Here is a 57,671-nt window from a genome sequence, read left to right on the forward strand (position 1 = left end):
AAACGTTGCGCATCTCCGACGCTTGAAAATGATGTTTATTCGTGCGGCAGGTTCTACAAACGTTGAGCATCTTCGATGCAAATGCCCTTCGTGCAGCGGGTTTCTCAAAACCCGCTGACTACAAATGTTGCGCATCTCCGATGCAAATGCTCCTTATTTTATTGGTCAAAATGACTGAATAAATTGAAATAAAGTGAATTGTTTTTTCAAAAATTAGAATTTCACGTCTTTTTGCCTTGTAAATCCTTTGTTTTGGGTCAAAAGTGTATTTTGCGAAAAAACAAAAAACACCGCGGCTTACCAAGCTCTTTCACCAAGTTTTCCTTATGACATTCGACAACCAACTCAGAGTATCGTCCGAAGTAGGGACGCTTCGTAGATTGCTTATTCACAGCCCCGACCGTGGTTTGGGCAAGGTTGTTCCTTCTAAAGCGCAGGACTGGCTTTTTGAGGACATCGTTCACCTCGACACCATGCGCCGCGAAGAGTATGATTATTATGTTAAAATTTTACTCTATTTTCTTGACCCTGAAAAAGTGAGAGGGAAAATAAAAGAGATAGATGCTGACCCTGAGCGGTTGTTTTATAAACCAGGAAGTGCTGCTTATTTTAACTCAGATAAAGTTGTTGATATCCAAAAATTATTGGCAGAAATCCTTGAAGACGACGCGATTCGGGTAAAACTCATTGCTTCGATTTGTGCTGTCGAGCGTTGTTCGTTTCGGATTCAGGAAAAACTCAAAGAATACGACCCGATTGAATTGGCGAAAATCTTGATTTCTGGGTCCTTGCCCGACCTTCACATGATTTTTGCTCCGCTGCCCAACTTCATTTTTACGCGCGACATTGGCATTGTCATCAATGATCACGTGCTTCTCAATAAACCCGCCAAAGCAGCTCGTACGCGGGAGTCGCTGTTGACCCAATACATCTTTTTTTACCACCCGCAGTTTGAAGCTTGTCGCAACAATATCATCGAAATTCCTGATAATGAGCACCATTTCTTGTTGACGGAAGACGAGCTTAAAAGCGATTATCACCGTTCTACGCTAGAAGGGGGCGACGTGATGATGGTGGCACCACGGCATTTGCTGATTGGATGCAGCGAGCGCACGACCTTGTACGCAGCTCAGCAGGTGATGAAATCGTTGTTTGAACGTAACGTAGTCGATACCATTACCATCGTGAAAATCCCCAAAAAACGGGATTATATGCACATCGACACGGTTTTTACGCAAGTAAAACGCAACGTTTGGGTATTGCTAGGGTCGATTGCTCGTCAGGGCGACGAAGCCAAAAAACGGGATGTGCTCCACTTTTTTGCCCCGAAAGAAGACCCTGATCGTTTGCAAATTATGCAGTTCAACAAAGGCTGGGAAAACAAACCTACCGAAATCGAGAATTTAGAAGATTTGTTGACCGACATCAGCAAAAACGATTTGGGGTGCAACGAGCCCGTGGAGTTTATCTATTCAGGAAACAACGAATTTCCGTTTGGCGCCCGCGAACAATGGACGGATTCGTGCAATTTGTTGGCGCTTAAAGACGGCGTAGTGATTGGTTACGATCGCAACGATAAAACCCTTGAAGCATTTCGTGCCAAAGGCTTCCGAACGGTGCGGGCCAAAGATGTATTGGAAGAATTTGAAGCAGGAATTTCATCGCCCGAAACGATTCAAAATACGTTTATTATGCTGCCTTCAGCCGAGCTTTCGCGGGCGAGAGGAGGTTCGCATTGCATGAGTTTACCTATTTTGCGAGATGGATTTTAAGCTCTCTGCCTTTTTGATTCATTGGCTTTATCATTAACTTTAGGATAAAATCAAGCAAGTTATGATTACTACACTGGTTCAGACTGACGTATTACCAACCGACCTTCAAACAGTCGAAGCGTTTGAAAATTGGCAGCGCCAACACGTGGTGGAAGGTAGTTTTGAATTTTTAGATGGTAAAATCATTCAAAAGGAGGCTATGAAACAAGATGAGATTTTTATCGCGGCTTTTTTGCAACGAATTTTTACGCAGACAAAAAGCTATCAGAGCGGAGATGTTTTGATGCCTGAATCGGATTCTTATGTAAGCCAAACCCGCAAGCGAGTGCCTGATTTGACCTATTTTACGGCGGATGAAATCAAACAGATGCGGCAAGGAGCACGAATAAAAACGCGATTTGCCATTGAAATCTTGTCGGATTCAGAGTCGTTTGAAGATGTGATTGAAAAAGTGCAGGATTATTTCGACGCAGGAGGAGAGTTGGTGTGGTACATTGCGCCAAAACAGCAAAAAATATACGTCTATACCAATCCTGATGAATCAAAAGCGTACAAAGGAAACGACTTGATTGTGGCTTTGCCCGTCGTCCCCGATTTTCAATTTGAAGTTTCCCAATTATTTTCCTAAAAATCAGCAACTAGAGATGAGTAGTATGTCGTACAAAATGCAACCTCAAGCCACCACGCACATTATGATGATTCGGCCTGTGCGTTTTGGGTTTAATGAAGAAACGGCCGAAAGCAACGCGTTTCAAGACGCTGCCTTGGCTACTCAAACCAAAGACAGTGCGCAACAAGATGCCTTGACCGAGTTTGAAAACATGGTAGCACAACTCACAGCCGCAGGCGTGGATGTGATTACGTACGACGATACGCCTGAACCTTATACGCCCGATTCTATTTTTCCAAACAACTGGGTTTCATTCCACCAAAGCGGCAAGGTGATTCTCTACCCAATGCAAGCTGAAAATCGCCGTTTGGAGCGCCGTATGGACATTATTGAGAGCCTGAAAGAACATTTTCAAGTGGATGAAGTCATTGATTTGACCCATTTTGAAAAGGAAGGGAAGTTTTTGGAAGGAACAGGAAGTATGGTGCTCGATCGCCGCTATAAAATGGCCTACGCCTGCCTTTCTCCGCGCACGCATCCCGAGGTTTTAGACGCATTTTCGGAAGCAACGGGCTTTAGCGTTGTGAAATTCAATGCGGCCGATGCCAACGGAAAGGCAATTTACCATACCAACGTCCTTATGTGCATAGGCGACGCCTTTGCCGTAGTTTGTTTACAAGCCATCACTGACCCCGACGAGCGATTGTACGTGCGTGAAGAGCTTGAAAAAACGGGTAAGCAGGTGATAGAAATTACGCTGGAACAAATGAACAGCTTCGCAGGAAATATGTTATTGGTATATAACAAACGGGGCGAAAAACTGCTCGTGATGTCCACGCAAGCGTTTGAGTCATTGACGGCCAAACAGCGGGATGAACTCGATGATTATGCCGTATTGCTCCACTCAGATTTGTCAATTATCGAAAGAAATGGGGGTGGTTCTGCCCGCTGCATGATGGCCGAAGTGCATCTTACTGAGAAATAAGTCGTACCTTTGTGGCTTATTACGATGAATAAGCCACATGAAGTTTGACGAACTAAATCTGAACAAATCCCTGTTGAAATCCCTTGATGATTTGGGTTTTACGACGGCCACAACTATCCAATCGAAGGTTTTTCCAGTGGTCATGTCAGGGAAAGATGTATATGGAATTGCACAAACTGGTACAGGAAAGACCTTTGCCTACTTGTTGCCATGCTTGCGTCTGTTTCAGTTTTCCAAAGAGAAATCTCCGCAATTAGTGATATTAGTGCCCACCCGCGAGTTGGTGGTGCAGGTCGTGGAGTCGGTAAAACAACTGACGACCTACATGAACTTGCTCGTAGTGGGTGTGTATGGGGGCGTAAATTTTAAGCCCCAAGTCGCTGAAGTGTCCAACGGTGTTGATATTTTGGTCGCTACGCCAGGTCGATTGGTCGATTTGCTGTCGAGTGGGGTAGTGAAGCCAAAGAATATCAAGCGGTTGGTGCTCGACGAAGCCGACGAAATGCTCAATTTAGGGTTTCGGGCGCAGTTGAAACTAATTTTAGATACGCTGCCTGAACGCCGCCAAAATCTTCTTTTTTCGGCGACCATTACTGATGAAGTAGAGGCGTTGATGAACAGCTACTTCGAAAGCCCCGTGCGGGTGGAGGCCACTCCCGTAGGAACACCATTGGATAATATCTATCAAACCGCCTACGACGTTCCCAATTTTTATACCAAAATCAATTTGTTGACATTGCTCCTTGGCCACGACCCTGACATGACAAAAGTGTTGGTGTTTGTGGCAACCAAGCACTTGGCTGAGTTGGTGTACAACGAATTGTCGGTGGAGTTTGGCGAAGAATTAAGCGTTATTCACTCAAACAAAGCCCAAAACCAGCGTTTTGAGGCCGTGAATCGTTTTGAAAAAGGCGAAGCACGTATTTTGGTTGCTACCGACGTCATTGCCCGTGGTTTGGACATTGCCGAAGTGTCGCACGTCATTAATTTTGACATGCCAGAGTTCCCCGAAACCTACATTCACCGCATTGGGCGTACAGGTCGGGTGGACAAAAAAGGCGTGGCCATTAGTTTTATTACTGAAAACGAGAAAGAACAGCAGTTGGAGGTAGAAGTGCTAATGCAGCAGGAAATTCCAATGCGGCCGTTGCCCAAGCACCTCGAAATTTCGGATGAACTGATTGAAGAGGAAAAACCGAAACAAATGATGAAACTCCCGCAAGTCAAGATTGCATTGAGCGAATCGTTTGGTGGGGCATTTCACGACAAATCGGAGAAAAACAAAAAAGTAAACGTGCGCCGCGACCATGCCAAGGAAATGATGAAAAAGTACGGCAAACCCATCAGAAAAACACGCCCTAACAATGGGTGATGATGTGCTTCTGCAGGAGATTTAAAAAAAATTAAGCCTCTCTATTGACATGTATGGAGAGGTTTTTATATGTTTGTAGTGTATTAGTTAAATAGTACACTAAATCTCAAAGATTCCATGATTCACTTAGACGCTATTTCGTTCAGCTATGAAAAGCAGCCCCTGTTTTCGGGGTTGACAATGCACTTGCAGCCAGGGCATATTTATGGGCTTTTGGGGGCAAACGGGGTGGGTAAAACGACTTTGCTCAAGTTACTAGCAGGGTTGGTTTTTCCAAAAGGAGGGATGTGCAAGGTGTTGGAGCAGGAGCCACGCCACCGCAAGCCTTCGTTGATGAGTCAGCTGTATTTTGTGGCCGATGAGCCTCATTTGCCTCATTCAACGGCGGCGCGCTACGCGGATACCTACGGCGTTTTTTACCCAAATTTTGACAAATCGCTGTATTTAGAATACCTAAAAGAGTTTCAAGTACCCGCCGAACAGGTTTTTTCTAAACTGTCGTTTGGGCAGCGGAAGAAGGTGGTCATCAGCTTTGCTTTGGCGACCCAAGTACCGCTGGTACTCATGGATGAACCTACCAATGGCTTGGACATTCCTTCAAAAAGTACCTTCCGAAAGTTGGTAGCGGGGGCGATGACCGACGAACGCTGCATCGTGATTTCGACCCACCAAGTGCGCGATTTGGATAGCTTGATAGACGCCGTTTTGATTCTCCATCAGGGCAAAATCGTTTATAACGAAGACCTCAATGCCTTGGCCGCCGAGGCAACCGCGCAGCCCAATCTCGAAAGTTTGTTCCAAGAAGTCATTCAATTCCACTAATGATGAACGATACGTTTGACCTTCGCCGATTTGGGTGGTATGCCCAGAGAGAGTTACGCGAAAACTGGAAAGCCTATGCGTTGGGTTTAGTCGGAATGGTGGCATTAATGGCCTTTTTCATTTACTCAGAAAGCAGTAAAGTGCCAGAAAAATACCGAGATATTCCCATCGATATTTACCCTTCGTTGGTGATAACAATGGGTATGATGGTATGGGTAAGCAGTGGATTTAGCCTGAGAGGTTTTTCGGTAGCAGACGAACGTTTTGGGACGTTGCTTTTGCCCGTATCCAACCTTGAGCGTTTGCTGTATGCGTGGTTGGTGTCGCTTCCCGTGCCGATGTTGGTTTGCGCGTTTGTGTGGAAAATAAGTTGGTTGCTAATCATTGAGCAATGGCAAGAAGAGTTTCCTACCTTAAAAATCAACACTGATTTTGCCTACTGGGCCGACGCTTCTTACTTTTCTATTTTTATCTTGACGGGTTCGGCGGTTTTTATGCTGGGTGCAATGACCCTCGGCAAACTCAATTTCCTCAAAACGATGGGAGTTTTATTGCTCGCTGGCGTTGGGGTACTTCATTGGGGGCAAGGGTATTTGTTACGAGCATTATTCCCTGCCGAAGGACTGCGGTATCCTACACCCGCACCTTGGGTACCTCCGACGATTACGGTGCGTAGCCCTGAGGGAATTTCGGTCGAACGTATCCACTCTATTTACGAAAACCTCTATCAGTGTTGGTGGGTAATTTGTTTGCCGATTTGTTTGTACGCCATCGTGTTTCTAAAAATGAAAGAACGAGAAGTGTAAGTAGTTATCCGTTATTAGTTATCGGTTATCAGTAAAATCTAATCAGCTGTCTATCAGCTTTCTAATGACGATTAACAGAGCGAAGCGGTGCAACTGTGCGTAAGTAAGAGCTTAGAAGATTTTTTAAAACAAATTAATCTTATTGATGATGAATGACCTATTTGATATTCGACGCTTCGGACTCTATGCCCGAAAAGAATTTCGTGAAAACTGGAAAGTGTATGCGCTGTTTGCCGTAGGTATTATGGTAATGCAGCTGATATTCATTTATTTGTTGTGTAAACCACTGGAGGATAAATTTTATTATGACCAGTTGAAAGGGTATGATTTAAACCCTTTTGCTGGGCTTTTTAACTCTGCCGTAATAGCCACCTGGATTTCGGGAAGCTATGCTTACTCTTATTTTTCTTCTTCTTCTAAAACTTTATCTTCTCTAACATTGCCCGTTTCCCCCTTAGAACGATTTTGTTTCGCTTGGCTTCTTACTATCCCTTTAAGCTTGATAATAACGGCTATTTTATGGCGAGTAACGTGGTTCTTTGGTACCCCGTTTATCCTTTCAACCTTTCCTAAAGTAATTATCAGAATGGATTATGAGAAGGCATTTAGAAATGTAATTCAAACAAGTTTAGCAATTGGAGTTTTCGGCATTTCGGGAGCGTTTATGTTGGGAAGTTTGATTTTTAGGAAATATAGTTTTTTCAAAACATTGGCAATTGGGTTAGGAGCGATAGCACTTCTCTATGTGTTTCAGCAAAAAGCACTAACAGCAATTTTGCCAAATGCCGATAGAGTGGAAACCTCCCCTTATCCAGGGTTTATATACGCAAGTGTAAGAACTATCTCCAAACTTCATCTCCAATTTGGTTCAACCCTTGACTTACCCTACTTGGTTTGGTGGATGGGGTGTTTGCCTGTCATTTTGTGGGTAGCTACGTACTTGAAAATCAAAGAAAAAGAAGTTTAACAGCCATGAATTTTCATAACCAAATCCCGATTTACCTGCAAATTGCCGAACACATCGGCGAGCAGATTCTGACCCAACGTTGGAAACCCGATGACAAAATTCCATCCATTCGGGAGTTGGCGGTGCAGCTGGAGGTAAACCCCAATACGGTGCAGCGCACCTACGATTTTTTGCAAACGCAAGAGGTGATTTTTACCAAGCGTGGGTTGGGGTATTTTGTAGCACCTAATGGCGAACAAAATTACCTCAACTGGCGCAAGGAAACGTTTGTGCAAAACGAACTACCGATTTTTTTCAAACAAATTCGCTTACTAAAAATGAGTTTTGAAGAACTCGAAAAACGATTTTACGAATATGAAAACATCTAATCTATTGCTAACCGTAGCCGTCGTTGTGACGCTGGTCGTTCAGGCGCTTTTAGTGTTTGGGTACAAGAGTGCCTATTTGGAACAACTGACCGCCAAACAAGAAAAAGCGCATACGATTTTTCGCACTTTTGATAAGGAAAAGGCATCGGCTAAAGTTTTGAGAGTCAAAGGTATTCGCTTTACGTTGCACTTAGGAGCAGAAAAAGCAGGTTTTCGCCACGATTACCGTCGGGTAGGTTTTGGTTATAGTAAAAGAGGCGATACGCTCGAAATCTCAGCGGTAACGGGACGGCAGGATGATGTCGATTTTTGTGAGTTGTATTTTTCCGAAATGCCCACGATTGAGCTGTATGATTCAAACGTCAGTATCGTTACTACCAAGCCCATGCAGGCGTCGCTGTTGGTGAAGAAAAATAGTGTGTGTGCGCTGCAAAAAGGGACTTGGGGAAAACTTGACGCACGGGTAGAAGACATCTCTAAACTCCGATTGGTAGAGGGCAGCGAAATCAATCAGTTGACGGTGAGCTTGGCGGACAAAGCAGGTTTGGAGGACGTGGGAGCAACGGTGAAGAAAATTCGATTGGCTTCTCAGTCCGATAGCAGTGAGGTAACACTTTCGGGCAAATCACTGAAAAATTTACAATAAAAAATTGTACATTTCCTGAAAAATAAACCCTTTTCACGGAAATGACATTCGATTACATCATCATCGGGGCGGGCTCGGCGGGTTGTGTGCTGGCGCATCGCCTTTCGGCAAATCCAGCGATCCAAGTATTGTTGTTGGAAGCAGGAGGGCCTGACAAAAAAATGGAAATTCATATTCCAGCGGCTTATTCCAAACTCAATCGTACGGAGGTCGATTGGGGATTTGAAACTGAGCCTCAGCCGCATGTACTTAATCGAAAAATGTATTTGCCGCGCGGAAAAGCATTGGGCGGCAGTAGTTCTACCAATGCTATGGCCTACGTGAGAGGCAACCGCGCCGATTACGACCAATGGGCAGCACTTGGAAATGAAGGCTGGAGTTACGAAGACGTATTGCCTTATTTTAAAAAATCAGAACATAACGAGCAGATTCACAACGAGTACCACGGGCAAGGTGGACCGCTTAACGTAACCTACGCGACGGGCTATCGTACGCCCGTGGCGGAGGCGTTTGTGAAAGCCTGTGCCGAAAAAGGAATTCCCGAAAACCCCGATTATAACGGTGCCGAACAAGCAGGAACGAGCCTGTTTCAGTTTACCATCAAAGACCAAAAACGGTGGAGTACGGCAACGGCGTTTTTGAAACCTATTTTGCAGCGTTCTAATCTGAAAGTCATTACGTTTGCTCACACAACTCAACTCATTTTGGACAATGACCGTGCGGTAGGCGTGGAGTTTTTGACGGGAAAAAATACGACCGAAAAAGCGTTTGCCAACAAAGAAATCATCTTGTCGGCAGGAGCGTTTAATTCTCCTCAAATCTTGATGTTGTCGGGGATTGGCGACAAAGACGAGCTAAAGAGGCACGGAATAAAGGCTAAAAAACACTTTCCAGGGGTGGGTAAAAACCTACAAGACCACTTATTTACGGGGGTGAGTGCCTTGGCGAATGTGCCTACCGCCAACGATTATCTGTCGGTGTGGGGGCAGGTAAAGGGATTAGCGCAGTACGTATTTATGAAAAAAGGGCCGATGACGATTAGTCCGTTGGAAGCCAATGCGTTTACCAAAATTCATTCAGGCCCCGACCCTGTCGATTTCCAGTTTCATTTTGCGCCAGTTCACATGGGCAACGACGGGAAAGCCGATTTTTACAACATTGATACCTTTCCGCATACCAGCGGTTTTACCATTTTGCCGACGCTCCTCAAGCCCAAAAGTGTTGGTTATGTGGGGCTTCATTCGTCAAATCCGTTGGATGCGCCACTCATTGACCCACGTTTTTTATCCGAAGAAGAAGACGTGCTAACGCTGTTGAAAGGGACGAAAAAAGCGCTGGAAATTATGGACGCCAAGGCATTTGACGTGGTGCGAAAGGAAGTAATTCTTCCCCTTCAACGTAGTTCCGACGAGGCACTTATTTTGCACATCAAAACACTGTTGGAAACGGTGTATCACCCCATCGGGACGTGCAAAATGGGCAACGACGAAATGGCGGTGGTGGACAGCAAATTGCGGGTGCACGGCATCGAAGGGCTTCGGGTGGCCGATGCGTCGATTATGCCCCGTATCATCGCGGGCAATACCAACGCCGCTTGCATTATGATTGGCGAAAAAGCCGCTGATTTGATTTTGGGGGATATTCGTCATAGTTAATTGGGAAACACATAGTTCACAATAGAATTTTTCACAATAGGGTACATAACAATATCTTATGTTTTCTATGTGTTTATTCTACTGTTTTCTATGTGTTTTAAAAAAAATGACAAAACAAAACCCCCGCAAAAGTGATTCTGCGGGGGAGGAATGATTTTCGGATAAACTGATAACCAGTACCCAATTAACCAGCAACAACTATCTCACGAGCAAGCTCTACCAAATCTTTGTCGTTTACTTCTTTTTTGATGTCGGCTACGTCCAAGAATTGCTTGTAAATAATGTCCAACGTTGCTTTATCGAACGTATAACCCAACAATTCCAAACGGTGCTTCAACGCGTGGCGACCGCTACGAGCCGTCAACACAATCATTGATTTATCCACGCCCACGTCGGTAGGGCTCATAATTTCGTAGTTCAAGGTATGTTTCAAGAAACCATCTTGGTGAATACCCGAAGAGTGTGCAAACGCGTTACGCCCCACAATCGCCTTGTTGGCTTGTATTGGCATACGCATCATTTTTGAAACCAATTGGCTGGTAGGGAAAAGCAATTGGGTATTGATGCCCGTTTCGTACCCTAATTCTTTGTGTACATTGAGGGCCATCACCACCTCTTCCAACGACGTATTTCCAGCCCGTTCGCCAATTCCGTTCATCGTTACTTCCACCTGACGTGCTCCGTTCATGATACCAGCCAAAGAGTTGGCCGTTGCCAAACCAAGGTCGTTATGACAGTGAATCGAAATAGTCGCAAGGTGAGCGTTTGAGGTATTTTCAAAAATATACTTGATTTTGTCGCCATACTCATTAGGCAAACAATAGCCCGTTGTATCTGGGATATTTACAACCGTAGCTCCTGCTTTGATTACTGACTCTACCAAATGTGCCAAGAAAGCCACATCCGCACGTCCCGCATCTTCACAATAAAACTCTACATCCTCTACGTACGACTTGGCGTGTTTTACGGCGCCAATCGCTTGTTCTACGATTTTCTCACGCGTGCTGTTGAATTTGTGCTGAATGTGAATATCGGACGAACCAAGTCCCGTGTGAATCCGTCCGCGTTGAGCATATTTGAGGGCTTCTCCAGCGGCATCAATATCCCCTTTTACGGCGCGTGAAAGGGCGCAAATAACAGGCTGACGAACAGCTTTTGAAATTTCTACCACCGAACGAAAATCACCAGGGCTCGAAACAGGAAAACCCGCTTCGATGATATCAACACCCAGTTTTTCGAGTTGTTGTGCTACCACAATCTTTTCATCGGTTGTCAATTGGCAGCCAGGCACTTGCTCGCCGTCCCGCAACGTGGTGTCGAAAATTTGGACTTTTTGGCTCATTGTGTGTAAAGAGAAATTATAAATTGGTTAGATTTCGACTTTTGGGGTTTTTATTCACAAAAAACCCTTTCTCAACGTGAGAAAGGGCCTTTTTACTACAAAGGTTTCCTTTCTCACATGACCTGTGTGAGGAGAAGACCGAGAATATTATTAGGTTGTAATGTCATAAATTGTGTTGCGAATTTTCGCTGTACGCGTATTTCTTCTACAAAAATAGCGGAATAATTTTTTGGTGCAAAAAGTTTTCAAAAAAAATGTAGCGGTATATAAATTTTGTTCTTGCCGCAGATTTTCCTATTTTTCTACAAATAAAGCAGAAATACCTAGTTTTGTAAAGACATACGTTCCCGAATCAGATGAAACCCCGCTTTTTGTTTTTTTTTCTCCTAACTATTGGTATGGAAGTTACCTTTGCCCAAACGCCACTTTTCAATTGGCAAGGCCACCGTGGCTGCCGTGGATTGATGCCCGAAAACACCATTCCTGCGTTTCTGAAAGCACTCGACTACGGAGTGAATACCCTAGAATTGGATGTCGTTGTTTCGAAAGATAAGAAAGTAGTCGTTTCGCATGACCCTTATTTTCACGCCGACTTTTCGATAAAACCCGATGGTACACCCGTGCCAAAAAGTCCCAAAATTGTGTTATACGACCTCACGTATGACGAAATCAAACGCTACGATGTGGGCAGCAATGGCAACGCAAATTTTCCCGAACAACAAAAACAGAAAACCTACAAGCCACTTTTAAGCGAGATGATTGAGGCCGTGGAGGCGTACCGAGTTAAAAACAAACTGCCGATTTTCTTGTACAACATCGAAATCAAGAGCGAAGAAAAAGAATACGATAAGTCGCAGCCTCAACCTGCGGAGTTTTCGGACTTGGTTTATCAAGAAATCATGGCTCAATTGCCACCCGAACGGATTGTTCTCCAAAGTTTTGATTTCAACGTTTTAAAACATTGGAAGAAACAAATCGACGCGGGCAAGTACAAAAAAGTAGCCTTGTCGGCGCTGGTAGCCAATGCCAAAGGGATTGAAAAAAACGTCGAGGATTTAGGGTTCACCCCCGAAATATACAGTCCTTACTATTTATTACTTTCGACGGAGCGGGTACAACAACTGCACAAGATGGGAGTGCAAGTGGTGCCGTGGACGGTAAATACGACCGAAGAAATGCACAAAGTGAAGGCCATGGGCGTCGATGGCATTATTACGGACTACCCGAATCGCATCCCGAAATCCTGATTTTTACCAAAACCTATTAGGAGGGTAGTGTATGATTCATTGCTTTTATTTATGTTTGAGAAAATAAAACCTGATTTTCTGTGTCTCTACTGAACGACATAATGGTCTTTTTTATGAAGCGTCGTGCCGAGCGTATCGAACACTTCAAGGCGAATCCCATCGAGGTTCAGTACAAAGTATTCCACGATTTGCTGGAAGCGTCTCGCTACACCGATTGGGGGCGAAAGTACCGCTATGATTCGATTCAAACCATCAAACAATACCAAGAACGCGTACCGATTTCGAGTTACGAAGACTTGTATCCGTCGATTGAGCGGGTGTTGCACGGCGACCAAAATGTCCTTTGGCCGTCGGATGTAGAGTGGTTTTCAAAATCGTCGGGAACGACCAATGCCCGTAGCAAATATTTGCCCATCACGCCCGAATCGTTGGAAGAATGCCATTACCGAGGTGGCCGCGACGTGATGACGCTGTACGCCCAAAACCGTCCAGGAACGTTGGTTTTTGAGGGAAAAGGGTTGTCGATTGGCGGGAGTTTGCATGATAATCCCTTCAACAGCGAGGGCGGAATGGTGGGAGATGTGTCGGCGGTGATTATGCGTAACTTACCCGCGTGGGCCGATTACATTCGCACGCCACCCATCGACATTGCTTTGATGGACAAATGGGAGGAGAAGCTGGTCAAGATGGCTGAAATCTGTGGCAACGAAAACGTGACAAGTATATTGGGCGTACCGACTTGGACGATTGTACTCCTCGACCGCATTATGGAGGAACGTGGAGCGCAGCACATGCTCGATATATGGCCTAATTTTGAGGTATTTATCCACGGAGCCGTTGCCTTTCAGCCTTACCGTGAGCTGTTTATGAAAAAATACTTTCCAAGCGACAAAGTTACCTACATGGAAACGTACAATGCTTCGGAAGGATTTTTTGCGGTGCAAGACGACCTTGCCCACCCAGGCGAAATGCTGTTGATGCTCGATTACGGTATTTTTTACGAATTTGTACCCGTAGAAGAGTGGGACAAACCGCACCCCAAAGCCGTTACGCTCGATGAAGTAGAGTTGGATAAAAACTACGCGCTCATTATTTCGACCAACAGTGGTTTGTGGCGCTATCAGATTGGTGATACCATTAAGTTTACCTCAAAATATCCTTTCCGTATCAAAATTAGCGGCCGTACCAAGCACTTTATCAACGCTTTTGGCGAAGAAGTCATCATCGAAAACGCCGACGAGGCCGTCACCTTTGCTTGTGAAAACACGGGAGCCGTGATCAATGACTACACCGCAGGGCCTGTCTATATGGACGATGGCAGTAAAGGCCGCCACGAATGGGTGATTGAATTTAGTACGGCACCGTCCGACTGGCAAAAGTTTTGTCACTTGCTAGACAAACGCCTTCGGGAAGTGAACTCTGACTACGATGCCAAGCGTTATCAAGACCTTGCGTTGTTGGCACCGCTCATGCACAATGTTCCGTCGGGTACATTTTATGAATGGATGGGGCGTCGAGGAAAATTAGGCGGCCAAAATAAAGTACCACGCTTGAGCAACTCGCGGGAGTATTTAGAAGGAATTTTACAAATGGTGTATCAAATGGAGTAAATGAGCCGAAGGTAGCCCCAAAAACTAGGCTTGGTCATTTTTTTGAAACGTAAAAAGCCTATTTTGCCACGAAAAGAAACCATCGGTGTAAATAGTCCACCAGAAATTTTAGAATTACACAACTTTGCAACCGTTAACTAAAACCTAACAAAACCATGTCAAAAACCACATTAATTGTCATTGTCGTCCTTGCCATTTTTGGAATGTACGGCTGTAGTACTTACAATGGCCTCGTGAGCAAAGACGAAACTGTCAACAATGCGTGGGCCAACGTACAAAGCGCCTACCAACGTCGTGCAGATTTGATTCCTAACTTAGTAAATACGGTCAAAGGAGCGGCTGATTTTGAAAAAAGTACGCTTACCGCAGTGATTGAAGCACGCTCAAAAGCTACGTCTATCCAGTTGAAACCAGACCAATTGACTCCTGAAAATATGCAGAAGTTTCAGGCAGCTCAAGACCAATTGAGTGGGTCTCTTTCGCGCCTTTTGGTATCGGTAGAGCAGTATCCGCAACTAAAAGCCAACCAAAACTTTTTGGAATTGCAAGCTCAGTTGGAAGGCACCGAAAACCGTATCAAGGTAGAGCGTGACCGTTTCAATGAAGTGGTGAAAGGCTACAACCAATCGGTACGTACGTTCCCTGCCAACATTTTTGCTGGTATGTTTGGCTTTGCGCAGAAGGGCTATTTTGAAGCCTCTCAAGCGGCCCAAACGGCACCTACGGTGAAGTTCTAATTTCAAAACTTTCTGAAAAACAACCTTCCCGAAAGTTTAACAACCTTCCCGAAAGTTTTAAACTTTCGGGAAGATGTACTTTCCAACCGTAAACTTGTAAACTCTAAACCGTACATTGTTCATGTCTCTTCTTTTGACTTCTTCCCAACAAGAGCAAGTAGTGGCGGCGATTCGTTCGGCAGAACTGGTGACTTCGGGCGAAGTACGTGTTCATATCGAGACCAATTGCCTCGAAAGCGATGTCATCGAACGTGCCAAACAAGTCTTTGCGGACCTTGGAATGCACCGTACTGATTTGAAAAACGGGGTGTTGTTTTATTTGGCCACAGACGACCGAAAGTTTGCCGTACTGGGTGACAAAGGCATCAACGAACGCGTTCCTGATAATTTTTGGAACAATGTGCGCGATACAATGCGAGCTCATTTCAAAAAAAATGAATTTGCCGAAGGTCTCAGTCAAGGGATTCAGTTGGCAGGTGAGCAACTGAAAACGTTTTTCCCTCGCCAAGCAAACGACATCAACGAACTCTCCGACGATATTTCGTTCGGGTAACTTTTTTCCAATGCGTCATTTCTTTTCTCTTTTGTTGATAACCTTGTGTACCATTCGTGTTTGGGCACAAGATATTCCCGAACCGATGAATCCTCGGCGTTTGGTCAACGACTATGCGGGTATGCTAAACGGGACAGAACGTGAAACCCTCGAACAAAAACTGCGGGTTTTTAATGATTCCACTTCGACACAAATTACGGTGGTGATTGTGAAATCAACGTTGCCGTATCCTCCAGGCGACTATGCGTTTGAGCTGGGACGACGTTGGGGTGTTGGACAAAAAGACAAAGACAATGGCATAGTGTTGTTGTGGGCGTCGGACGACCGCAAGATTTTTATCGCTACGGGGCGAGGCATTGAAGGCGCGTTGCCTGATGCAATTGCCAAACGGATTATTTCGACGGTTATATCCCCCGAATTTAAACAAAAAATGTATTACCGTGGCCTTGACCGAGGAACGGATGAAATCATCAAGTACACGGCGGGAGAATACAAATCGGATGGCACCGAGGGCGGCGACGGAGAGTTTCCTTTAGGTGTTATTATTTTCCTAATCATTATTGTCATCATTATTATTATCATCATTTCCAAAGCCAATAAAGGCGGTGGCGGTGGTGGCCTAAGCCGACGTGGCGGCGGCTGGTATCCTTACACGACCTACACAGGCTGGGGTAGCTCGTCGGGCAACTGGGGCAACAGCGGCGGCGGCGGCGGTGGTTCAAGCTTTGGTGGTTTTGGTGGGGGAGACTTTGGCGGTGGAGGCGCTGGAGGAGATTATTAGGAATGACGAGTGAAGGAGTGTAGAATGACGAGTGAGGGAGTGTAGAATGACGAATAAAAGTGGGTTCTCGGTTGCAATAACCGTGTTTTCGGTTGCTTACTACCGAAAAAATAACAAAATAGATTCTTTATGAAAGTACGGCCTGCGGCGCTTATTATTGAAAATAACCATTTGCTTTTGCTGCGCTATAACTACAGCGGCAACGACGTATTTGCTTTGCCTGGTGGTAACCCCGACCGTGGCGAAACCCTCCCGCAGACGATTGAACGCGAACTAAGCGAAGAACTGGGAATTGAGGCAGAAGTTCAGGGAATGCTTTTTTCGGGGGAGGTACTGTTACCGCACCAAAAAGACGACGTGCTTCATGTGGTTTTTGGGGCACAAATCATCGGAGGAATCCCGCGACTCAACCCCAACGAGACGACAGCCCTAGAAATTTGTTGGAAGCCTGTGAATGTGCTACACCAATTAAACCTCTACCCCAACGTTGGGCAATACATTCAAGATGGATTACTAGGCAGCCCGCCCCATCCCTACGTCGGGCAAATCAACCAGCCTTTTTTTAGTTAACAACGACCCCACAAGCATTCCTAACAAGCTTGCGGCTGTTCCGTAGAGAATGGCAGGAAACGTCGTATGCCATACAAATGCGCACAACACCCAAACGACAAGCCCAAGAATCATTGATGCCATACATCCAACGGCATTGGCGCGTTTCCAATAAAGTCCAAAAGTAAGTGGTACAAAAAGAGAAACTAAACTAAAGGCCGACGACTCTCCCACTAATTCAAAAATATCCTGCCGTGTTTGGGCCATCCAAATAGAGGCAAACGTCACGAAAACAACGCCCAAGCGAATGACAAGCAAAAGGCGGGTGTCAGATAGGTTAGGAAGATAGGGTTTGACAAGATTTTCGCCCAATACTGCCGCAGGAGCCAAAATAGCGCCACTACTGGTGCTCAATAAAGCCGAAATTAAGGCGCCAAAAAACAAAATTTGAATCCACAATGGTGCGTGTTGAAGCACCATGTTGGGAATGATGAGGGAGGTATCTCCGTTCATTAATTCAGGATAAAGCGTTTTGGCGGCCAAGGCAATAAACAATGGCAAAAGCGCCACCGTTAAGTAAAGTCCTCCCGCAAAAATCGAAGATTTTACGGCAGTGTCAGCATCTTTGGACGACATAACTCGCTGGAAAATATCTTGTTGGGGGATAGATCCTAGCCCTACCGTAATCCACGCTGCAAGGTATTCGGCGTAGCTTTGCAAACTCATTTCTTTGGGGGTAATGCGGAAAAAATCAGCAGGCTGTTGGCTCGTGACAGGAGCGATTCCTCCCGTTTTGGAAAAGAGAATAATGGCCAAAATGATAAGCCCAAAAATTAAGATAATATTGTGTAAAAAGTCAGTAATAGATACCGACCACATCCCGCCCATAAACGTATAGAACATAACGAGGATGGCGCCAACCCAGATGCCTGTGCTCAAGGGCAGCCCAAATACCACTTGCCCCACAATGCCCATGGCGACAAACTGAGCAGCGATCCAACCAAAATAAGAAGGGATAATCATTATCGCCGAGACAAATTCCGACGTTCTGCCAAAACGCATCAGGAAAAAATCACAAAAAGTAATGATGTTCCAACGATAAAAAGTTCGGGCAAAAAATATACCTACAAGTATCAAACATAAGGCCGCGCCGAAAGGCTCCTCAATGACATTTAGGAAACCGCCTTCGATAAATTCTTTGGGAGCCCCCATCATGGTTTCCGAACCAAACCAAGTCGCAAAGGTAACCATTGTGGCCAGTCCCATAGGTAAACGGCGCCCAGCCAACACAAAATCTTGGGTGCTGTGTACTCGCCGAGACGCCCAAAAACCGACGGCTACGTTAATAAGAAGATATATACCAATGGAAAAAATAAGCATAAATCAAGCGAAAAAGTGGGAAGGGGACGAATTTGGGAACATTAACTGGTTTTTGCAATTTTGTTTGAGTAAAACAACAAACTTGAACCTGTGGCAAACGATTACGACAAGATTTTCAAAGAAAATATCGAAAATTTGATTCCATTTCTTGCCCGAAAAGTGCTTGGAATTGATGTTGATATTTTAATCGAATTACCCGATGATATTCAGTTGACGGTAGAACGAAAACCTGACTTTTTGAAGAAAGTCGTACCAAATGATGGCTCTGAACCCTACCTACTTCATTTGGAGTTTCAAACAGCGTTGGATAAGGATATGCCTTACCGAATGCTGGAATATTATGCACTTCTTTTACGAAAATATCGTTTACCAGTACGACAGTACATCGTTTATCTTACAAAAAATGGAGGTGATAAATGGGAAGTAAAGCATGATTTTGGTAGTTGTCAATTTGAGTACAACCAACGTAGCCTTCAAGCTTTCGACTATGAACTGTTTTTAAATAGTACTTCGCCTGAGGAGGTATTGTTGGCTATTTTAGCAAACTTTAAAAATATTCCACCCATTGAAGTTGCGCATCGCATTATTACAAAACTTCAAGAATTGGAGCCTAACCATTTTTCTTTGGGGCGGTATGCCAACCAGTTGGTAATTTTATCAGGAATCCGTAATTTAGATGAGACAACCTTAAAACTTTTAGAAGATATGCCAATCACAGATATTTCACTGGAAGATTTCTACAGCTACCGCAAAGGAATGGAAAAAGGGATGGAAAAAGGGATGCAGCAAAAGCAACGAGGAATTATTACTAAAATGCTACAATCAAACCTACTGACGATAGAGCAAATCGCTGATATTGTGGGGGTAGAGGTGTCGGTGGTAGTAGAAATTCAATCTGCAATTAAAACAAACGACTAAGGTCTTTATATGCAACGTTTTTTAGACGGATGGCACAGCCCATCGCTCAATAAACACATGGAAATCGCGGTGTATGGTCACTACGGATTTGCTCTATTGATGATTCCAACCGCCGCCGCTGATTACCTTGAATACGAACGTTTTCAACTCATTGATACGATTGCAAAACCTATCAACGAAGGAAAAGTGAAGGTTTTTTCGGTCAATAGTATCAATACTGAAAGTTGGTTGAACAATCACATGAGCGGACGCGACAAAGCCGTGCGTCATCAGCAGTTCAATGAGTATATTTTCAACGAAGTGATTCCATACATCAAAAGCCAAACAAGCCCTGATACGCCGATTATTGCGGCAGGAGCGTCGTTTGGGGCGTTACATTCGGCCAACCTTTTCTTTCGCCGTCCTGATTTGATTAATGGAGTGATTGCCATGAGTGGGTGCTATGACCTAACGGCTTATACCAAAGGACACTACGACGACAATGTCTATTTCAACTCGCCTGTTCATTATTTGCGAAACCTTTCGGATGAAGCTTATTTGGCAAAGTATCGTGCGAGTAAACACATCCATATCGTCACGGGCTCGGGCAGTTACGAAGATCCCGATTCATCACGTTACCTTTCGAGCGTGTTGAGCTCCAAAAATATCCCACATGAGTTAGACGTTTGGGGGTACGATATTCCGCACGATTGGCCGTCATGGCGAAAAATGTTGCCTCATTACCTCGAAACTCGCTTCTAACTTTTAGCGAATTACCACGATTTTTCCTGTTGTCTTGACTCCGTCGGCAACAGGAATATCTTCTCCGTTCTTCTTGACAGTCACCCGATACACGTACGTTCCTGCGGGTAGGTCGGTGGTGTTTGTCCAAATCCATTCATTAAACCCAACCCGAGGCACAAACGAAGCGGTTTTGAAGATTCTCCCCGTCATATCTACCAACGCAATCGTTGCTTCAGTGGGGTTTTCTTTGCCCGAAACCGTAAAAGAAACTTTAATAAGGTCATTCGCTGGGTTGGGAGTAGCTTCTACCGAAACAAGTTTTTGTTCGTTTATCACTCGAAAACTGATTTGATAAACGCCCGTTCGGTTTAAAGTAGCATCAGCCCCTTGAAAACGAAGGGTGTACACCCCATCGGGAAGGGAAGCGGGGTGAAATTCAATTCGAGCTACATTTTGGTTATCGGCGGGCACAAATCGAAGGACTGAGCTAGAAAAAGCAACGCGCTGGAAGGTGGTTTGTGAAGGGCGTTGTAAAAACAAATCCATGCCTAACGTATCTCTTTTGAAAAGAAAACGATTCTCGTCTTTGAGCTGAAGCAAAATCGTTGGTGTAGCCGAAACTACTTCTCCGTCGCGGATGCGTTGTCCGTCAAAAAACACATCGAGTGTGGGAGCAAAGCGGTCAGGGACAACCGTAAACGGTAGATTGATGGTGTTATTATCGTAGTTTTGCTCAGGCTGACGGCGTGGGTTTATTGTTACCAACAAACGGTTATCGCCGCCTTTCCCCAACGTAGGCATTGCAACGGTAAACGCTGCTTCTTCGTTGGGTTGCAGGCGCCCCAACTTTCGCTCACTCATTTGGGGCGCACCTGTGGGGCTAAAAATCGTTTGCTGAACAACCAGCGAATCGCGAAAAGCAACGGGAGAGATATTTTTGAACGAAACATTGACTGAAACCACTTCTCCTTCTTGACGTTCAAGAGCGCCATTCAGGCTTGCGGTGGCACTTCCTTCGGGAACGGGTGTGTAGTTGACCCACCAATTTCGTAATTGCAAAGGTGTACTCACTCGGGCATCATTATTGGCCAGTTGAAGCCTTAAACGAAGGTAAGGATACGTAGTGGCGTCAACGTCTTGGAGAGAAATTGTCCCCGTGGCTACGCCCGTTTTTAAAACCTTTTCAGCACCGTTGAGGGAAATTCCAATCACTTCTAGGGTCGCTTGTGTTTGGTTGGAAATGAGCGGCTCTGTTTTGTAGTTCAGCGTTTTCCATTGACTAGCTGGCCCAACCAACGAAGAGGTAATTTGCCCTTTTCCACTGTTACTTTTTAAGGTAAAGTTATCCAATGTAAGTGTCCTAAGGCTCGGAGCGAGGTCATTGGGGTCTGGGACAACCTCAACGGCAGGTTGTTTGGCTCCTTTCTGAACAATCAGCAAATAAGGGCTTTGAAGACGTGCCATACTCGCCTGCGTCAGTCCCAGCTCAGTCAGTTTAGTAAGCTCTGAGGCAGGCCATAAATCAAATTGAATACCATTGAGCGTCATCAGCACAATCCAATCACCGTCAGGAACGGCATCCACCCATTTACTAAAGAGTTTATCGTTTACAATCTCGCGTTGGCGGAGGGTGTTCATAACGTACGGCGGATTTCCGCAATTACGGCTGGGCATCACTGAATACGCTTGCAGGTTGTCGCGGTGAAGTGCCGTGACGGCAAGATTGGCACCAGGTCGCCAGTTGTCGATTTGGTCAAAAGTCGTGCAGTTGCCTTCCACCACCAACAAAATGTCATTGATGGATAATTGTGACGCTTTGTAACCCTCATTAAAAGCCCCGACGGAACTTCCTGCCACTACGGCTTTTACGTTGGTGGAAAGGGTCTTGTACGACCAAGTAGGTTGGGTATTGACGGATAAATTTACCTCCAACGGAGTAGCTTTGGTAAACTGAGGAGGCTGACGCTGTGCCCAACCTTCTCCGCCATTTTTGACAAAGGTAAACGAACTTTCAGTCCAGACATTGTCGCTGCTTGCGGGGCGGTCGCCGTAGCGAATGCGCCAATAATAGGTGGTCGAATCGCGGTTAAGAAGCGTTACTTTCCAACTTGGTAGCACCGTTGCCGCGACGGCTTGGGTACGTTTGAAAGGACTGTCAAAACGGGCAGTCGTGTCAATTTCAATGGTATAATTTCGGTTACTATTATCAATTTGCTGGGCAACCAGCAGCGTGGTTGGTAGGCTATTTTCGGTCGTTGAAACCACGGAATATTCCGCAGGTAACAAAGGGTAAGCCCCTGCAACGGGCAAACTTAATTCAACAGCAGCTACATTATTCGTACGACTGGTCTCGGCCAAAACGCTATTGGGGTCAATTTGAACCTCAAAGCGATTCAACCCGCTTTGGCTACGGTCGTGGGGAAGGCTGAAGGTAAGTGTATCAAGGTACGCAACGGCCGAGAAGGTAGCGCCATAGACCGAAACAGCTCCGTCGCGGGTAGTACGGGTAAGGCGAAGGGGTAGTTTTTCGTTGCGATAAAGCCCCAGATTCGCTACTACCACCTTGATTTTGAGCGAGTCACTAAACGCAGAAACAGCTGCTCCGTTTTTACCTTGAACCAAAACACTTTGGCTGTTAACAGCATAATCAGGTTTTTGGGTGGGGAAAATCACCACGGCTGGGTCGCCTTGAAGCGTCATCTGTTGGGCATCTGCTTGGTACGTAGGGTCTTCGGGGTAAAGCGCCAACGTTTTACGGATAATTTGCTGGTAAACCTCCCCAAACGGACGATTGAAGTTGGTACTATCACCCAGCATGACGTTATAAAAGGTATTGGCATAATCATTCAGCGAATACACATAAGCCACGTTGGAGTGTGCCAAAAACAAAATGGCTCCGCGGTCTTTGGTCGTAATCCAGTCTTGGGCGTAGGTTCGGCTGTACCCAAATGTAAAATTCCCAACCACGCAGCCATTGGCAAATACTAACGGATAACGCCCTTTGTTACGGTAGCCAAACACGTCGTTGGACACCATGCCCAAATCAATATCGGTGACGTTGAGGGCCGAATGCCCAAACAGCGTCATAATCCCTGCCCCTTCGTTGACTTCGTTGGTAATGCCCACGTACTCAATGGCTTCGTCGGTTTTTTTGGTGATGGTCGTTACTTTGGCACCTAAAAATTCCTTTTGGGCTTTTTTCCTGAAAGACTCCATGATACCCAAAAATTGTCCTTGCTCAAACGAATTGGTGCCGCCGCTCAAATGCAGAATGTTTTTTCGCCAAAGCGCATTCATGGGCGTGGCTTCGTGCTCTTTTACTTTTTCTAAGTAGTTAAGCACTTCCTGTGGATTATCCGTCCAAATTCGCCCCGTAGGAAGGGCGGGCACGAGCGAGGGCTGCCCCTTTAAACCGTGCGAAAAAAGGTTGTCGGAGCCAGGCCATCCAAACGTTGGCACCATGTCCACATTCGCAAGGTTAGAATTGGTACGGTTAAAGTCGATTTGCTGGGTACGTCCCACAATAAACAAAAACTTGGGATTCCCTTTTTCGACCATAAATTGTACAAAACGACGCACGGCCAAAGGGCTAAATTCACCATAATTAAACTGATTAACGAGCAAATCCATCTGCACGGTGAGGGTGTCGTATTTCCCTCCTGCAACAGACGCTCGGTAGCCACCAAACTGTTTGGCGACGTTGATAAGGTTACGGTGCGTCACCACCAGATAATTGGCTTTGATTGGGTCAATGTTGCGGAACGTAACGCGCTGTATGCTCGGAACGGCCAATGGGAGGCGCGTGGTAAAAAGCGTTTTTTCAGAAGCGGTTTCACGCACTACGGCTTTTAGGATGCTGTTTTCGAAGGTTGAACCAACACGACCTACGTTGTTTTTATCGCTGATGTCAAATAAGCGTGTGGCAGCGGTAGCATTGGCAATTTCGAGGTACGATTTGTTTTGAGAGTTGGGTAAAAGGTAAAAGTATTTCTGAGGAGTATTGAGCACATCAAAACGTTGGGGATAGCGGAGGCGATAATAAGTCACGCTATAAACATCTTCGGCTTGGTTCGGAAAACCGCCTCTTGAAACCGTGGCAATTGAAATACGATTGCTGTCGAGCGACACGTCCGAAAATGAAATAGGATACTGAACCAACAACGCATTTTGGTAACTAAACCGAACCGTATCCACCAACCGATTGGCATTGATCGTGCTTCCAACGCTGATTTCGATAAAATGAGCGCGGTGGTCGCGGCCCATCAAATGCAGCTCAAGTTGAGGCTGAAAAGCCGTTCGGACGGGATTTTCGAGGGCAAATCTCCGTTGGTTTCGTTTGTTGATGGAAATTTCTGGCCCCGTCCATCCTTCACCATAATCATAAAAAGAATTTTGTGCCCCACTCGGCGAACCTAAAGGATACATCAAGCCTTCCGACATGCCCGTGTAATTGTAACTTGCAATGTTGGAAACCAACAAATCTTCGCGGTGATAAGGCTCAGGGGTGAGCGTTGGTGTCGGATTTTCCTGATAAAAACCCATGCGTTTACCTGCTTGCCCGTCGAGTCGCCACGTCAAAAAATAAGCGGTAGTATCAGAATAAAGATTGTATAGTTTGTGCGGTTGAGCGCTGTGAGGTAAGTAAAGCAACGAGTCTTGGGTGCCGTCATTTCCTTCCCCGTAAAACTCAAGGTAGTCGGTTTCATCCAGCTTATTATCGCTCTCGCCTTGAATAAAAATAGCCTGTTCTTTACCCCGAAAAAACAATTGAATGGAGGTAGGGTTGAGGGTCGAAACAGGAACCCCCGCTTGGCGAAGTTCGTTGGTGGAGATACGATAAAGCCCTTTTTGAGCAACAGGAATTTTAAAATACGTTTGCTGAAAATTAATCCACTCGTTGCCGTAGCGCTGGGCGTTGGTTGAGAGGACAACAATAAAAAAGAGAAACGTAGCAATTTTCGCCTCTACCTCAAATCTAAGTTTCATGGGTTTTACTCGCTGATATTGAAGATGCAAGTTAACGACTCAGCGAAGAAATGCCAAGTATTTAAAAATATGTTATGCTTGCAGAGTATTTTTTACAAAAAAAATGGTTGTTTTGTGGTAAGGAATCTAAAACGTTAAACAATAAGACGAAACAACCTTAAAACATGAACGCATACATTGTAGCAGGATACCGCACCGCCGTGGGAAAAGCCCCGAAAGGTGTTTTTCGTTTTACACGCCCCGACGACCTTGGTGCAGAAGTAATCAAACACATGATGGCGCAATTGCCGCAACTTGACCCCGCTCGGGTGGATGACCTCATCGTGGGAAATGCCGTGCCCGAAGCCGAACAGGGAATGCAAATTGCGCGTTTTATTTCGCTGCTTGCTTTGCCTAAAAGCGTCCCTGGGTTTACGATTAACCGTTACTGTGGGTCAGGGGTGGAGGCGATTGCGATTGCAGCGGCTAAAATCAACGCAGGCATTGCGGATTGCATCGTGGCAGGAGGTGTAGAGTCGATGTCGATGGTGCCTACAACGGGTTGGAAAACAGCCCTTAACTACGAAATCGCCAAAGACCACGCTGATTATTACATTGGAATGGGATTAACGGCCGAGCAAGTAGCTAACCAATTTAAAATTGGCCGCGAGGAGCAAGATGCGTTTTCGTTGGCTTCGCACCAAAAGGCATTGGCCGCACAAGCTGCGGGTAAATTTGACGGAGAAATTGTCCCTATTACGGTAAAAGAAACGTTTTTCGACGCCAACTCAGGAAAGAAAAAGACAAAAGAATATGTAGTAAACAAAGACGAAGGTCCACGCGCCGATACTACCCTCGAAGCCCTAGGGCGTTTGAAGCCCGTATTTGCAGCAGGCGGAAGTGTGACAGCAGGGAATTCGTCTCAGACGTCAGATGGAGCGGCTTTTGTGGTGGTGATGTCTGAAAAAATGGTAAATGAACTAAACCTGAAGCCGATTGCGCGCATGATGTCGTACGCATCGGCAGGGGTAGAGCCACGCATTATGGGTATCGGCCCCGTGGCGGCGATTCCGATTGCGCTTAAACAAGCGGGTCTTACCCTCAATGACATTGACCAAATCGAATTGAATGAGGCGTTTGCAGCTCAGTCGCTGGCAGTAATAAAAGAATTGGGAATTGACCCGACTAAACTAAACCCTAACGGGGGCGCTATTGCGCTTGGACACGCCCTTGGCTCAACGGGTGCGCGTTTGTCGGTGCAATTGTTCAACGAAATGCGCCGTCGCGAGCAGAAATACGGCATGGTGACCGCCTGCGTCGGTGGTGGCCAAGGAGTAGCAGGTATTTACGAGTTTTTGAACTAATTCTGTGCAAGTTTGCAAAGAGCAAATTTGTAAAGAGCAAATAGCAAGAGGCAAGTTAGCAAGGCGCAAAACGCAGAATACCAACTTTGCCTTTTGCTATTTTGCAAACTTGCCCTTTATTTTTTGCCTTTTGCTATTTTGCAAACTTGCTCTTTATTTTTGCCCTTTGCTATTTTGCAAACTTGCCCTTTATTTTTTTGCCACTAATCTTTCACCGCAATTACTGAAATTTCAACGTTAACATCCTTCGGTAGGCGTGAGACTTCTACAGTTTCACGGGCAGGGTAGTGACCCGAAAAAAAGTGCCCATAAACTTCATTCACCTTCCCAAAGTTATTCATGTCCTTCAAAAAAATGGACGTTTTGATGATGTTATGGTAGTGCAGTCCAGCTTCTTTTAAGATAGCTCCAATGTTCAACATCACCTGACGCGCTTCGTTTTCGATATTTCCCGTGACGAGGTCGCCATTGTCAGGGTCAATGGGAATTTGTCCTGATACATACAACGTATCGCCAACCATCACAGCTTGCGAATAAGGGCCAATGGGCGAGGGTGCCGCAGTGGTGAAAATGATTTTCTTCGACATAACTATAAAATTATAAGGTTAATTTAGTCACTCCAATTCGCGTAAATACATCTGGATGGTGTTTTCAAGGCCATAGTAGAGCGCGTCGCAGATGAGCGCGTGGCCGATGGATACTTCGTCCAAATGGGGTATTTGTTGTTTCAAAAATCGCAGGTTATCCAAACTCAAATCGTGTCCCGCATTCAGCCCCAAACCCACTTCTTTGGCAACATTCGCCGCTCGTACGTAGGATGCCACCGCTGCTTCACGGTTATCAAAATACTCAGCGGCGTAGGGTTCGGTATAAAGCTCTACTCGGTCGGCTCCGCAAATTTTGGCACCTTCAACCATGGCTTCGATGGGGTCAACGAACACCGACACTCGAATTCCTGCCGATTTGAAGGTCTGTACCAAATCAGTCAGTCGGTCACGGTGAGCAATGGTATCCCAACCTGCGTTTGAGGTAATCGCCCCTAGTGCATCAGGAACGAGCGTTACTTGAGCTGGCTGCGTTTTCAAGACTAACTCAACAAACTTTTTTTCGGTAGGATTGCCCTCAATGTTAAACTCAGTGGTGACGACTTCCTTGAGCTCAAGGACGTCTTGGTAACGAATATGACGCTCGTCGGGACGGGGATGAACCGTGATGCCCTGCGCTCCAAATCGCTCGCAATCAAGCGCAGTTCTTACGACATTTGGATTATCGCCGCCCCGCGAGTTGCGGAGGGTAGCAATTTTGTTGATGTTTACACTAAGACGAGTCATAAGCGGTAGTTAATTAATGGTCGAATAGACACACCCAAAGGTATTCGGAAAACGAGTTTTTGACAATTTTTAGTTCAGAAACTTGATATTCTGAGTTTTTATCTATATTTCGTCAAAATATTTATTCATCAAACACTTTATCAACCTTGAAAGAAACCTATCACAAATGGTATTCCCCCACCTTGGGGCGCGACATTGAGATGCAGGTATTTGGGCATTGGGGGTATCCCATTTTGCTCTTTCCAACGTCGATGGGGCGTTATCACCAAAACAAAGACTTCGGACTGATTGAATCGGCGCGATGGTTGGTTGAATCAGGCAAAGTAAAGCTCTATTCGGTTGACAGCATCGACCGAGACAGTTGGTACGCCAAACACCTTCATCCTTCGGTGCGCGTACACAATCACAGTATTTACGATAGTTTTTTGACCAACGAACTCGTTCCTACGATTCGCCACGAAAGTAATGTTGACAAAATTGGGGTAGCAGGTTGTAGTTTTGGCGGGTACCACGCCCTCAATTTTGCGATGAAACACCCCGACAAAGTCGCGTATCTGTTTAGCATGAGTGGCGCGTTTGATATTCGTAGCTTTTTGGAAGGTTACAGCGACGAAACGGTCTATTACAACAATCCCGTGGATTTTATGCTCAACGAAGAGGGCTGGAAATACAACCACATGAAAATCGTATTGGGGACGTCCGAATGGGATATTTGCCTCAACGATAACGTGCGGATGTCACAAATCCTGAATTCAAAAGGTATTAATCATTGGCTTGACATTCGTGGGTGGGAGAGCCACGATTGGCCACTTTGGAACAAAATGTTTCCGCATTATCTCTCATTAATGGGTTTATAAAAAAGCCCCCCTATCCCCGATGGGGGCTTAAAAAAATAACTAGACTTCCCCATTGGGGGTGGGGGGCTCAAACATCATGAAAAAAATAGGAATTTTACACGGAATGGAAAATACGTTTCCGCAGGCATTTGTGGAGCGTGTCAATCAATTGGACGGAAAAAACATTGTGGCTGAACCCGTACTCATCGACCGCGTAGTACAAGGTGAAGCCACGGACTATGCCGTAATCATCGACCGTATTTCGCAGGATGTACCGTTTTATCGGGCTTTTTTGAAAAATGCCGCTTTGTGCGGAACGGCCGTTATCAATAACCCTTTTTGGTGGAGTGCCGATGAGAAGTTTTTTAACAATGCTCTGGCCGTAAAATTAGGTGTTCCTGTGCCAAACACGGTGTTGATGCCTTCTAAAGAACGCCCAGACGATACCAGTGAGACGTCGTTCCGTAACCTAAAAATGCCAATGGCATGGGGCGAAATGTTTGACTATGTAGGTTTCCCTGCCTACATGAAGCCACACGCAGGTGGTGGTTGGAAGAGCGTTTATAAAATCAACGACATGGACGACCTTTGGCACAAACACGCCGAAACCGAGCAGTTGGTGATGCTCCTCCAAAGCGAAGTAACGTTTGAAGATTATTACCGTTGCTACTGCCTTGGTGGAAAGTACGTCCACATCATGCCGTATGAGCCTCGCAATCCGCACCATTTGCGGTATGCGACGCAGCCTAAAACAACGGGCGAAGCGCATAAAAAATTGATTGCGACGATTACCGATTACGTACTCCGTTTGAACAAAGCATTAGGGTACGATTTTAACACGGTAGAGTTTGCGGTACACAACGGCATTCCGTACGCGATTGACTTCTGTAACCCTGCTCCTGACGCTGATATTCATTCGGTAGGACAAGAAAACTTTGATTGGATTGTCGATAACGCGGCGAAAATGGCGATTGAAAAAGCCCAAGCCCACAAAGATGGTCAAACCAACTTGACGTGGGGTTCGTTTGTGCGTACTTCGGCGATGAACTTACCGATTAGCCATTTGGCCAAAGGAGATGTAGAGCCTACCGAAGAAAAGCCTAAAAAAGCAGCACCAAAGGCCAAAGCTGAGGAGCCTGCCAAAAAAGCGCCTAAAAAGAAATAAGTTTTTCAGCGGACGATTCACTACCCAAGACCTATGCACCAGTTTACAATCGGTATTGAAGAAGAATTCCAGACCATCGACCCCGAAACCCGCGCGTTACGTTCGCACATGTCGAAGATTGTTGAGAACGGAAAAATCATTCTCAAAGAGCGTGTGACAGCCGAAATGCACCAGTCAGTAGTGGAGGTGGGAACCAATATTTGTACCAATATTGAGGAAGCGCGGAAGGAAGTAACTTACCTGCGCAAGATGATTATTGACCTCGCAAAGCAGCAAAATTTACGAATTGCTGCCGCAGGAACGCACCCATTTTCGGATTGGCAAGACGAGTTAATTACGCCCAACGAACGCTACGACAAGCTCATCGAAGAAATGCGCGACGTGGCTCGGGGGAATTTGATTTTCGGTTTGCACGTTCATATCGGGATTCCAGACCGCGATACAGGAGTGAAGTTGCTCAACTCACTGACGTATTTTTTACCGCATATTTATGCCCTTTCGACCAATTCTCCGTTCTGGTGTGGCCGCAATACAGGCTTTAAATCGTATCGGTCGAAGGTGTTTGATAAGTTTCCACGAACGGGTATTCCCGAGTATTTTGAAACTGCCCACGATTACGACGATTACGTGAACCTGCTCGTTAAGACGGGGTGTATCGACAACGGTAAGAAAATCTGGTGGGATTTGCGTTTGCATCCTTTCTATAACACGATTGAATACCGCGTGTGTGACATTCCGATGCGCGCCGATGAAACTATTTGTTTGGCGGCATTGATGCAGGCATTGGTGGTGAAGATTTATAAATTGATGAGCAAAAACCTCAATTTTCAACACTACCGCAAAATCCTCGTCAACGAAAACAAATGGCGCGCTGCTCGGTACGGTATTCACGGCAAACTCATTGATTTTGGACGGAAAGAAGAGGTGCCTTATTTCAAATTGGCGGAAGAACTCCTTGAGTTTGTCGATGACGTCTTGGACGAACTAGGCAGCCGTAAAGAAGTAGAGTACATCCACAAAATCCTAGAAATGGGCACAGGCGCCGACCGACAATTGGCCGTCTGGGAAGCCACCCACGATTTGAGCCGAGTGGTGGATTATATTGTGGAAGAGACGGAGTATGGTCTCTAATAATTTATCGGTCGGTCGGTTCAGTACCGACTGACTGATAACTAAATCGACAAACATTTCATTGTAAATTTATTACATACCATGAAAATCACAAACACTGTTTTCATCTTACTATGCTCACTTTTAAGCTTACAAATTCTGTATATTATGGTTATGTTGACTGACTCATGGCTGATCCGATTCTCTTGGCTTTGTGTATTAATTTTAATCGGTATGACTGTACGGTCATTGTCCCAAAAAGCAGAATAAACACCTGCCTAATAGACTTTATATAAGGGGCTGTGGATTCCCCAGGTTGTTCGGTGTGTTCAATCTTGAACCAAATATAACCAGCCTGTTTGTAATACTGTAAGTGCCACTCCATCTGCCTGATGTCCTTCAAAATCCTTTGGGTATGTTTTTCAAAAAGCCTGATTCTGAAAATCAGGAGGGTAGTTGTAAAGTAATTAAGGATAAGCAATCAAATTTTGGCAAAATGCGTTAATATTGCGAAAGTCAAAGAATAGCAACTGTGAATCGTAAAGTATAAATGAAAGCCCAACAATCGGAAGAATTTATGAAACTTGATTTTGCGCGAGCTCATAAAAAAGCAAAGGCAAAACTCAGGTTGTTACTATTTATGATAGAGGGTAATTATATTCTGTATATCCCATCTCTCAACCTTACTGCTTATGGTAACACTGAAGATGAAGCGAAAAAAATGTTGGATGTCGTAATTGAAGATTATTTTTCGCATTTATCTCAACTTAGCGATCAGGAAGTGCTGCAAGAAATTAAACAGTACGGCTGGGTTCGCAAGCCCTACTTAGCAAAACAGCTTAGAAATATTCAATTTGTTGAAGAGAAAACAATAAAAGAAGATTTTGAATTACCTGCTGAAACGATAATTCGTGAGCAGTTCGTTTCTGTATAGATGGGTAAAATAGACTCGGTGACAGTTCGCTGTTGGATTAAATTTCTTGAATATAAAGGTTGTAACTACAAATCGACGGAAGCATCTCACGAAAAATGGCGGTGTCCTAATTGTGTACGTTCTATCATTTTTCGAGGTGCAGAGAAAGAGATTCCATTCTTTCATATAGCAAGTAATCTTAAATCGATGGGAGTTTCTAAAGAGGAATTCAAAGAGTGGCTAAGTAAAAATTGTTAGCGGCAATACCAATGTCCATAGTCTTTTTTTGCCGCCCATCGTGTTTCGATGGTCGTTAGAAATTAAGCTCTTCCTTTTGAAAAAATCTTTCCTGAAAAATTAAAAACTGTTCTTTTTTGGTTTGTTGAAGGAGCTATACATTAACTTTGCTGAATGAAAAAAACGATTCTTTTCCTCTCTTTGCTCTTTGCTCTTTCTTGCAAAAAAAATGATGAACCCACACCCGTTACAACTCCTGTTTGCAATATCAGCAGCGAAACTGGTAGAGACAATGCCTACCGACTCGACTACGTATATGCTCCCAATGGCGTGCCTGAAGGCGTGAATATTTCGGTAAAAGACAATGCCACGGGGCAATTAAAAGCTACTGGCAAAGCGGTATATACTTACACAGATAATCGATTGGTAAAGGTAGTGGACGGAGACGTAGAAGAGACTATCGAATACAACGCCAATGGCTCGATTGCTCGATTAACCGTGGTAAAAACTACCGATGCGAATTACGTCAATTATGTACTGAACTTCACCACCGATGCCAATCAGCGCATTACGAAAGTCACCGACTCAAAGGGTATGGAAGCGACTATCACGCGTGATGCACAAGGCAATATTTTGGAAACTATCACCAAAGATACCCGCACCAATCAGGAGATTTTTCGGGTTGTACTAACGGGGTATGATAACAAAAAGACGATGTTTGATGCTTTTAAAGGCTGGCAATTTAGCGTCTTGGGGTATTATGCCGATTACATCAAATTTCCACTTTTTACGACAAAAGCAGGAGGCAATGCCACCAAGCGAACTGAATACGAATCAGGTAAAGCCGTGAGAGAAACGACTTACACATTTACTTATACCACCGATGGGTTTCCGTTGACGGAACAAACCCTTACACGGTTTTTGGATGGTTCGGGGATTTCAACCTACAGCAAAACATTTACCTATACCGATTGTAAATAAGTCAAAAAAGGAACTGCCCTAGAGCAGTTCCTTTTTTATTTTTGTGGCAATCTCTGCCAGTTCTTCTTGGCTCATTTTGAGCTTGTTATTAAAATTCATGTCTGTCATGCTGTTGAGCGGGATAAGGTGTACGTGGGCGTGAGGCACTTCGAGCCCAACCACTGCAACGCCAATTCGCTTGCACGGAACCGCTTTTTCTACGGCGGCCGCCACTGTTTTTGAAAACTGCATCAATCCCGTGTAAAGGGCCTCGTCTAAATCAAAAATATAATCGACTTCTTGTTTTGGAATGACGAGTGTATGGCCAGGTGCACAAGGAAAAACGTCAAGAAAGGCTAAAAAATCGTCAGTTTCGGCGATTTTGTGGCACGGAATTTCTCCATTAACGATACGAGTGAAAATAGAAGGCATAACGGTAACTGTTAAATTTGGCGAGCAATATACAAACAAAAATAGCTTCTTTGTGGCTACCATCGGCGACGAATTCGCATTTTGTATAGCCCCAATCGGCGGGTAATGTTGAAGGTAGCTACTTGATACGCGTCGTTTTTCTTGGCATTGCCTGCATAACTAACGCCATCTAAATAATCGGAAGTTGAAAGCCTAAAAGACGCTTCAAGCCCTACAATCCATTCGGGAGACACATCGTATTTAATACCCAGCCCAACGGGGAACGACAAATGAAACGCATTGTAGTTGGCGTCGCGGTCGATGGCAATGCCTTCACGTATCCAAGTGTAGGGAGTTTGGCTTTCGTCGAAGTTGATTTGAGGTTTGGCATAAACTACCGACACGCCCGAAAAGAAATAAGGCGAAAAGAAGGATTGAAATCCATTTTGTTGACGATAAAAAATGGGGTTCATGTTGTAGAAATCCCATTCGAGCAAGAGCGAGTTTTCAACAAAATTGGTTTCCAAGGTCAAATTGCGGGAAAGTCGAGTGGGGTAGTGCTTATCGCGCCCCCAAAATTGCCCTCCTTGAACGTTGTAGCGAAGTGCCACTACGTCTCCAATGTACTTTCTTGCATAAAGATTGACGGAGGGACGAAATTCTCTGGGCCATAAATCGTGTCGATTGAGGTCACCTAAATAACCTACTGCACCCGTGCCAATACCTACTTCCCAGCGGTGCATCGACTGGCAAAATGCTGCACGGGCCAGCAACAATAATAGTGCCGAAATAACGAATGAACCCAATAATCGCGTCATTAGGGGGATTTTGAGGGTTATGTGATTGATTGAATAGGGTAAGTTCTGAGAACGATAAATTGTAAGCAAAAATAGTACCAACGTCTAGTAATTAAGTAGAGAAAATAAAAAAGAGGGGGCTTTGAAGGGGTAGTTTTTAAATTTGTAAAAAACGACTTTTGGTTTTTCAGGACAAAACTTCTAATTTTGCGCTCTGATTTTCAGGGGTGTGTCAGAATTGACACATTTTTTTGGTCAAGAAACAGACTTAACAGATTCAATAACAATCACAAAAACCATGGCACGTGATTTAAAATTCACAAGAAACATTGGGATTGCTGCTCACATTGATGCGGGTAAAACCACCACAACGGAGCGTATTCTTTATTATGCAGGGGTAAGCCACAAAATCGGTGAAGTACACGACGGTGCAGCGACGATGGACTGGATGGCGCAAGAGCAAGAGCGCGGTATCACCATTACGTCTGCGGCTACAACAGTAGATTGGAAATGGAGAGACAACAGTTACCACATCAACATCATTGACACTCCAGGTCACGTTGACTTTACGGTAGAGGTAAACCGTTCACTTCGCGTATTAGATGGTCTTGTGTTTTTGTTTAGTGCGGTAGATGGTGTTGAGCCTCAATCTGAAACTAACTGGCGTTTGGCCAACAACTATAACGTAGCTCGTTTGGGCTTCGTGAACAAAATGGACCGTTCGGGTGCTGATTTCTTGAACGTGTGCAAGCAAGTAAAAGAAATGTTGGGCAGCTACGCAGTACCTTTGCAGTTGCCTATCGGTGCAGAAGACCAATTCAAAGGAGTAGTTGACTTGATCAACAACCGTGGTATGATTTGGAATGAGCATGACAAAGGAATGACGTATGAAGTTGTGCCTATTCCTGACGATATGAAGGAAGAAGCGGCTGAGTGGCGTGAAAAACTCCTCGAAGCAGTAGCAGAATACGATGAGTCGTTGATGGAGAAATTCTTCGATGATCCAGATTCAATCACGGAAGACGAAATCTTGACTGCTTTGCGTGCAGCGGTGATTGACATGAAAATCGTTCCAATGCTTTGTGGTTCTTCGTTCAAAAACAAAGGAGTACAAACCATGCTTGACTACGTGATGGCGTTGTTGCCTTCACCACTTGACAAAGAAAGCATCAAAGGTACAAACCCAGACACAGGCGCTGAGATTTCTCGCAAGCCAAGTGTTGATGAGCCTTTTGCTGCTTTAGGATTTAAAATTGCAACTGACCCTTACGTAGGTCGTTTGTGTTTTATCCGTGCTTATTCAGGGGTGTTGGAAGCAGGTTCTTATGTGTTGAACAACCGTTCGGGCAACAAAGAGCGTATTTCTCGTATCTTCCAAATGCACGCCAACAAGCAAAACTCAATCGAGCGCTTAGAGGCAGGTGACATTGGTGCGGTGGTAGGTTTTAAAGACATCAAAACGGGAGATACCCTTTCTGATGAGAAAAACCCAATTGTTCTTGAATCAATGGTATTCCCTGATCCAGTTATCGGGTATGCAATTGAGCCTAAGAAAACAGCTGACCAAGATAACTTCTCGAAAGCAATTGGTAAGTTGATTGAAGAGGATCCAACGCTTCAAGTAGAATCAAACGAGGAAACAGGTCAAACCATCATCAAAGGGATGGGTGAGCTTCACTTAGAAATCATTATCGACCGTATGCGTCGTGAGTTTAAAGTAGAAGTAAACCAAGGTGCTCCTCAAGTAGCTTACAAAGAGGCACTTACTAAAAACTTTGAACACCGCGAAGTATATAAGAAGCAGTCGGGTGGTCGTGGTAAATTTGCCGACATCGTGTTCGAAATCGGGCCACGTGACGACCAGAAAGAAGGAGAAGAAGTTAAAACTGGTTTGTTGTTCGTCAACGAAATCGTGGGTGGTGCTATTCCTCGCGAATTTATCCCTGCGGTACAGAAAGGTTTCACTGACTCTATGAAGAACGGTGCATTGGCAGGTTACCCAATCGATTCAATGAAAGTTCGTCTCTTCCACGGTTCGTACCACGATGTTGACTCTGACTCATTGTCGTTTGAATTGGCAGCTCGTATGGGCTTCAAAGAAGCGGCTCGTCAGGCAGGTCCAAAATTGTTGGAACCAATCATGTCAGTAGAAGTAGTATCGCCAGACGAATACACTGGTCCTATCACAGGTGACTTGAACCGTCGTCGTGGTATGATGAAAGGAATGGATACAAAAGCAGGTTCGCAAGTAATCAAAGCGGATGTACCATTGTCAGAATTGTTTGGTTACGTAACTGACCTTCGTACGATTTCATCGGGTCGTGCAACTGCTAACTTGACGTTCTCGCACTACGAATTCTTGCCAAACAACTTGGCAGAAACCGTAATCGCTAAGTCGAAAGGATAGTTTTAAGTTTACTGTTTTGGGTTTATAGGTTTAGAGTTTAACTACAAACCGTAAACCCAAAACTTACAAACTGTAAACAGTAAAGATATTTTCTATCGGAGTTAATGGCTCTTTCGATGGGGAAAGCAATAATCAATCAGAGCCAACCAATTATAATGAACCAGAAGATTCGTATCAAATTGAAGTCGTTTGACCACAACTTGGTGGACAAATCGGCCGATCGTATCGTGAAAGCGGTAAAATCAACGGGAGCTGTAGTAAGCGGACCTATTCCATTGCCTACAGAGAAGCAAATCTACACAGTTTTGCGTTCACCTCACGTAAACAAAAAATCACGCGAGCAGTTCCAACTTTGCACTTACAAGCGCCTTATCGACATCCACTCGTCAAGCGCTAAAACAGTAGATGCCTTGATGAAACTTGAATTGCCAAGTGGTGTTGATGTCGAAATTAAAGTTTAATGACATTTGGTTTCAAATAAAAAGCCGACGCTGCAAAGTGTCGGCTTTTGTTGTTTTTTGGGGGCTCAAAGATTTTTAGTATGTTGGAGGTTTACAGTAAACTTCGCCAAGTTATGGAAGAAAAACTACTCGAACTGCTACGGAATTTCTACCCAACTGAAACATCGAATGATAGAAATGACCCTACTACTCAGCGTATTCAAGAATTGATTCGAAAAGGATATAAAGAAGGGAAGAATCGTGCTTTTCTTGACGAAATAGAAAACAAATACGGCGAAAAATACCGAATCAATACCTTTACGGAGTCTTCTTTGGCGCCGAGTTTTGGGTTTGTAATGGAATGTTCTAACGAAACAACCACGCATCAAGTGAGTTTTTATGCCAGTGTTTTGGCACCTCAGTACTGCTATTTTGTTAAATCTCACCAAAAAATAAGAAAACCCATCCCACCAAAAAATGAAGATGAAAAAGCTTTTTATACAAAGTTGGGAGGACTCCTTGACCAAGAACGCCGACATATCTTCCAGCACCTCTACTTGGACGAACACCTAGCGGCTAAACTTGATACACTGACCGAATGGCTGGCAAAAAATACCAACATACTTTCTACGTGGCAATCGACGAGTATGTATCAATGGCTGCGACAACACGCCGATTCTTACCAAGCGTATAGCCCACGAATTTATATCAATGAGGCTCCCAACGATTTAGGACAAGAGCTCAACTTCATTCTACAGCTGCAAGAGGAGTTTCTCAACTTTACGCTTCTCTCTGCCCATTTGTTCGAAACAAAAGTACATGGACTTGTCCACCATTATGACTCGGGCATTCCTACGTTTGGAAAGCTTCTGTTTGGACACAGCGCGCCCGATAAGAGAATAAAATTGCTGTAGGAACGTCGTTAATTACCCGCCAATCGTTCCCGTTTTGACTTCTCCTGTTCGCTTATAATTGGCAAAAATGACCCCGTTGGAAGTGACTAAACTCTCCACCATCGTAAATGAAGTAGGAATAATCCCTTCTCCAAACAGCCGCTTACCTGTTCCGAGAATGACTGGAAAAATCATGAGCCAAAGTTCATCCACCAACTCGTGTTGAAATAAGGTTTGAGCAAAATTTCCACTGCCAATCACTTTCAAAATCGACCCATCGCCCGCTTTAAGTTCTTTGAGGCGAGTCACCACATCCCCGCTGATTTGCTCAGAATTTACCCAAGTAAGTTCCAGCGGATTGTTTGATACAACGTATTTGGTAACTTCATTAATACCAGGCCATCCGTCGGCACGTTCGGGCCAATAGGCAGCAAAAAGTTCATACGTGTTGCGCCCTAAAAGAAGATCGGTAGGGCTGAGGTTGTTTTGCATGAAAGCATCGGCTTCCTCGTCGGCCTTGTAGAAGAATGGAGCCGTCCAACCACCGTAGTTGAACCCGTTGGAGGGGTCTTCTTCGGGGCCGCCAGGGGCCTGTATTATCCCGTCTAATGAAATAAATTCTTGGATGATGATTCGTCGCATTTTCGTCAGATTTTAGTAAGACAAAGGTGGCTAACAAAGCTGACAAGAACGGAGTGTAAATGCGACAATATCAGCGGCTAAATGCGACAGATGTTGAAGGGGGAAGCTCATTTACACAAAAAACACTAGCATAGGCAAAACGACCCGTGCCAGTGTTTAAGAAAGAACCCCCGTAGTATTTATTTAAACCCAAATAAAAAGGGAAACAAGAACGTCACGACGATGGTCCAGAGGCTGTAAATAGGTAAATAAATCGCAATTGTTTTTCCCACGTCGGCGAGAGAGGCTTTTTGGGTCAGTACTTTGGAAAGCTGTATCATCACGAGCAATAAATTCACCAAAATAAGCAAGTTCCCGCCCAATACTGCCATACGGTTGGGGGTGATGCCCCATTCTGAAATCCGAAACAAAATCGCCGAAAGTGCCACGCCGTTGACCACAATCGTTAGCGCCGAGAGCAGAAACAGTACCCACACTTGGGCGCGGTGGTGAGAAGTTTTGGAGGTTTCGGCAATCGAAAAGAAAATGAGTGCCATCACTCCAATGAGCAGGGCATTAAATACCATCAAAAACTCACGATTGTTGTACGGGTCTTTGCCCGAATAAACAATCGCGCCGAGGTACACCACCAGCATTACCAACACCAACGGGCTGAAAATTTTGGCAATAACGGGCGACACTTTACCCACCAACTGCGGATTGGTTTGGGTAAGGTAAGTGCCCACCAAAGGTGCGGCGGCAAGTCCAAAAACACCGATGTTTTCAAAATAAAATTTACCGATGTCCAGATTTATCAACGAAAACAGGCCGACGGTAATCGCACTTAATATCCCGCCTGAAATGACAATCAGCGTGGTCATCACCACTAAATCGCCGTTGTATTTGAGATAGCCCAGCCGTTTTTCGGAGTTGTTGGAACTGCCAACAAAAGAAAATCCGAGAATAGACCACGAAAACAAAACAAGGTGAATGCAGGATAGCGTCAGGGTATCGCTTGTGGGTTGGTTGGGAAGGCTATTAATGAAGATAGCTGCCACTACAAATGCCCCTGCAAGTAGGGCCATTGTCTTTGTCGAAACGTTGTTTTTCCAACCAAAATAGGCCGTCAGGAGTGGAAAGATAATAAATCCGATGTTGCGGGTGTAAAAAAACTCTTCGTCGAGCTGGACTAAAGCGGGGAGTTTGGCAATGAGCCCCGCCACTAAAGACGCCCCCACTACAAGGGCAAGGTCTTGGCTTGTACCCCATTGAATGTCGTCGCTGTCGTAACTCAAGCGCTCGTGCCAAACGTCGGCGACGCTGTTGCCTTTGAGCTCGGGATAAACGGAGCCAAAAGTACGTTTGAACAAGGCTTTATTGGAGCGGTACAGCTTCTCAAGCTGCTGTGGCTCGTTGATATGCGCTGTGATTAGGTCTTTCATAGGAGATGAAGGTTATTGGTATATCTGTTATCTGTTATTGATGTATCTGTTATCGAGTACACTGATAACGAGTACACTGATAACCGATAACGAATAACAGTTACACGAATTAATTCCACAAAGTACCGTTGAGACCTAGAATAATCCCCAACCAGAGGGCAATAATGTATCCTACCACGCTCACGAGAATAGCAAGTGCTTTTTGCCAGCCGTTTTGTGTACCTAACAGACTTACCAAGTAAGTAGCTCCGCCGCCCGCTGCTCCAGCCAAAGGGGTAATAATGAGTGGTTTTACCATCCAGAAAGTCCCCCACTCAGGTTTTGGTGTATTGACACTAAAAACAAAAAAAGCAATGACGGCAAGCGCAATACTCGCTCCAATAACAGAGCGTTTGATGAAAGGTGCAGGCTGAAAGGGCTGCGGGGCGAAAGCGTTGGTTGGTGTCATAAAAATGAGGTGTTGACGGATGATAAAACGACTGTGATTGAAATGAATAAAAGTACTTTGTCTTGCAAAGTAAATGGATTCACAAATTATAATCAAAACAAAATCTCAATTATTTTTTTGAAGACTTTCCAAGCTTTCGATAGGTAGCTGAATCAGGCTTTTTAAGTTTCATTCAGCCTGCTTTATGGCCGCGCTTTTCTTGGGCTTTTGGAATAGATAACTTTCGTCTTTGGGCAGAAAGCGTTCGAGCCAAGGTGCTTCGGCGGTGGTGAGGCTTTTAGCGTTGATTTTGAGGGAGTCGAACGATGCGGTAGGTTGGCGGATGAGGATTTCGCGACTGGCCAGCGGTTCCCCCAAATGACTATCGCTGAAATTGTAAGAGGTACAAATGCAACTCAGGGTGTCGGCGTGCATCCAGTCGTTGTTTTCGCCCCAAATTCCGCAATTGAAATGCCGATACCCTACGGGGTTTTTATAGCCGCTGCCGTTAGGATAGACGTTTACAAAAAAGTGAAGCTGCGGCAAACTGCCTCCAATAAACTCCGTCCAGCCGTCAAATTCAATGGCTTTCCAGTAGCGTTTTAAGCTCAAAAAACCGTGCTCGTCCACCGAAATTTGCCACGCAATGCGGTTGAAGGTATAACCATCATTTTTGCCACGGGCTTCGTAGTTGCGGTTGTAACTGTACCAATTTCCCACGATACCTTTGGCAAGGGTAGAGGTGTCGGCTACTGAGCGAATGATTTTGCCCGCTGTATTTTGCCTCGTAAAAAACAAATTCCACGCGGTCATTGCTATTAAGCCTGCACAGGCAACGGCAGTAGCTATTTTCCAGCGTTGTTCGGAAGGTTGGGGGGCTTTGGTTTCTTCCGACGGAGAAGATTCCACGGAAAGCTTGTTGATGTTGGTTCGTACGGTGGTGGGCTCAAAACCATTGGCTTGTCGGTACGCATCGAGGGTAGCGTATCCGAGGGTGCGCACCAAGGCCAACATAAAATGGTCGGTGGTGCCAATAAAGGCTTTTGTCGATTTTAGGAGGTCATCGTGGCGGTCGCGGAAGGTACTGCCGCCAAATTTATAGGTTTCGGGGCCAATGCCTTTTTCGTGTAGTTCGAGGCTTTTTTGGTGGGTGGCGTTGCCAACAAAAGCGGGTAGTTGTCGCTTATGTTGTTTTTCGTAATTACTGCTTTTCGACCAATTGGCGTTGCCCAACACCTGATTCATCGAGTGCGGAGGGGTTCGGAAATCGGTATAGGGCAAGCCCAGTTCTTCTTGAAAATACCGTTCGAGGACTTGGTTCCAAAGCTTTTCAAACAAAGGGCGGGCTACTTCAATGTTCATGGTGATGATGGTTTACAACGGTCAGACGATAGTCAGACCGTTTTGCTGCAAACTCCGTCGCACGACGATCAGACGATAGTCAGACCGTTTTGCCGTAAACTCCGTCTGACTATCGTCTGACGGGGCTGCAAGTTATCCATTTTTTAGAAAATGCTGTGTAATCCCGCTGTAACTACCCCTTACACAGCGAGTCACTAGCGGTTACCCTTGACTTTGAGGCAGGAAAACGCCCAATTTTCGGTCCTAAACATAAACCGAACTCTTATCCGATGAACACCCCACTTTCCCAACCGTCGCTCTGGCAAAAATTGAGCGATTTTCAATTAGACGATGCTCCAGAGGCTGCTGTGCAGTTTTCTGATAAGTTAATCAAAGAACAAAAATGGTCGCCTGAGTTTGCCAAAAGGGCGATGGCCGAGTATAAAAAGTTTTTGTACCTCTGCCTTACAATGCCCCAAGGAGCATCGCCCTCGGAGGTCGTTGATGAAGTTTGGCATTTACACCTGACTTACACGCAAAGCTACTGGCAAAAACTCTGCGGAGAAGTACTCCAACGACAACTTCACCACTACCCCAATCAAGGAGGGGCTTCCGAAAACCAACGCCACCGTGACTGGTACGCCGATACCCTGATTGCTTACGTCAAAGAATTTCAAGAATTGCCTCCTGCCGATTGCTGGCCTTTGCCCAAAGGACTAGCACTGGAAGACCACTTAGCACCGACTTCACCTTTCCGAACACCGACTTTGCAAGCGACGCCTCAGTGGGACGGTCACACGTATTGGCCTATTGGAGCCGTTGTCATTGGGCTGTGTTCGCTCGGAATGTTTATGCTGTCGGGGCCTCATTTTTTGTTGACTTTCCCCCTCCTAATGGCTTGGGCTTGGTGGGGTACGTATCTGAAAATCCAGTACAAAAAACGGGTGATGGGAGAAGCTGCGCGGCAATTACACCCCTACCATTTTGCCGCTTTGTTCAAAAATACGGAAACCCTGTTCCGAGCCCTCGTGGCTGATTTTGCCGAAAGGGGATGGATTCGCTACCAAGACGAAGGGAAATTTGGGTGGGATGCGCAAGTGCAGCAGCCGATGCTGTACTCGTTGCAAGCCCAAGATAAAAAGGTGCTGCCAGCGGGGCTGCTGAGGGCATTTTTGTATCCGTTTGCAGAAACAATGTCGAAAAAAGCCGTGGCTCTAAAAAATGAACTTGCCAAAGATGTGGCGGTTGGTTTGTTTCAATGGTGGGTAATCATGGTTGGACTGGCGCGCGTGGCGCAGGGGATAGTGAATGGCAAGCCCGTGATTTTTTTGCTATTACTGTTGATTATTTATGTGTTGGTTTGGATTGTGCTGGCGCAGTTACCGTTGATAGACGAAGAGGCGAAACTAGGCTACCAATCGCAAGATTGGGGAGGGTATATTACCGCAGGCGCACTTACCTTTCTGTTGCTCGATTCTTCGTACAGTTTGGGCAGTAATCAAACCCTTCAAGGGGTGTTTGGCAAACCTTCCAAAAATAGCAGTGGTGGAGAAGGAGGGACAGGTTGTAGTAGTGGCGGCGATGGTGGGGGCGGCGGCTGTGGCGGAGGATGCGGTGGTTGTGGTGGCTGTGGAGGAAGTTAGTAGAAAAATAAGTTTTTACAAACACTTCAATGTATCTTCGTGCAACAAACGCTATTTTAAACACCTTGATTACTGATTTAATGAAACCCGCCTTTTTTCTGTTTTTGTTCGCCGCTCAAATCGTTTTTGCCCAAAAGAATACCTCCCAAGTATTGGACAATGAGGTTAGCGCTGTTGTGGAGAAATACATTGCCGAAAATAAGATTCCAGGGGCGGTAGTAGCTATCAAAAAGGGAAATAAGGTATTGCTCAAAAAAGCATTTGGATACGCAAAATTGAAGGAATTTGATGGCTCAGTGTCGGAGCATCCCGAAACGATGACGGTAAACCACTTGTTTGATATTGCGTCGTTGACCAAAGTGATTGGGACAACCACGGCCATCATGAAGCTACACGACGAAGGAAAACTCAACGTGGACGACCCCGCATCAAAATACGTCAAAGGCTTAGATGAAGGAGACAAAGCCAAAATTACCCTCCGTCATTTGTTGACGCACACGTCGGGAATGTACGAGTGGTATCCGTTGTACTATTTTTCGCAACAACGCGCCACGACTTACACCTTTATCAAACAACTACCATTGAAATATCCCGTGGGTGAAGGGCGTCATTATTCGGATTTGGGCTTTACGATTTTGGGGGAAATTATCGAAAAGGTGTCGGGTAAACCGCTGGATGTTTACGTTAAAACGGACATTTTTGCCCCGCTCAAAATGACCAAAACGACGTTTAAGCCTGATAAAAAGGCGAACCTCATTGCAGCGACTTCGATGGGAAATCCCTACGAAAAACGAATGGTGGAAGACCCGTCATTGGGTTTTGTGGTCAAAGACCTTGATCCGAAAAGCTGGAACGGCTGGCGACAGTACGTTTTACAAGGTGAAGTAAACGACGGTAATGCCTGGTACGCCAACGAAGGGATTTCGGGGGCGGCGGGGCTTTTCTCGACCGTGGATGACCTTCAAAAATTGGTGGATATGCTCAAAAACAAGGGGAATGTCAAAGGGAAATCGTTTATTTCGGAAAAAACCGTAACCCTTTTCTTGACCCAAGATACCTTCAAGAACGGCCTTGGTTGGATGATGGATCCGATTAATTCTTTTATGAAAAATGGCCCGACGGGTACGTTTGGCCACACGGGTTTTACGGGCACGAGCATTTCGGTAGTTCCTGAAAAAAAACTCTCGGTGATTATATTGATTAACCGTCAAAACATGGGTTTACAAGCTACCAAAGACTATTTTAATCCCAACCCAATCCGTGACGCCATCTTTAAAGCTGCAATGAAGTAAGTTAAACAAGCCTTTACTATGAATATACCCTATTTAAAGAGGGATTTTAACTACTAAACACACCTTTTCAAAGTATGAAAACTTCTCAAAAGTGCCTCATTTTTAGCCTAATGTTACTCATTGGTTCCTTGGTTGGTTGCAAAGAAAATTTCAGCTATCAAGTGCTTGAATCAAATTATTTTATCGGCAGTTGGGAGTGGAACAATGCGTTCACACCTACCGTTACGATTAAGCGTAAGCTCATTTTTGATGCCAATGGAACGGGAAAAATGGCTTCTCCCGATGGTCTTGTTCAAAGTGCCGACGGTCGCCTAAGTAATTTTGAATGGGTGTTTGACAAAACAGACAGCACGCTACTTGTCAACCAAGAGACATACAAGATAATAGAGCACGGAAAAGATTATTTTGTGTGGACAAAAGGAGGGGGAAATAGTCAGAGAGTTGTGCGAAAATAATGTAGCAGTAGTATCTTGCTCATAAATATCAAAAAGCAACAACTGCGTCAGAGACGCGATGTCTTCTTTCGCCCCGAACCGCAGTTCGGGGCGAAAGAGGTTATTTATTCAATTCTTTTACACTTTTGAGCAATTCCTCCAACTCTTTCAGCTTTGCAGGGTTGGTTTCGGCTAGGTTATTTTTTTCTCCCAAATCCGCTTTTAGGTTATACAACTGAGGTTTTGTATCGTTCCCTAATTCGGTATTGGTTTCAACGCTCATTTTAGCTCCCTTGCTCGGCGCAATGTACTTCCAATCGCCCTGAATGACCGAAAACGTTCCTGCGTGTTCAATCACGTGGTCGCGGCCTTTTTTGTCTTTGCCCAGCAGTGCAGGCAAGTAATTGCGCGTGTCGGGGGCGGTGGTGGCATCAAACGTTTGCCCTGTCAAACTGGCAAACGAAGCCAACAAGTCGATTTGACTCACCAGAGCCGACGAAACCCCCGCCTTGATTTTTTGTGGCCAACTTACAATAAACGGCACGCGCGTCCCTGCGTCAAACGCACTGTATTTTCCGCCCCGTAGCGGCCCAGCGGGCGTATGTCCATTGAGCAATTCCACGGCTTGGTCTTGGTAGCCATCGTCCACCACAGGGCCATTGTCGCTCGAAAATACAATCATCGTATTTTGGGAGAGTCCCAGTCGGTCGAGCGTTTCGAGCACCTTGCCTACTGCCCAGTCCAGTTGTAGAATCACGTCACCGCGTGGCCCCATGCCACTTTTCCCCGCAAACCGTTCGTGAGGTACGCGTGGCACGTGGATGTCTTGAGTAGCGAAATACAAGAAAAAGGGCTGTTTGGCGTGGTTTTCGATGAACGAAACGGCTTTTTGGGTAAAAATATCAGCCATATCTTCGTCTTTCCAACGGGCACTTTTCCCTCCCGTCATGTAGCCAATGCGTCCAATTCCGTTGATGATGGTAAAATCATGCCCGTGCGAATGCTTCATTTTGAGCAATTCGGGATGGGCGCGGCCTGTCGGTTCGTTTCCGATAGGTTCTTTAAAACTCACCTTGATGGGGTCGTTGGGGTCGAGGTTAACCACGCGGCGATTATCGACATACACACAGGGCACGCGGTCGCCCGTAGCGGCCATAATAAATGACTCGTGGAAGCCAATGTCCAGCGGGCTTGGTTTAACTTCGCCATTCCAATCGGGCCCACCTTGCGGCCCTAAGCCCAAATGCCATTTTCCAACAACTCCCGTTTGGTAGCCTGCTTGTTGGAATACCAACGGCAAGGTGCTGCGCCCTGGTAAAATCAAGGCGGCGGCATCGCCAGTGGCCACACCCGTTCCAGGCTTTCGCCAAGCATATTCGCCCGTCAGCAACGAGTAGCGCGAAGGAGTGCAGGTAGCAGCGGTGGTGTGGGCGTTGGTAAAGCGGACACCTTTTTTAGCCAATCGGTCGATGTTGGGCGTAGCGACTTTTTTTGCACCGTAACAACTTACATCCCCGTAACCGAGGTCATCGGCGTAGATGATAATGACGTTGGGTTTTGCCGATTGGCTATGTGCGACCAGAGCAATACACGCAAATGTTAAAGACCAGATAAATTTTCTCATAAAAAGGTTGGGATAACTAGGTTTAGGAGGAGGCAAAAATAGGCCAGCTTACTGCATTATTTCGCCCCGTCCGTTGTTTTTTAGAAAAAAATAAAAAAACTGGTTTTCTACTACTTTCAACCTAATAACCCTTCTGTAATCTCCTTCAAGATACAGCCCAGAACGATAGGCAGGAACGGGCGTAAAGTGTCCTTTTCCGTTACCCAATAAAAGTATCCCAGAAGACGCATCTTGCCGCCCCGAATCAATGTCGCTTCCGTACTCATTTCCGCAAAGCAGCACATCGGCGCGTTTGTCGGCATTGAAGTCTCCCACCAATAGGCTTTGAACTGTCGAAAACTGCGCTTCAACGGGCAGAGGAGTGAGGCGAAACGTCAGGTTTCCATTGTTTTGGAGGTAAGAACTGGAAAAAGTATGGGTGAGTCGTACTTCAGTAGCATTGGTTTCTTTGGTGCCAATTACTTGCTCAATGCTTGCATTGGAATAGGTGGCGTACCGAGTCATTTTCTTTTTAATCAAGGGAAGTTGGTTTGCCAGCTCATCCAAGCTGTGTTTAGGATACGCGCGCCCATCTTTAAAATAGTAACACGGAATGGCATCCAAACGCCCATTTTGGTCATAATCTCCCGCGTACAAACGCGCAGGCTGCGCGGGGGTTGCTTTGAAAAATGAATTTTCCCCTCGATTTCCGACCACAAAGTCAACGTCGCCATCTTGGTCAAAATCAGCTCCTTCGATGCAATTCCACCAACCATTCGATTGAGTCAACTGCGCTTTGGAAGTAATATCTAGAAATTGACGCGACGAATTTTTGAGCATGGTAATGGGCATCCATTCGCCTACAACCACTAAATCAGGAAAACGGTCGTTGTCTATATCCGTCCAAAGCGCATCGTTGACAATGCCTAACTTACCACCATTGGGCAGCAAATGAGAAGCGTCTCGAAAACGCCCTTGGTCATTGAGAAGTAGCAAACTTTTTTCACACAATGGATACGAATGAGGCGTAACTCCCCCGCCAATGAAGAGGTCTTGATCGCCGTCTAAATCCAAATCTTGTGCCTTCACACAAGTAGCATTGGAAGCAAACGGCTGTGGAACGAGCACGAACTGTCCTTTTCCATCGTTGAGATAAAGGCGGTGGCGGTAAAGTGGCGAAGAATGTTCGTGTTGGTAGCCCCCACTGTTGACCCATAAATCCAGGTCTTTATCGCCATCAGCGTCAAAAAAGAGTGCTCCCGCGTCTTCATATTCCGCATCTTTTTCAAACGCAGGCTGTACCGATTTTTTAAAACCACCCTTTTGTTGTTGCAGAAAAAGCGTGCCCGATTGCCCTGCCGCTCCTCCAATGAAGAGATCTTCCAGCCCATCTTGATTGACATCGGCCTGGGCTGTGTAGGGGCCTTTATTGGAATAAAGATGTTCCAGCAAGGGCTCATCCTTAAAATCGATGTAGTTGTTTTCGAGCTGCGTATAGGTGTCAAGCTGCGTTAAAGATGCTTTCTTAAAAATGAATTTTGGAGAAAAACTGCGAGAGGTGGCGGGTTGAGCATCTTTTTGTGCTAGGACTACCAATTGATCCACGGGCGGTTTTGACATGCGTTGTACGGTTCCATCAGGCCACGTAACGTTCAGTTCTTTGATTGCCTTCGTTGTTCCTAAACCAAAATGAAGGGATGTACTCGTGGAAGACAGAAATCCGCGAGTTGATGCTACCACTTGGGTTTGTTGGCCTGCATCGGTGACTAACGTTACTTGAGCGCCAATCCCCGTTGGATTCAGCGGTGTACCTTGCAATTTTACTTGTAAATAGTGATTTGCGTTGTGCGAACGGCTGTTATTTTGGTATAAAAAAGCCTCACTGTTGTAATTATTTACCACTAAATCTAAGTCTCCGTCGGCATCCAAGTCGGCATAAGCGGCGCCATTGGAAAACGAGGGAAGGTTGATTCCCCACTCCGCTGACTTATTTTCAAAACGCAAATCATGGGTGTTGCGAAATACATAATTGGTTAAGGGCGTACTCGTCATTGATTTCAATAACTCCAACGGGTTGATATTTTTTGCGTTTCCCGCTTTTTGCAGGGCTTCCACCGAACGGTACCGAAAATAGTCCAGATCAGTGACATCACGCGCGTAGCCGTTGGTTACGAAAAGGTCTTTCCAGCCGTCGTTGTCAAAATCGGCAAAAAGCGGCGACCAACTCCAATCGGTATGCGATACCCCCGCCAGTTGGGCTATTTCACTGAATACAGGGAGGCCTTCTGCGTTGAGGCCATTGTTGAGTTGAAGTGTATTGCGTACTACTTGGTGGTGCAGTCCTAGCCCCACGGCTAAGAAATATTTATCGTAAGGGCTGTTGCCTTTGAGTTGCTTTTGGCGGTAATTGTCTTCGGCTACCATATCGAGATTAATTAAGTCCAGCAGACCGTCGTTGTTAAAATCGGCGATGTCGTTTCCCATGGCATTTTTGCTAATGTGCCTAAACATACGGTTGAGTTCGTCCGAAAAACCGCCTTTTTGGTTGTTGATATAGAAGAAATCCTTGTCGCCGTAGTCGTTGGCCACGTAAATATCAGGCCAGCCGTCGCGGTTCATATCGGCCACCGAACAACTCAATCCAAACGTACTTTTAGCAAGCCCTGCTTTTTCTGATACATCAGTAAATGAGCCGTTTCCGTTGTTTCGGTAGAGCTTGCTATGGGTTGCAGGATTAGTTTGGGGAGTCACCAACGTTTTCTTTCCCGACGCATTAGTAGTGGTGTAAAGCGTCAAAGCCGATTCAAAATCGACGCGGTGATTGAGCAAAAACAAATCCAAATCGCCGTCTCGGTCATAGTCAAAAAAATTGGCATGATTGGAATAACCCGTGTCAGCCAATCCGTATTCTTTGGCTCGTTCGGTAAAGGTATTGTCGTGATTGTTGATGAGTAGTAAGTTGGCCCTATTCTCGGGATTCAGGTCTAACGAGCGACACAAATAGATGTCGAGCCAACCATCTTGATTGATGTCAACCATGGTCACTCCCGTCGTAAATCCCCCATAGAAGACGTTGGCTTTCTCCGAAATTTGTTCAAACTTCATGTTTCCTTTATTCAGGAATAGCCTTCCGCCAAAGAGGTTTCCCGTCATAAATACATCTGGTAGCCCGTCATTGTTAATGTCTCCAATCGCTACACCGCCACCGTTGTACAGGTACTCATAGGTGAGAATATTGATTTTTTCGTTCTCGTTCACTTCGTTGATAAAATAGAGCCCGCTTTCTTGGGGAGATAAAAGCGAGAAAAGGGAGGAGGGCGATGAGCGGGTCGTTTCGGACGACTGGCATCCTATTATAAACAGTATCCAACAAACAGGGATAAGGGAGCGTAAAAACATGGAAAAAACTAGATTTAGGACGATTATAAATCAGGTTGATGGTCTAAATCTACATTGCCTCTTGATGGATTAAAAACCTGACGCTTATTCGCAATGGTTTAATAGTCAACATTTTTGGATTTTTGAAGGGTTGTTTTGCAACAGTTGTTCCCAAAAAACAAACAGTTGTGTATTAAATAACGACAGTTATAAAAAAATGGGAGTTTAACGGCCGCTACTAGCGTTAATTTGAAAAATGGATGCCATTACTACGTTGAAAAATTAGTTTGACTTCTTGGTTTTAACATCTTACTTTTATCGTCTGTGGGTTTCTTCCTGAAAAGGTAAAATTCAACATCAACGGTATAAAACTTATGCTTTTTCGGAAAATCACCCTACTCGTTATTTTAAGTGTTTCCCATGCTACTCTATGGGGGCAAACCGTCGAAGAACCCAAGGCGTTACTTCAAAAGTTTTATGCCAACTTCAACCCCAATGCCCGAGGTGAGGCGTTGGTGCAGTTGTGTGATGTATTTAGCGCCATGAATCAGAGCGATTCGGTTCGTAAATACATTCAATGGGGCGTTCCATTGCTACCTACCATCACTGAAGATGAAACAAAAGCGTGGCTAGAACATTACTTGGCCGCCTCCGTTGTACGTACACTTCCTGATAGTTCGCTGAGATTGCAAACGCGTAGTCTTCAGTATTTTACCAAAACGAATGATGCCAAAGGGCTACTGAAAGCCAACCACGCCTTAGGCATTTATCAATCGTATCATGGCAAACCTGCCAAGGAGCGCGCTTATTATTTTGAAGCCCTAAAATACAACGAGTTATACAACAAAACCCGCGAGCCCAAGCGCTATGCGCGGTTTCGGGCCGCGATGTACAATAACATTTCCATCAGCTACGCCGCGGAAAACGATTACGAAAAGTCGCTCGAAGCCATTCACGAAGTGGAAAAAGTAGCGCGTGAAAGCCAATCGGACGAACTCCACTACTTGGCCGCGCAAGGGTACGGCAATATTTACAGTAAAACGAAGCAATTGGACAAATGTGAGTTTTACTACCGAGAAGCGTTAATGTACGCCGAAAAACTCAATCGAACTCCTTACATAGCGGTGTGTTTGAGCAACTTAGGGACGTACTACACGTTAACCAACCAGTACGACGAAGCCCTCAAAATGAACAAACGTGCCCTTGATATTGCCTATCAAATGAAAGATTATTTGGGTGCCTCCAACCGCCTAAATAACCTTGGCAGTATCGAATCGGTGCGGAATAAATACAAAGAAGCGGAGGCATACTTTCTTCAAAGCATTGAATATGCCGATAAGCTTAAAGCAAAAAGGCCACGGCTCAACGCCATGTCGAATCTAGCCCGTATTTATTTACAGTTGGACCGCATTCCTGAGGCACAAAAAACCGCCCAAGAAGCCATTGTCTTGGCCGAAGAACTCAACGACCGAGAGGTACTGAGCAAATTGTACAACACCCTTACCAAAAGCTACGAAAAACAAAACGATTTTGCGAAGGCGCTGGTTTATCAGCGGCAAAAAGCCAAAATGCAAGACAGTATTTTGAACGAAAAGAGCTTATCGAAAATCCACGAACTTCAGGTAAAGTACGAAACTGAGCGTAAAGAATACGAAATCAGAGAATTGAACCGTCAAAATCAAATTCAAACGTTGGAGCTACAAGAGCGCAACCTGTGGTTTGCGCTGTCGGGGGTTATTTTGTTTGGAGTGGTGTTGCTTACAGCTTTTTATGCCCGCCATCAAATTCTCAAGAAACAAAATCAAGTACTAGATATCAATCAAAAACTGTTACGAACCCAAATCAATCCTCACTTTTTCTTCAATGTATTGTCTTCCATTCAGACGTATTTGTTAGAAAAGAAAGAACCCATGCAAGCGGTTTCTTATTTATCGAAATTTGCTAAATTGATGCGTTCCGTGCTGGAAACTAGCCGAGTAGAGTTTATTGCGATTGCGGAAGAAGTATCCATGACGCAAAACTACCTCGAAATTCAAAAAATTAGATTTGGGAATCAGTTTGATTATGAAATAAGGCTAGAAGAGGGCGTGTTGGCGGAAGAGTGGGGCGTTCCTCCCATGCTTGCCCAGCCTTTTTTGGAAAATGCCCTCGAACACGGCATTCGTACGTTGACCCAAAAAGGCAAAATTGAGGTAGTTTTTCAAAAACATGGCGCAGGTATTCGGTTGATTATTAAAGACAATGGCATAGGACGACAGAAAGCGGCAACGCTTATACCAGAGGCCGAAAAGCAGTCGTTGGCCACCCAAATTACGAAAGAACGCATCGCGATTTTGAACAAACAAGTACGGGGCAAAATAGATTTTACCGTAGAAGATATTCTCGAACACGAACAAGTAATGGGCACCCAAGTGCGGTTTCTCTTACCCCTGATTGAAGTATGAACTGTTTTTTGATTGACGACGAAGAAGTACACCGTCGCGGATTGCGGCAATTAATTGAACAGTTTTTCCCAGAAATACAAATTGTAGGGGAAGCAGGCTCCTTGAATGAGGCACAAGAGTGGCTGCGCACGCATGCCGTCGATATTGTTTTTTTGGATGTAATGCTAGGCGACGGAACGGGCCTTGATTTGCTCAAAGCAATGCCTGCTCGCTCTTTTCAAGTGGTGCTGGTATCGGCTCACAACGAATTTGCGGTAGATGCTTTTCGACTATCAGCCTTGGATTATTTACTCAAACCGATTGATGCCGACGACCTCCAAGCGGCCATCCACCGCGCCAAACAACAACTCCAATTTAGTCAAACGCACCTTCAACTTGAAATTTTACGCGAAAACCTAGAAAAACTCACCCACCAAAACCGTAAAATGGTGCTGCGTGATGCCGACACCATTTATGTGGTTACCCTCTCAGACATTGTTTATTGCCGAGCCGAAGGAAGTTACACGGCATTTAAACTCATCGACGACCAAGAAATTTTAGTCTCAAAAAACCTTGGCGAATACGAAAAACTACTTGAAAGCGCGCACTTTATCCGTTCGCACCATTCGTACATTGTGAACCTCAATCAAATTAAAAAATTTGATAAAACAGACGGTGGACAACTCATCATGCTTGGGGGCGCAACAGTTCCCGTTGCTGTTCGCCGAAAAGATGCGCTACTCAATGCGATGAGCCGATTTTTACAATAAAACCCAAACAGTTGTTGGTTTTTTATTAGCACTTACTGGGCAGTAAGAGGCGCTTATACATCTACCCGATTCGACTCAAATCAGGCATCTATTTTCGTAGTTGCCACAGCGTCGTTTGGCACGATTGTTTTCAAAACCTTACTTGCTTCGTCTATGAAAAACTATGTACTGGGGGTGTTCTTTATGCTTCTAGGGCTATTGCAAAGCCATGCCCAATGTCCCAAAGGAACACAAGCGTTTGTTAGTACCAATTTTACTACTCCCGATGGCCTAACCGTGGGAACGCGGGCAGAGTTAGTCAATAGCATGTGGCCAGGGGAATATGTGGAGGTCAACCTCACTGCGGGGAATAGTTACCGATTTGACGGTTGTGAAAACGTGGGAGAGGATACGTACTTGACAATCCGAAACCCGTCCGATGTAGTAGTAGCGTGGAATGACAACACCTGCAATAATAACCCACAAATCAACTATACACCTACTGTATCGGGGAAGTACTCCTTCTCAATCCACAGAAACGGATGTGGTACTACAATCAATCCAGCCCCCCCAATGTTCTATATTCATGCCACGTTGGTATCGGTCGCAGGTGGTGGTGGGGCCACCGTCTCGTCCATTGTGCGTGCATCTGCTAGTCCTTCCAATTCGAGTGTCGTGAATTATACCGTCACTTTTTCAGGAAGTGTCACAGGGGTGTCAGCCAGCAACTTTTCGCTCACCACAACGGGAAGTGTTACAGGGGCGAGTGTAGGAACACCTTCTGGTTCAGGTACCACCTGGACGGTGCCTGTCAATACAGGTACGGGCGACGGTACGATTCGATTGGACATGGTAAATGCAACGGGGGTAAACCCAACGGTCACGGTTCCTTACACTTCAGGAGAGGTTTATACCATTGACAAGTCACCTCCAACGGTAAGTATTGGTGCGCCAAGTTCAACGACCGTCGCTTGTGGTTCAGTTAATTATACCGTTACTTATACGGGAGCCTCCAGCGTTACTTTAGCAGCCTCCAACATCACACTTACTACCACGGGCTCGGCTACTGCCACCGTAGGGGTTTCAGGGGCAGGAACAACAACTCGAACCGTAACTTTGAGTGGAATTACAGGGGCAGGAACAATAGGGTTTAGTATAAACGCGAATACGGCTACCGATGGAGTCGGCAATAGTGCGGCGGCGGCGGGGCCAAGCGGTACTTTTACAGTTTCGCCCCCTACGGCCTCCATTTCAGGAAACAACAGTCCCATTTGTGCCAATAGTACCGCCACCTTTACTTTGAGTGGAACCAGCGGAGCGGTTGTCACTTACAAAATAAATGGAGGCACCAACCAAACCACTACGTTGACGGGTGGAACAGCAACGGTCAGTGTCCCGAGCGTGACGGCGAATCAAACCTTAACATTGGTCTCCGTAAGCGACGGAAGTTGCAGTCAAAACCTGACGGGAACTTCAACGGTAACGGTCAATAGTTTACCCACGGCTTCCATTTCATCAAACAATAGCCCCGTTTGTTCCAATAACACTGCCACCTTTACTTTGAACGGTAGTAGCGGCGCGACTGTTACATACAAAATAAACGGCGGCAGCAATCAAACAGTCGTACTAACGGGCGGAACAGCAACGGTCAGCGTACCAAGCGCGACGGCGAATCAAACCTTGACATTGGTCTCCGTAAGCGACGGAAGTTGCAGCCAAAACCTGACAGGAACTTCAACGGTGACGGTCAACAATTTACTAACCGCTTCCATTTCAGGCAACAATAGTCCCATTTGTGCCAACAGTACGGCCACCTTTACTTTGAGCGGCACCAGCGGCGCGACTGTTACGTACACAATAAACGGTGGCAGCAACCAAACCACCACATTGACAGGAGGAACAGCAACGGTCAGTGTCCCGAGCGCTACAGCGAATCAAACCTTGACGCTGGTCTCCGTAAGCGACGGAAGTTGCAGTCAAAACCTGACGGGAACTTCAACGGTGACGGTCAATAGTTTACCCACGGCTTCCATTACAGCAAACAACAGTCCCATTTGTGCCAACAGCACCGCTACCTTTACCCTGAGCGGCACCAGCGGCGCGACCGTCACGTATACAATAAATGGCGGTAGCAACCAAGCGACCACTTTGACAGGTGGAACGGCAACGGTCAGCGTACCGAGTGCGACGGCGAATCAAACCTTAACTTTGGTTTCCGTAAGCGACGGAAGTTGCAGCCAAAACTTGACGGGAACTTCAACGGTGACGGTCAACAATTTACTAACCGCTTCCATTTCAGGCAACAATAGTCCCATTTGTGCCAACAGTACGGCCACCTTTACTTTGAGCGGCACCAGCGGCGCGACTGTTACGTACACAATAAACGGTGGCAGCAACCAAACCACCACATTGACAGGAGGAACAGCAACGGTCAGTGTCCCGAGCGCTACAGCGAATCAAACCTTGACGCTGGTCTCCGTAAGCGACGGAAGTTGCAGTCAAAACCTGACGGGAACTTCAACGGTGACGGTCAATAGTTTACCCACGGCTTCCATTACAGCAAACAACAGTCCCATTTGTGCCAACAGCACCGCTACCTTTACCCTGAGCGGCACCAGCGGCGCGACCGTCACGTATACAATAAATGGCGGTAGCAACCAAGCGACCACTTTGACAGGTGGAACGGCAACGGTCAGCGTACCGAGTGCGACGGCGAATCAAACCTTAACTTTGGTTTCCGTAAGCGACGGAAGTTGCAGCCAAAACCTCACAGGAACTTCGACGGTGACGGTCAACAATTCCCCAACCGCCTCCATTTCAGGAAACAACAGTCCCATTTGTGCCAATAGTACCGCCACCTTTACCTTAGGCGGCACCAGCGGCGCGACGGTGACTTACACAATAAACGGTGGCAGCAACCAAACGACCACTTTGACAGGTGGAACGGCAACGGTCAGCGTACCGAGTGCGACGGCGAATCAAACTTTGACGTTAGTCTCCGTAAGCGACGGCAGTTGCAGTCAAAACTTGACGGGAACTTCGACGGTGACGGTCAATAATTCCCCAACCGCCTCCATTTCAGGAAACAACAGTCCCGTTTGTTCCAACAGCACCGCCACATTTACCCTGAGCGGCACCAGCGGCGCGACAGTGACTTACACAATAAATGGCGGTAGCAACCAAACCACGACTTTGACAGGCGGAACGGCAACGGTCAGCGTCCCAAGCGCGACGGCGAATCAAACCTTGACATTAGTCTCGGTAAGCGACGGCAGTTGTAGCCAAAACTTGACGGGAACTTCGACGGTGACGGTCAACAATTCCCCAACCGCCTCCATCACAGCAAACAACAGTCCCGTTTGTGCCAATAGTACCGCCACCTTTACTTTGAGCGGTACCAGCGGCGCGACGGTGATTTACACAATAAACGGCGGCAGCAACCAAGCGACCACTTTGACAGGTGGAACGGCAACGGTCAGCGTACCGAGTGCGACGGCGAATCAAACCTTGACATTGGTCTCGGTAACTGATGGAAGTTGTAGCCAAAACCTGACGGGGACTTCGACGGTGACGGTCAACAATTTACCCACGGCCTCCATTTCAGCAAATAACAGTCCCGTTTGTTCCAACAACACTGCCACCTTTACTTTGAGCGGTACCAGCGGCGCGACGGTGACTTACACGATAAACGGTGGCAGCAACCAAACCACGATTTTGACAGGTGGAACGGCAACGGTCAGCGTACCAAGTGCGACGGCGAATCAAACCTTGACGCTGGTCTCAGTAACTGATGGAAGTTGTAGCCAAAACCTCACAGGGACTTTGACGGTGACGGTCAATAGTTTACCCACGGCTTCCATTACAGCAAACAACAGTCCCATTTGTTCCAACAGCCCCGCTACCTTTACTCTGAGCGGCACCAGCGGCGCGACGATGACTTACACAATAAACGGTGGCAGCAACCAAACAACGGTATTAACGGGTGGAACAGCAACGGTCAGTGTCCCGAGCGCGACGGCGAATCAAACCTTGACATTGGTCTCAGTAACTGATGGAAGTTGCAGTCAAAATCTAACGGGAGCTTCCACGGTGACGGTCAACAATTTACCAACCGCCTCTATTTCATCAAACAACAGTCCCGTTTGTGCCAATAGCACGGCTACCTTTACCTTGAGCGGCAGCAGCGGCGCGACGGTCACTTACACAATAAACGGCGGCAGCAATCAAACAGTCGTACTAACGGGCGGAACAGCAACGGTCAGCGTACCAAGCGCGACGGCGAATCAGACCTTAACTTTGGTTTCCGTAAGCGACGGAAGTTGCAGCCAAAACCTGACGGGAACTTCAACGGTGACGGTCAATAGTTTACCTACGGTTTCCATTTCATCAAACAACAGCCCCATTTGTGCCAATAGTACCGCCACATTTACCCTGAGCGGCACCAGCGGCGCGACGGTGACTTACACAATAAACGGTGGCAGTAATCAAACGATTACGTTGACGGGCGGAACAGCAACAGTCAGTGTCCCGAGCGCTACGGTGAATCAAACCTTGACGCTGGTCTCTGTAAGCGATGGGAATGGGTGTTCGCAACCATTGGTGGGAGTGGCGACAATTACTATCCAAACAAAACCCTCCATTGCGTT

46 protein-coding genes (1 of these 46 cut by a window edge) are annotated in these 57,671 nt (G+C 45.7%); 33 read left to right on the top strand and 13 right to left on the bottom strand.

Annotation, left to right across the window (positions count from 1 at the left end; all coding sequences use genetic code 11):
- Positions 1–326 precede the first annotated feature (326 nt).
- The 10 genes from AC23N5_RS13750 to AC23N5_RS13795 all read left to right on the top strand — a co-directional run bounded on the left by AC23N5_RS13750 (position 327) and on the right by AC23N5_RS13795 (position 10,003).
- On the top strand, positions 327–1,772 hold the full coding sequence (locus tag AC23N5_RS13750) for an arginine deiminase family protein (protein ID WP_487756026.1): 1,446 nt from the start codon (positions 327–329) through the stop codon (positions 1,770–1,772).
- Positions 1,773–1,833: 61 nt separating this feature from the next.
- The gene (locus tag AC23N5_RS13755; protein ID WP_487756027.1) at positions 1,834–2,400 is read left to right on the top strand and encodes a Uma2 family endonuclease; all 567 of its coding nucleotides are present in this window, start codon (positions 1,834–1,836) and stop codon (positions 2,398–2,400) included.
- A 37-nt stretch (positions 2,401–2,437) separates the two neighbouring features.
- Positions 2,438–3,367, top strand: coding sequence for a citrulline utilization hydrolase CtlX (gene ctlX / locus AC23N5_RS13760; protein ID WP_487756028.1), 930 nt, complete (start codon positions 2,438–2,440; stop codon positions 3,365–3,367).
- A 37-nt stretch (positions 3,368–3,404) separates the two neighbouring features.
- On the top strand, positions 3,405–4,739 hold the full coding sequence (locus AC23N5_RS13765) for a DEAD/DEAH box helicase (RefSeq protein WP_183970999.1): 1,335 nt from the start codon (positions 3,405–3,407) through the stop codon (positions 4,737–4,739).
- 117 nt (positions 4,740–4,856) lie between these two features.
- On the top strand, positions 4,857–5,561 hold the full coding sequence (locus tag AC23N5_RS13770; RefSeq protein ID WP_487756029.1) for an ABC transporter ATP-binding protein: 705 nt from the start codon (positions 4,857–4,859) through the stop codon (positions 5,559–5,561).
- Complete coding sequence (locus tag AC23N5_RS13775; protein ID WP_487756030.1) at positions 5,561–6,367, top strand: hypothetical protein; 807 nt, start codon at positions 5,561–5,563, stop codon at positions 6,365–6,367. The genes AC23N5_RS13770 and AC23N5_RS13775 overlap by 1 nt, the downstream gene beginning before the upstream one ends.
- A 145-nt stretch (positions 6,368–6,512) precedes the next feature.
- Positions 6,513–7,334: a hypothetical protein gene (locus tag AC23N5_RS13780; protein ID WP_487756031.1), complete on the top strand. Its 822-nt coding sequence runs from the start codon at positions 6,513–6,515 to the stop codon at positions 7,332–7,334.
- 5 nt (positions 7,335–7,339) lie between these two features.
- Positions 7,340–7,702 (top strand): GntR family transcriptional regulator, encoded by a 363-nt coding sequence (locus AC23N5_RS13785; RefSeq protein ID WP_487756032.1) that lies wholly within the window; start codon positions 7,340–7,342, stop codon positions 7,700–7,702.
- On the top strand, positions 7,689–8,348 hold the full coding sequence (locus AC23N5_RS13790) for a hypothetical protein (protein WP_487756033.1): 660 nt from the start codon (positions 7,689–7,691) through the stop codon (positions 8,346–8,348). Before AC23N5_RS13785 ends, AC23N5_RS13790 begins: the two co-directional genes overlap by 14 nt.
- Before the next feature lie 41 nt (positions 8,349–8,389).
- Entirely contained in the window at positions 8,390–10,003 is a 1,614-nt protein-coding gene (locus AC23N5_RS13795; protein ID WP_487756034.1) for a GMC family oxidoreductase, read from the top strand.
- Between the two features lie 184 nt (positions 10,004–10,187).
- Here AC23N5_RS13795 and AC23N5_RS13800 read toward each other — a convergent pair whose 3' ends face one another.
- Positions 10,188–11,345 (bottom strand): 2-isopropylmalate synthase, encoded by a 1,158-nt coding sequence (locus AC23N5_RS13800; RefSeq protein WP_183971006.1) that lies wholly within the window; start codon positions 11,343–11,345, stop codon positions 10,188–10,190.
- A 398-nt stretch (positions 11,346–11,743) separates the two neighbouring features.
- On the opposite strand from AC23N5_RS13800, the gene AC23N5_RS13805 reads away from it, so the two are divergent.
- The 6 genes from AC23N5_RS13805 to AC23N5_RS13830 all read left to right on the top strand — a co-directional run bounded on the left by AC23N5_RS13805 (position 11,744) and on the right by AC23N5_RS13830 (position 16,843).
- Positions 11,744–12,592, top strand: a complete 849-nt coding sequence (locus AC23N5_RS13805; RefSeq protein ID WP_487756035.1) for a glycerophosphodiester phosphodiesterase family protein — start codon at positions 11,744–11,746, stop codon at positions 12,590–12,592.
- 80 nt (positions 12,593–12,672) lie between these two features.
- A complete protein-coding gene (locus tag AC23N5_RS13810; RefSeq protein ID WP_487756036.1) occupies positions 12,673–14,202 on the top strand; it encodes a GH3 auxin-responsive promoter family protein in 1,530 nt (509 codons plus the stop codon).
- Between the two features lie 155 nt (positions 14,203–14,357).
- Complete coding sequence (locus AC23N5_RS13815) at positions 14,358–14,939, top strand: LemA family protein (protein WP_183971008.1); 582 nt, start codon at positions 14,358–14,360, stop codon at positions 14,937–14,939.
- A gap of 121 nt (positions 14,940–15,060) precedes the next feature.
- Positions 15,061–15,492: a TPM domain-containing protein gene (locus AC23N5_RS13820; protein WP_183971009.1), complete on the top strand. Its 432-nt coding sequence runs from the start codon at positions 15,061–15,063 to the stop codon at positions 15,490–15,492.
- Between the two features lie 10 nt (positions 15,493–15,502).
- Positions 15,503–16,273, top strand: a complete 771-nt coding sequence (locus tag AC23N5_RS13825; protein WP_487756037.1) for a TPM domain-containing protein — start codon at positions 15,503–15,505, stop codon at positions 16,271–16,273.
- 129 nt (positions 16,274–16,402) lie between these two features.
- Entirely contained in the window at positions 16,403–16,843 is a 441-nt protein-coding gene (locus AC23N5_RS13830; RefSeq protein WP_487756038.1) for an NUDIX hydrolase, read from the top strand.
- Here the strand turns inward: AC23N5_RS13830 and AC23N5_RS13835 are convergent.
- Complete coding sequence (locus AC23N5_RS13835; RefSeq protein ID WP_487756039.1) at positions 16,787–18,202, bottom strand: high affinity choline transporter 1; 1,416 nt, start codon at positions 18,200–18,202, stop codon at positions 16,787–16,789. The genes AC23N5_RS13830 and AC23N5_RS13835 overlap by 57 nt on opposite strands.
- Before the next feature lie 90 nt (positions 18,203–18,292).
- Here AC23N5_RS13835 and AC23N5_RS13840 point away from each other — a divergent pair, with 90 nt between their 5' ends.
- Together AC23N5_RS13840 and AC23N5_RS13845 are read left to right on the top strand one after the other, a co-directional pair.
- Positions 18,293–19,120 carry an RpnC/YadD family protein gene (locus AC23N5_RS13840; protein ID WP_487756040.1) on the top strand — a complete coding sequence of 276 codons (828 nt, stop codon included), beginning with the start codon at positions 18,293–18,295 and terminating at the stop codon, positions 19,118–19,120.
- A 9-nt stretch (positions 19,121–19,129) separates the two neighbouring features.
- Positions 19,130–19,861, top strand: coding sequence for an esterase family protein (locus AC23N5_RS13845; RefSeq protein ID WP_183971014.1), 732 nt, complete (start codon positions 19,130–19,132; stop codon positions 19,859–19,861).
- 3 nt (positions 19,862–19,864) lie between these two features.
- Here the strand turns inward: AC23N5_RS13845 and porU2 are convergent, their stop codons facing one another.
- The gene (gene porU2 / locus AC23N5_RS13850; RefSeq protein ID WP_487756041.1) at positions 19,865–24,829 is read right to left on the bottom strand and encodes a putative type IX secretion system sortase PorU2; all 4,965 of its coding nucleotides are present in this window, start codon (positions 24,827–24,829) and stop codon (positions 19,865–19,867) included.
- Between the two features lie 164 nt (positions 24,830–24,993).
- Here porU2 and AC23N5_RS13855 point away from each other — a divergent pair, with 164 nt between their 5' ends.
- The gene (locus AC23N5_RS13855; RefSeq protein WP_487756042.1) at positions 24,994–26,172 is read left to right on the top strand and encodes an acetyl-CoA C-acyltransferase; all 1,179 of its coding nucleotides are present in this window, start codon (positions 24,994–24,996) and stop codon (positions 26,170–26,172) included.
- A gap of 203 nt (positions 26,173–26,375) precedes the next feature.
- Here AC23N5_RS13855 and AC23N5_RS13860 read toward each other — a convergent pair whose 3' ends face one another.
- Together AC23N5_RS13860 and AC23N5_RS13865 are read right to left on the bottom strand one after the other, a co-directional pair.
- Positions 26,376–26,759, bottom strand: coding sequence for a RidA family protein (locus tag AC23N5_RS13860; RefSeq protein ID WP_122934169.1), 384 nt, complete (start codon positions 26,757–26,759; stop codon positions 26,376–26,378).
- 27 nt (positions 26,760–26,786) lie between these two features.
- Complete coding sequence (locus AC23N5_RS13865; RefSeq protein WP_183971017.1) at positions 26,787–27,503, bottom strand: pyridoxine 5'-phosphate synthase; 717 nt, start codon at positions 27,501–27,503, stop codon at positions 26,787–26,789.
- A gap of 146 nt (positions 27,504–27,649) precedes the next feature.
- Between AC23N5_RS13865 and AC23N5_RS13870 the strand changes: the two genes are divergently transcribed.
- The 5 genes from AC23N5_RS13870 to AC23N5_RS13890 all read left to right on the top strand — a co-directional run bounded on the left by AC23N5_RS13870 (position 27,650) and on the right by AC23N5_RS13890 (position 32,745).
- A complete protein-coding gene (locus AC23N5_RS13870) occupies positions 27,650–28,360 on the top strand; it encodes an esterase family protein (RefSeq protein ID WP_487756043.1) in 711 nt (236 codons plus the stop codon).
- Between the two features lie 76 nt (positions 28,361–28,436).
- Positions 28,437–29,504 carry an ATP-grasp domain-containing protein gene (locus tag AC23N5_RS13875; protein ID WP_183971019.1) on the top strand — a complete coding sequence of 356 codons (1,068 nt, stop codon included), beginning with the start codon at positions 28,437–28,439 and terminating at the stop codon, positions 29,502–29,504.
- Positions 29,505–29,537: 33 nt separating this feature from the next.
- Positions 29,538–30,635 (top strand): carboxylate-amine ligase, encoded by a 1,098-nt coding sequence (locus AC23N5_RS13880; RefSeq protein WP_028522462.1) that lies wholly within the window; start codon positions 29,538–29,540, stop codon positions 30,633–30,635.
- Between the two features lie 529 nt (positions 30,636–31,164).
- Positions 31,165–31,548, top strand: coding sequence for a hypothetical protein (locus AC23N5_RS13885; protein ID WP_487756044.1), 384 nt, complete (start codon positions 31,165–31,167; stop codon positions 31,546–31,548).
- Between the two features lie 390 nt (positions 31,549–31,938).
- Entirely contained in the window at positions 31,939–32,745 is an 807-nt protein-coding gene (locus tag AC23N5_RS13890) for a hypothetical protein (RefSeq protein WP_487756045.1), read from the top strand.
- 18 nt (positions 32,746–32,763) lie between these two features.
- Here AC23N5_RS13890 and AC23N5_RS13895 read toward each other — a convergent pair whose 3' ends face one another.
- Positions 32,764–33,156 (bottom strand): HIT family protein, encoded by a 393-nt coding sequence (locus tag AC23N5_RS13895; protein ID WP_487756046.1) that lies wholly within the window; start codon positions 33,154–33,156, stop codon positions 32,764–32,766.
- A gap of 56 nt (positions 33,157–33,212) precedes the next feature.
- A complete protein-coding gene (locus tag AC23N5_RS13900; RefSeq protein ID WP_183971022.1) occupies positions 33,213–33,953 on the bottom strand; it encodes a DUF6089 family protein in 741 nt (246 codons plus the stop codon).
- A gap of 277 nt (positions 33,954–34,230) precedes the next feature.
- On the opposite strand from AC23N5_RS13900, the gene fusA reads away from it, so the two are divergent.
- From fusA to AC23N5_RS13915, 3 genes are all read left to right on the top strand, one after another.
- Complete coding sequence (fusA, locus tag AC23N5_RS13905) at positions 34,231–36,339, top strand: elongation factor G (protein ID WP_122934177.1); 2,109 nt, start codon at positions 34,231–34,233, stop codon at positions 36,337–36,339.
- Between the two features lie 155 nt (positions 36,340–36,494).
- The gene (gene rpsJ / locus AC23N5_RS13910) at positions 36,495–36,800 is read left to right on the top strand and encodes a 30S ribosomal protein S10 (protein WP_028522456.1); all 306 of its coding nucleotides are present in this window, start codon (positions 36,495–36,497) and stop codon (positions 36,798–36,800) included.
- Positions 36,801–36,913: 113 nt separating this feature from the next.
- A complete protein-coding gene (locus AC23N5_RS13915) occupies positions 36,914–37,693 on the top strand; it encodes a hypothetical protein (protein ID WP_487756047.1) in 780 nt (259 codons plus the stop codon).
- 12 nt (positions 37,694–37,705) lie between these two features.
- Here AC23N5_RS13915 and AC23N5_RS13920 read toward each other — a convergent pair whose 3' ends face one another.
- The 4 genes from AC23N5_RS13920 to AC23N5_RS13935 all read right to left on the bottom strand — a co-directional run bounded on the left by AC23N5_RS13920 (position 37,706) and on the right by AC23N5_RS13935 (position 41,524).
- On the bottom strand, positions 37,706–38,314 hold the full coding sequence (locus AC23N5_RS13920; protein WP_487756048.1) for a dihydrofolate reductase family protein: 609 nt from the start codon (positions 38,312–38,314) through the stop codon (positions 37,706–37,708).
- 179 nt (positions 38,315–38,493) lie between these two features.
- Complete coding sequence (locus AC23N5_RS13925) at positions 38,494–39,735, bottom strand: hypothetical protein (RefSeq protein WP_487756049.1); 1,242 nt, start codon at positions 39,733–39,735, stop codon at positions 38,494–38,496.
- Between the two features lie 109 nt (positions 39,736–39,844).
- Positions 39,845–40,183, bottom strand: a complete 339-nt coding sequence (locus AC23N5_RS13930; RefSeq protein WP_487756050.1) for a potassium transporter KefB — start codon at positions 40,181–40,183, stop codon at positions 39,845–39,847.
- 168 nt (positions 40,184–40,351) lie between these two features.
- Positions 40,352–41,524: a hypothetical protein gene (locus tag AC23N5_RS13935; protein ID WP_487756051.1), complete on the bottom strand. Its 1,173-nt coding sequence runs from the start codon at positions 41,522–41,524 to the stop codon at positions 40,352–40,354.
- A gap of 269 nt (positions 41,525–41,793) precedes the next feature.
- On the opposite strand from AC23N5_RS13935, the gene AC23N5_RS13940 reads away from it, so the two are divergent.
- The 3 genes from AC23N5_RS13940 to AC23N5_RS13950 all read left to right on the top strand — a co-directional run bounded on the left by AC23N5_RS13940 (position 41,794) and on the right by AC23N5_RS13950 (position 44,893).
- Complete coding sequence (locus AC23N5_RS13940) at positions 41,794–43,146, top strand: glycine-rich domain-containing protein (RefSeq protein WP_487756052.1); 1,353 nt, start codon at positions 41,794–41,796, stop codon at positions 43,144–43,146.
- Between the two features lie 29 nt (positions 43,147–43,175).
- Complete coding sequence (locus AC23N5_RS13945; protein WP_487756053.1) at positions 43,176–44,438, top strand: serine hydrolase domain-containing protein; 1,263 nt, start codon at positions 43,176–43,178, stop codon at positions 44,436–44,438.
- Positions 44,439–44,512: 74 nt separating this feature from the next.
- Positions 44,513–44,893, top strand: a complete 381-nt coding sequence (locus AC23N5_RS13950) for a hypothetical protein (protein ID WP_183971030.1) — start codon at positions 44,513–44,515, stop codon at positions 44,891–44,893.
- Between the two features lie 100 nt (positions 44,894–44,993).
- On the opposite strand, the gene AC23N5_RS13955 is transcribed toward AC23N5_RS13950, so the two are convergent.
- Positions 44,994–46,496, bottom strand: a complete 1,503-nt coding sequence (locus tag AC23N5_RS13955) for a sulfatase family protein (RefSeq protein ID WP_487756054.1) — start codon at positions 46,494–46,496, stop codon at positions 44,994–44,996.
- Between the two features lie 48 nt (positions 46,497–46,544).
- The gene (locus AC23N5_RS13960) at positions 46,545–49,874 is read right to left on the bottom strand and encodes a VCBS repeat-containing protein (protein WP_487756055.1); all 3,330 of its coding nucleotides are present in this window, start codon (positions 49,872–49,874) and stop codon (positions 46,545–46,547) included.
- A gap of 353 nt (positions 49,875–50,227) precedes the next feature.
- On the opposite strand from AC23N5_RS13960, the gene AC23N5_RS13965 reads away from it, so the two are divergent.
- The 3 genes from AC23N5_RS13965 to AC23N5_RS13975 all read left to right on the top strand — a co-directional run.
- Positions 50,228–52,297 (top strand): tetratricopeptide repeat-containing sensor histidine kinase, encoded by a 2,070-nt coding sequence (locus AC23N5_RS13965; protein ID WP_487756056.1) that lies wholly within the window; start codon positions 50,228–50,230, stop codon positions 52,295–52,297.
- Positions 52,294–53,046, top strand: coding sequence for a LytR/AlgR family response regulator transcription factor (locus AC23N5_RS13970; protein ID WP_487756057.1), 753 nt, complete (start codon positions 52,294–52,296; stop codon positions 53,044–53,046). The genes AC23N5_RS13965 and AC23N5_RS13970 overlap by 4 nt, the downstream gene beginning before the upstream one ends.
- A 153-nt stretch (positions 53,047–53,199) precedes the next feature.
- Positions 53,200–57,671 carry the 5' portion of a T9SS type A sorting domain-containing protein gene (locus AC23N5_RS13975; protein ID WP_487756058.1) on the top strand. Its footprint extends 1,981 nt past the window's final position, so 4,472 of the gene's 6,453 nt are visible here — the first part of the coding sequence; the start codon lies at positions 53,200–53,202; its stop codon lies off the right edge, out of view.

Source organism: Runella sp. R5_40, assembly GCF_057652295.1.

Excerpts from the sequence above, each read along its gene's own strand:
- AC23N5_RS13750 (WP_487756026.1), top strand. The coding sequence starts at position 327 with ATGACATTCGACAACCAACTCAGAGTATCGTCCGAAGTAGGGACGCTT.
- AC23N5_RS13755 (WP_487756027.1), top strand. The coding sequence starts at position 1,834 with ATGATTACTACACTGGTTCAGACTGACGTATTACCAACCGACCTTCAA.
- ctlX (WP_487756028.1), top strand. The coding sequence starts at position 2,438 with ATGCAACCTCAAGCCACCACGCACATTATGATGATTCGGCCTGTGCGT.
- AC23N5_RS13765 (WP_183970999.1), top strand. The coding sequence starts at position 3,405 with ATGAAGTTTGACGAACTAAATCTGAACAAATCCCTGTTGAAATCCCTT.
- AC23N5_RS13770 (WP_487756029.1), top strand. The coding sequence starts at position 4,857 with ATGATTCACTTAGACGCTATTTCGTTCAGCTATGAAAAGCAGCCCCTG.
- AC23N5_RS13775 (WP_487756030.1), top strand. The coding sequence starts at position 5,561 with ATGATGAACGATACGTTTGACCTTCGCCGATTTGGGTGGTATGCCCAG.
- AC23N5_RS13780 (WP_487756031.1), top strand. The coding sequence starts at position 6,513 with ATGATGAATGACCTATTTGATATTCGACGCTTCGGACTCTATGCCCGA.
- AC23N5_RS13785 (WP_487756032.1), top strand. The coding sequence starts at position 7,340 with ATGAATTTTCATAACCAAATCCCGATTTACCTGCAAATTGCCGAACAC.
- AC23N5_RS13790 (WP_487756033.1), top strand. The coding sequence starts at position 7,689 with ATGAAAACATCTAATCTATTGCTAACCGTAGCCGTCGTTGTGACGCTG.
- AC23N5_RS13795 (WP_487756034.1), top strand. The coding sequence starts at position 8,390 with ATGACATTCGATTACATCATCATCGGGGCGGGCTCGGCGGGTTGTGTG.
- AC23N5_RS13800 (WP_183971006.1), bottom strand. The coding sequence starts at position 11,345 with ATGAGCCAAAAAGTCCAAATTTTCGACACCACGTTGCGGGACGGCGAG.
- AC23N5_RS13805 (WP_487756035.1), top strand. The coding sequence starts at position 11,744 with ATGGAAGTTACCTTTGCCCAAACGCCACTTTTCAATTGGCAAGGCCAC.
- AC23N5_RS13815 (WP_183971008.1), top strand. The coding sequence starts at position 14,358 with ATGTCAAAAACCACATTAATTGTCATTGTCGTCCTTGCCATTTTTGGA.
- AC23N5_RS13820 (WP_183971009.1), top strand. The coding sequence starts at position 15,061 with ATGTCTCTTCTTTTGACTTCTTCCCAACAAGAGCAAGTAGTGGCGGCG.
- AC23N5_RS13825 (WP_487756037.1), top strand. The coding sequence starts at position 15,503 with ATGCGTCATTTCTTTTCTCTTTTGTTGATAACCTTGTGTACCATTCGT.
- AC23N5_RS13830 (WP_487756038.1), top strand. The coding sequence starts at position 16,403 with ATGAAAGTACGGCCTGCGGCGCTTATTATTGAAAATAACCATTTGCTT.
- AC23N5_RS13835 (WP_487756039.1), bottom strand. The coding sequence starts at position 18,202 with ATGCTTATTTTTTCCATTGGTATATATCTTCTTATTAACGTAGCCGTC.
- AC23N5_RS13845 (WP_183971014.1), top strand. The coding sequence starts at position 19,130 with ATGCAACGTTTTTTAGACGGATGGCACAGCCCATCGCTCAATAAACAC.
- porU2 (WP_487756041.1), bottom strand. The coding sequence starts at position 24,829 with ATGAAACTTAGATTTGAGGTAGAGGCGAAAATTGCTACGTTTCTCTTT.
- AC23N5_RS13855 (WP_487756042.1), top strand. The coding sequence starts at position 24,994 with ATGAACGCATACATTGTAGCAGGATACCGCACCGCCGTGGGAAAAGCC.
- AC23N5_RS13860 (WP_122934169.1), bottom strand. The coding sequence starts at position 26,759 with ATGTCGAAGAAAATCATTTTCACCACTGCGGCACCCTCGCCCATTGGC.
- AC23N5_RS13865 (WP_183971017.1), bottom strand. The coding sequence starts at position 27,503 with ATGACTCGTCTTAGTGTAAACATCAACAAAATTGCTACCCTCCGCAAC.
- AC23N5_RS13875 (WP_183971019.1), top strand. The coding sequence starts at position 28,437 with ATGAAAAAAATAGGAATTTTACACGGAATGGAAAATACGTTTCCGCAG.
- AC23N5_RS13880 (WP_028522462.1), top strand. The coding sequence starts at position 29,538 with ATGCACCAGTTTACAATCGGTATTGAAGAAGAATTCCAGACCATCGAC.
- AC23N5_RS13885 (WP_487756044.1), top strand. The coding sequence starts at position 31,165 with ATGAAAGCCCAACAATCGGAAGAATTTATGAAACTTGATTTTGCGCGA.
- AC23N5_RS13890 (WP_487756045.1), top strand. The coding sequence starts at position 31,939 with ATGAAAAAAACGATTCTTTTCCTCTCTTTGCTCTTTGCTCTTTCTTGC.
- AC23N5_RS13895 (WP_487756046.1), bottom strand. The coding sequence starts at position 33,156 with ATGCCTTCTATTTTCACTCGTATCGTTAATGGAGAAATTCCGTGCCAC.
- AC23N5_RS13900 (WP_183971022.1), bottom strand. The coding sequence starts at position 33,953 with ATGACGCGATTATTGGGTTCATTCGTTATTTCGGCACTATTATTGTTG.
- fusA (WP_122934177.1), top strand. The coding sequence starts at position 34,231 with ATGGCACGTGATTTAAAATTCACAAGAAACATTGGGATTGCTGCTCAC.
- rpsJ (WP_028522456.1), top strand. The coding sequence starts at position 36,495 with ATGAACCAGAAGATTCGTATCAAATTGAAGTCGTTTGACCACAACTTG.
- AC23N5_RS13915 (WP_487756047.1), top strand. The coding sequence starts at position 36,914 with ATGGAAGAAAAACTACTCGAACTGCTACGGAATTTCTACCCAACTGAA.
- AC23N5_RS13920 (WP_487756048.1), bottom strand. The coding sequence starts at position 38,314 with ATGCGACGAATCATCATCCAAGAATTTATTTCATTAGACGGGATAATA.
- AC23N5_RS13925 (WP_487756049.1), bottom strand. The coding sequence starts at position 39,735 with ATGAAAGACCTAATCACAGCGCATATCAACGAGCCACAGCAGCTTGAG.
- AC23N5_RS13930 (WP_487756050.1), bottom strand. The coding sequence starts at position 40,183 with ATGACACCAACCAACGCTTTCGCCCCGCAGCCCTTTCAGCCTGCACCT.
- AC23N5_RS13935 (WP_487756051.1), bottom strand. The coding sequence starts at position 41,524 with ATGAACATTGAAGTAGCCCGCCCTTTGTTTGAAAAGCTTTGGAACCAA.
- AC23N5_RS13940 (WP_487756052.1), top strand. The coding sequence starts at position 41,794 with ATGAACACCCCACTTTCCCAACCGTCGCTCTGGCAAAAATTGAGCGAT.
- AC23N5_RS13945 (WP_487756053.1), top strand. The coding sequence starts at position 43,176 with ATGTATCTTCGTGCAACAAACGCTATTTTAAACACCTTGATTACTGAT.
- AC23N5_RS13950 (WP_183971030.1), top strand. The coding sequence starts at position 44,513 with ATGAAAACTTCTCAAAAGTGCCTCATTTTTAGCCTAATGTTACTCATT.
- AC23N5_RS13955 (WP_487756054.1), bottom strand. The coding sequence starts at position 46,496 with ATGAGAAAATTTATCTGGTCTTTAACATTTGCGTGTATTGCTCTGGTC.
- AC23N5_RS13960 (WP_487756055.1), bottom strand. The coding sequence starts at position 49,874 with ATGTTTTTACGCTCCCTTATCCCTGTTTGTTGGATACTGTTTATAATA.
- AC23N5_RS13965 (WP_487756056.1), top strand. The coding sequence starts at position 50,228 with ATGCTTTTTCGGAAAATCACCCTACTCGTTATTTTAAGTGTTTCCCAT.
- AC23N5_RS13970 (WP_487756057.1), top strand. The coding sequence starts at position 52,294 with ATGAACTGTTTTTTGATTGACGACGAAGAAGTACACCGTCGCGGATTG.